The organism is Paenibacillus sp. ATY16 (genome assembly GCF_003399985.2).
Lineage (GTDB): Bacteria > Bacillota > Bacilli > Paenibacillales > Paenibacillaceae > Pristimantibacillus > Pristimantibacillus glycanilyticus.
Genome location: NZ_NMOK02000052.1, coordinates 1 through 57,671, shown reverse-complemented (window position 1 = coordinate 57,671; position 57,671 = coordinate 1). Strand labels below are relative to the sequence as shown.

Here is a 57,671-nt window from a genome sequence, read left to right as displayed (position 1 = left end):
ATCGGGAAAACCACAAAGTAACCGAAGGCCAGCCCTGTGAAGAAGCAGATCACGCTGTACGGCACATACCGCAAAGCGGCGTTCCGCTCCCCGGGATGGAGCCCCTGCTTCACAAAGCCCCACAGCTGGTACAAAATAAACGGCAGCGATACCGCCAAGGCGATTACGAGCGCAACCGACATATACATGCGGATGCCGTCCCATGGCGAGAATACGTTCCATGTCATTTCCGAGCCAGGAGGCACGCTTTTCAAATAACGAAGCACCTTCGGCGATAGATATAGTCCCCCTCCAAGCGACAGCAGCACCACGATAAGAATCTTCCAGATCCGGCTGCGCAGCTCCGTCAAATGCCCAAGCAGCGTCATAGTCTCCTCAATCCTCTTCATTCGCTGCACAACCTTCCGGGTTTTCTCAGCTCAAAGGTATGGAAGCCGTCCCTCAGCTTGTCATTAATCTCCTTCAGGCGGTCAACATCGTCAAAGGAATACTTGCGTGCCCCGCCTTTGGTCCTCACCGGAAAAACCAACTGCTTCTCCTCGTAATATCGAATTTGTCTTTCCGTCAAACCAGTTAAGTCGCTAACGATTCCAATACTCATCACTTTGTCCTTCATCGTCACACGCCTCCCTAACGGTTATGTAATGTTTTCTAACATAAACTTCTTTGATTCGAAATATATCAGCGGTCTGTTTCTTCGTCAATGGGACCGATAGCCCTGGTATGCTTGTTCGAATTAGATGAACCCAAACGAACAAAACGAACATTCTTTGTGTTCAAATGCTGGAGTAGCCTGCGTTTTTATGAGATATGGAGTCTCTACCCGCACCTATAAATGGTTATAATTACCTAATAATCTGTTTTCGATTGATTATTTTTATCTTAGTAATAAATTTTATTTATGTAAGAGTTTCTAACAAAATGTTGGCGAAGGCTTGAAAAACCGTGCTACATTTCTTTCCGAGACGAGCAAATCGATCAAGCGAAGGAGTTGACGGGCATGGAAACAAAAGAGACGCCAAATGAACTGTCGCGCAGACAATTTCTGACGACGGTCGGCAAAATCGGCGGTGCCGCCGCCGTGTTTAGCGTAATGGGGACGATGGGGTTATTTTCGCCGGAGACGCTGAAAGCAGCGGAGTATGAGCCTCCATCCAGCTGGGATCTGAAAGGCACTAACCGATCGGGCAAAAAAGTCGTTATCCTCGGCGCTGGCGTCGCCGGCCTGACAGCAGCTTATGAGCTCGGCAAAGCCGGCTATAATTGTACGATCCTTGAAGCCCGTGCCCGTTCCGGGGGCCGTAACTGGTCCGTACGCCGCGGTACGACGGTAACTGAGCTTGGCGGACAAAAGCAGGTTGCGCGGTTTGATGACGGTATGTACCTGAATGCGGGTCCGATGCGTATCCCGCAGTTCCACGTCACGATGGATTACTGCCGCGAGTTCGGCATTGCGATGGAGCCGTTCAACAACGTCAACGAAAGTGCCTACTATTACAATGAAAACGTCGGAGCTTTGTCCGGTACCCGCGTCCGCAAGCGGGCGGCAAAGGCCGATGTAAGAGGCTACGTCAACGAGCTGCTCGCCAAATCCATCAATCAGCCTGGACTGGACCTTCCGGTTTCCGCGGAGGAAAAGGAGAAAATCGTCGCTTATCTCCGCTCCGAAGGCAATCTCGACGCCGATCTTTTCTACAAGGGATCGTCCCGCGGCGGCTATAAGGATGAGCCTGGTTCAAGGCTTGATGCCGGCGTTATCCGCGATCCGTTCGAGATGAAGGCGATCATTAATTCCGGCTTCGGCAACTTCTTCGCAAGCGAGTACAGCTATGATCAGCAAATGATGATGTTCCATCCTGTCGGCGGCATTGACGCGATTCCGAAGGCTTTTGAGAAAAGGCTTGGCAACCGGATTAAATTCCACTCCGAAGTAACCGAGTTCAAGCATGTCGGAGATAAGGTGCAGGTGACCTATACCGACCTCTTGAACGGCGAAGCCAAGCAAATCGAAGGCGATTTCCTGATCTGTACGATCCCGCTCTCCGTACTGAAGAACATCAAGCATGATTTGTCTCCGGAGATGACCAAGGCCATCAACAACACGAAATACGCGAACGCGGGTAAAATCGGTCTGCAGTTCAAACGGCGGTTCTGGGAGGAAGACGATCAAATCTACGGCGGCAATACGCTGACGAATATGGATATCTCGTCGATCTATTATCCGCCAACGAATTATTTTGCGAAGAAGGGTCTGCTGCTTGGCTACTATGCCCAAGGCGCCAACGCGGACAAGATCGGCGCGTTATCCTTCAAAGAACGCGAAGCGCATGCGCTTGAACAAGGCGGCAAAATTCACCCGCAATACTATAACGAATTTGAATCTTCGTTCTCCGTGAACTGGAAAACGATCAAATACAACGAAGGCAGCTGGGTCTCCTACTCGGAAGACGACCGCAAAACCAACTATCCGGTGCTCTGCAAGCCTGACCGCCGCGTCTATCTGGCAGGCGAGCATATCAGCTACATTACGGCCTGGATGGCAGGCGGCATTGAATCCGCGCGTTCGGTTGTTACCGACATTCACGAGCGCGTCATGAAGGAATAGACAAGGAGGAGCCTATAATGAAGATGACTGGAAAAATGAAAGTACTCGCCGGGGCGATTGTAATCTCCTGCCTCGCCGCAACGGCCAGCGTATACGCGGCGGTCACGCCCAATAAATACCCGCTCGCCCCTATTCACGAGCCTGAATTTTACGGCAATCCCTCTTCCGCGATCTCTAGCGCTGTAGCGATGCCGGCAGGCACGGCAACGTTCGAAACAAGCGGCACGGTCCCTTCCGTCGTGAACAAGGAAGGCAAAACGATCTACGATCGTTACGGCGATACCGAAAAGCAAGGCCTCAGCGTCCTTAAAAATATCGAGACCCTGCTGAAAGCGCAAGGCCTCTCCATGAAGGACGTCACGTATCTGCGCGTATACATAGCGCCTGATGCCGCAAAAGGAGGCAAATTCGACTTTGACGGATGGAATAAAGCCTATGCCAAATACTTCAATACCAAAGAGAACCCCGTCAAAACGGCGCGTTCTACCGTTGGTGTCGCAAGCCTTGTCAACTCGGATTGGCTGATCGAGATCGAAGCCGTTGCCGCTTACCCAAGCAATCATAACCAAGACTGATTTTAATTAGAGTTAAAATGCAAAATAACAATAGAATGGAGATGATCGTATGCTTCAAAACGTTGGATTCCCTGGTCTTATGATGATTCTTGTTGTCGTGTTGATCATTTTTGGCCCTTCCAAGCTGCCTGAGCTAGGCCGGGCCGTAGGCCGCACGCTTCACGAGTTCAAGTCGTCGGCGAAGGAGCTTGTCTCCGATACGAAGGAAGAAGTCGTATCCGAGAGCAAGTCCTAGCATTTAGAGAGGCCGTACCCTTCCTGCCGGGTACGGCCTCTCTTTTGTCCCAAACCAAAAAAGAACCGTTCCTCCCGGCTAACCGGAAGAAACGGTATCAACTCGCGTATATGGTGCGGTAATTAACCGCGGTAAGCAACAAGCTCTTCGTTCATGCCGCGCGTCTGCGCGTAAACCTGCTGGTAAATACGGAACAAACCTTTGTACGTCTCAACCGCTTCAGGCTGAGGTTCATACGAAGCCGCATGCTTCACGAATTGCTCCGCGCAAGCTTCCAGGCTGTCGAACCAGCCGCAGCCGTAAGCTGCGAGCATTGCCGCGCCAAGGCCCGGGCCTTGTTCATTCTCAAGCGCAACAACCGTTGCGTTAAAGATATCCGCCTGCATTTGCAGCCATACCGGATTTTGCGCGCCGCCGCCGATGGAAACCACCTTGTCGACCGTTTTGCCAACGCTGCGGAACAGATCAACGGACTCGTTAAGCGAGAACGTGATTCCTTCCATTACCGCACGGGCAAAATGAATGCGTTCATGCGAGCCGTCTACGCCGATAAAGCTTGCGCGGATAGCCGGATCGGCATGAGGCGTACGCTCGCCAACGAGGTAAGGCGTAAAGATCAATCCGCCCGCACCCGGTTTTACTTCGCCTACATCCTGCAGCATTTCGTCAAACGATTCGTTAGGAGCAAAGGTTTTCTTGAACCAGCTCAGGCTGTAGCCTGCGGCAAGCGTTACGCCCATCGCATAGAAGGAATTTTCTTTGCCGTGGTTGAAGAAATGGACCTTGCCTTGGAAGTCTTTGTCCTTGTCATTCTCGTAAGCGAGAATAACGCCCGAAGTACCGATACTCGACAATGTGAGTCCTTCGGACAGGATGCCGGCGCCAATCGCTCCGCAAGCATTGTCGGCGCCGCCGGCAAATACTTTTGTCGAAGATTGAAGCCCGGTGCGTTCCGCAATCTCAGGCAGCAAAGTGCCTACGAGACCATGGGATTCTACCAGCGGCGGGCAGAAGCTAGAAGGAAGGCCAAACGCGGCAAGCACGTCACCGCTCCATTCTTTCCCCGCTACATCAAGAAGCAAAGTGCCCGCAGCATCGGAATAATCCATATGCAGCTCGCCAGTCAGAGCATAACGAACATAGTCCTTCGGCAGCACAAACAGCTTCGCTTGCTCGAACGCTTGCGGCTCGTATTGACGAACCCACAGAATCTTCGGCAGCGTGAAGCCTTCAAGCGCCGGATTGCGGGTAATGCCAAGCAGCTTGTCGCCAAGCGTGCGCTCGATCTCGCGGCATTGCTCCGTTGTACGCGTATCGTTCCACAGGATTGCGTTGCGTACAGGCTTGTTCTCTGCGTTCAGCAGCACAAGGCCATGCATCTGTCCGGAGAAGCTGATGCCTTCAATCTGGTCGGCAGCGATGCCATTGGATGAAGCAAGTTCGTTTAAAGCTTCGATTGTAGCTTGAACCCAGTCCTCCGGCTTTTGCTCGCTCCAGCCGGAATGCTCGTGGAACAGCGGATAGCTGCGGGATGCTTCCGCAGCTACCGTTCCGTTCTTGTCAACGAGCAATGCCTTTACGGCGCTTGTGCCTAAATCTATACCTACTACATAACTCATTGACGTAATCCTCCCGTTGCCTAAGTTATTTCCCAGCTAATTAAACGCTGAAAATAACTTCGCTGAGCATCAGTCTCATGCGCTCTTGCTTGCCGGATTTGTTAACGATCGGGTTGTTTTGCAAAGCGTAAGCTTCAAGGGAAGCCAAGGTAGCTTTACCTGCAACAACGTCAGCGCCGATGCCGGATTTGAAGCTGCTGTAACGGTCTTCAACGATTTGGTCGAAGATTCTTTCTTCGATCAGCTTCGCAGCCGCTTTCAGACCCCAAGCGAAGGAATCCATACCGGCGATGTGAGCCAGGAAGAGATCCTGATCTTCGAACGAGCCACGGCGTACTTTCGCGTCGAAGTTAACGCCGCCGCGAGTCAGACCGCCGGCTTTCAGAACTTCAAACATCGTCAGTGTAGTCGAGTACAGGTCAGTTGGGAATTCGTCGGTATCCCAGCCGAGCAGCAGGTCGCCTTGGTTAGCGTCAAGGGAGCCCAGCATGCCGTTGATTGCAGCCGTACGGATTTCATGCTCGAAAGTATGGCCGGCGAGCGTTGCATGGTTTGCTTCAAGGTTCAGCTTGAAGTAGTCTTTCAGGCCGTATTTTTGCAGGAATGCAATTGTTGTTGCAGAGTCGAAGTCGTATTGGTGTTTAGTTGGCTCTTTTGGCTTAGGCTCGATCAGGAATTGAGCGTCGAAGCCGATTTCTTTCGCGTAAGCGATAGCCATATGGTACAGACGGGCAAGGTTGTCGAGCTCGAAGCCCATGTCCGTGTTCAGAAGGTTTTCGTAGCCTTCGCGGCCGCCCCAGAATACATAGTTTTCAGCGCCCAGCTCTTTACCGACTTCAAGGCCTTTTTTCAGTTGCGCGGCAGCGTATGCGTATACGTCAGCGTTGCAAGTTGTGCCAGCGCCGTGTACATAACGCGGGTTCGAGAACATGTTAACCGTATTCCACAGCAATTTCTTGCCGGTTTGTTGTTGTTGGTCTTTCAGCATAGCGACGATAACGTCGAGGTTTTTGTTCGTTTCTTGCAGCGTAGCACCTTCAGGAGCGATATCCACGTCATGGAACGCATAGAACGGCGCGCCGATTTTGTCCAGGAATTCGAAGTTAGCTTCTACGCGAGCTTTCGAACGGTCCAGGCCGTCGAATTTGTCCCAGCCGCGGACCATCGTTGCGTTACCGAACGGATCCGTACCGTTAGCGTTGAAAGTGTGCCAGTAAGCAACCGCGAAACGAAGATGCTCTTCCATTGTTTTGCCAAGAACCACTTGTTTAGGATCATAGTGTTTGAATGCAAGCGGATTGTCGGAGCCTTTGCCTTCGAATTGGATCTTGCCGATGTTAGCGAAATAAGTCATGAGATGAATATCCTCCTTTAAAATGTACGAGTATAAGTTCAATCTTCTCGTTAGCTAAATGTGTTTTGAAAACGCTCACCAATAATATAGCACGGGCAACTTAGTTTGTCTATTAAACAAACTAAGATATTTTTTAACATTTTTTCAGGAGTAATATTCCCCTTCGTTCGCTTCAATACACTGAAGTAAAAGGGAAATAAAAAACTGCCATTTCTAGTCCGGCAGCTTACCGATATAAATCAGGTCAATTGTAGGTACGCGATAAAGAGCGCATAATCTCATGGCTATGCCGCATGGAATCAAGCGGCTGTCCTTCTCGTACTCCAATAACAAGTCATTGGAAACACCTATTCGTGCAGCAACGTCACTAACCTCCAGTTGGTTCGCAAGGCGAATTTCTTTAAATGTAAAGACCACTCGAATCACACTACCCTCCTGATAATAGCTGATCCTCATATTTGAAGATGCCAATTCCGAAATCCTTACGCTTCGCTGCTATATAGGAAGACTATATAATAGGAACGTGTGTTCCTATTATATACCAAACATACGTTCCTATTGCAAGTTGAAAATAATTTGGAAATAGGGTTCGGAGTATTAAAAATCACCTGAAAACAAGCAAAAAAGAGCTCAAACACTCTTTCTCTGTGTTTGAGCTCCTTTTCATGCCTACTGTTCTTTTTGCCCTGACGCTTTACGTAGTTCGTTGGCCAGCCGATGCAGTTCTTCCCGTGCTTCCGAATCTTGCGTTGCCTTATAAGCAGCCGATAAAAACGGAATGATTTTGTTCGCATCAGCGGGTTTGAGCATGTATTCCTTCTCCCTCATAGACTCAGGAAGATGAACATGCTTATCGAAAAAATCAAGCTCCATGGCGTTTATATCAACATTGCCGGCTATCCCTTTTACATTCCCGCTAGACGTATACTGGAACACGGACCATTTTTCCCATGTGCTGTTCGGCATCGGAGACTCTACGCCATAATGAGCAATCCATAACGGAAAGGATGCAACCTGCTTGTTCAAGTATGTCTTCGCGAAGCTTGCCCCCGTATAAATCATCGTTGGATGCCCGGTAAGGCGCTCTACCTCCTGAAGCCAGGTTAGACACCATTCGGATAATTGATCTCCGCCAATGGCAGATGCCTTGCCTTCCACGTCCAAGACATGCGGAAACTGGGCTGGAAAGTCTTTTAACGCATTTGCGAACCAGGCTGCCTCCATCAATGGATCGTTATTCTCCGGATGAGCATAATGATAATAGCCTATTATAAGTCCGACTTTCGCGGCTCCCTTGGCGTTCGCCTCCAGTTTATCGTCGAGGATTGTCCTGCCTTCCGTCGCCTTAATGAACGCTCCCTGTACGCCGTCCGATTTTACCGTTGCCCAGTTTATCGAACCTTGATGATGAGAGACGTCAATGATCTTAACGTTACTGGCTGATTTAGCTTGCATCCTTGCCATTGTCCTTCGTTTTGACGTAACTGTATGCACCCGATGCGGTTAGCCCGATTACGGCAATGTTAATAATAGTATCTCGTACCGTTGAAGGCACGAGGACGAAAATAGCTGCTACACCAATAGCAATGGCCGAGCTATGTTTAGTCGGGACACCGTAACCTTTTACCACACCAACAAAAGCCGCCACAAGGGCGGCTAGGGTGAGAATATCTTGTTGTTCCATTAGTGCTCTGCCTCCAATCGATCGAGCCGTTTGTGAGCCTGTTTGGACGACTCCTCTACTCTGGTAACCCGTTCCGCCAAAATATCGAACCGCTGCCCCTGTATCCGCTGTTCAACGCGCATATCATCGACACCACGTTTGATATACTCAACGTCCGTACGCAAGGTCGCATCCCTGCCGGCTTCGGCTGCTGTGTCACTTCTAATAGAGCGCGACCGTCCCAGCCAGCCCAATATAATACCGCTTAGACCAGTGCACACTCCAATTACAACTGTAATTGAGTTCCAATTCATTTTTATCACCTGCTTTCTATTCAAAAATAAAAGCCCCGCTTATACAGCGGAGCTGAAATTAAGTTCTGGACGTTTTATTTTGATTTGATCGATAATTAATTCTCTATCTTCTACTTGCAGATCATAGCTGTCGATGATAGTTTCAATATTACATTCGCCCGCATTATATCGAGTCAGGCAAGCGCTAGCGATGATTCGGATCTTGTAATTGGCCATTGTCATGATTGAGTATCTCCTTTAGAAAATAGTTCTGCAATCGCAAGCTCAATGTCAGCAAGTCTCGACGGAACATCAGCTTTTACAATCTCCTCGACTTGCTCGTTGTCAGTTTTTTCCGTCCCAACAATAGGGATGTATTCACCATTTACGTTTTTATACCTCATTTTTGGATAGCCCCCGTAACTTTGGAAAGTATAGGATCAAAAGTGGTACTTGCCCTGCTCATTGTGATCCGGACCGCCGCATTACCTTTATTCAAGTTGGCAGTTGAAACCGTTGTAAGTTTCCTAGTTGAAGTCATGTCTTCAGTCGTAACTGTCCCCAAATAGGATTCATTACCCGAACCGTTTGCAGATACAGCTGCCGTGACCGTGGCAGTCCTATCAGATTCTGCAAAAGCGATAACAGAGTTTATGGGATCTGTGTTCCGCATAGTGAATCGAATATCCATCTGAAGTACATCAATTGTAGCCCCATAATTAGCAAACACCTTCGACTTCGATGAAACGTAGTAATACGAACCCGATTCATCTATAATACTTGTCCAAGCATAGTTGTTGCCTGTACCACCAGTTAGGCCGTAGTATCCATAAGTTGTGGACGTATCCTTGACCGTGTACTTAATCCCCGCGTAATCGCTGCTGCCGCCGTCAATACAGCTATTTGTTACAACACAATAGTTACTGTCCGGAGACCACCAAATTTTCCCTTTTCTAACTTGACTGATTGTTTTATGCAACGTAAAGGTATCGTTGACAAAGGTATAGACTAACAAATAGCTACAGTTCAGTACGACTCGTGAATTATCAGGTGAAATACCAACGGACCATACAGATGGATTGCCAATAGGTACAGCCAGTTGTGTGAACGAATCCCCCGAACGTTTGTACATGCACCAGTAAGGTGCAGATGACGTAGGAAACATCAAATAATTTTCATCCAGTGACCACACAATAGTAGACGCTTCAGCAAGTTGACTGCTCGGAGTGTTGATGTTGGATGTTGGGACAATGTTTAACGGGTTGGACAGAAGAGTAAATGTATCCCCCACTCGTTTCCAGATTTGAATCCGTTTGGTTGTAGCGGTGCTTGCACAGATAAGATAGTTTCCGCTAGGTGAGAAAGTCAGGGAGTAACCACCTTCAGGTACACCCACGATGTTAGCCGTTGGGAGTGGAACGTATGAATCATTTTCGTTCTTCCAAATAAGAAGCTGGGCCCCGCCGTTTACAATATAAGCCCCGTACTTCCCGTCCTTCGAAATATCGAATGCCCCCATACTATTGGCTGTAGGAAGTCCTGAACTTCCCAAAGTAGTAAGTGCGACATATTTGTCTCCATCACGTTTGTAGAACCCCGTACTAGTTCCGTTCCAAGAACATTCCATCACGTATTTGAAGTCAGATGAAAATTTGACTGAAGAAGCTACGTTAGTAGCGTAGTTGCCAATTGATCCAGTAAAGGCTGTTGCTGATAGGATATTACCTTGAAGAGAACCGGATAGATCAAAAGGAAGTTCCCCTCTCACTTGCTTAAATTTTAAGCCTGTGCTCGCTGTTTTCGCGCCGTATGATCTATAAACCGCCGCCCCCTGCGAATACGAGGCCTGCAGAGCTGGCGTAAAGGTGAATGTACGGGTAGTAGAGTTAATGGCTGTGATAACCGGACGGTCTACGATTGTGTTCGTGGACAGGCTTTGGAATGTGACTTCCATACCAACTCGTAGCCCGTAAACACTCGTCACCATACAAGTCAATGCCCCAGTACTTACAGCAGTTTGAAGATAAGCAGAATAAGAATCGTAATAGGCAATCGATCCTCTTGGCGTTGGTTCAGCTGTCATGTCATCGAAAAAGTAATCTGATGCACCGTCTACCACATCTTTCAGAGTGGATACCAGCTTCAAAGAAGCCAATTCCTTTTCAAGGCTAGCAATAGAGGCATCAAACACTGCAACTTCACCATTAACGAAAGCAGTTGTCGCAATCTGCGCCGTATTCGTTCCGGCCGCTGCCGTAGGTGCCGTAGGAGTTCCCGTAAACGCCGGAGAAATTTTTGCTGCCGTTGTTGATGAGTTAACAAAGGCAGTCGTTGCGATCTGTGTCGTATTTGCACCAACCGCGGCCGTCGGCGCCGTAGGCGTCCCTGTCAATGCCGGGCTAGCCAAAGGCGCAGCGTCCGTAATCCCATATCCGCTGAGCGTTGTTGGATTCGACCCCGCAGTCACTCGGCCTTTTCCATCCACTGTCACGCTCTTGTAGGTCCCCGCGCTCACACCGCTATCCGCAAGTTTTGCCGAAATTACTGCTCCGTCGGCAAGCTGTGTAGCTGTCACGGTACTGTTCGCCATTTTGGCTCCGGTTACGGCATTGGCGGCAAGCTTGACGGTTGTAACGGCCGAATCGGCCAACTTGGCTGTTGTAATTTCTCCATCCGAAATCGTGGTGTCCAGATTTGATATTGCCGTATGGATTTCTTTAATTGCCCCGGCAATATTTTTTGCCGTGGTTGGCACAGTGGACATTGCGCCGATCGTGGTATCCAGCGTATCCGCATTGGTATTAAAATTCTCAATATCTACAACATCTGTTCCTTCGGGCTTCATCAGCCCGAGATTACTTGTCGTTTTCATTGCGTTCCTCCTTCGTATACTTTTAATTCCGACCATGTTTTTGCATGGGCATCTCCCCAAGATAATTCCGCCAGGTTATCCCAAACCGTATAAATGTAGTTGAAGCTATAAGCCAGGTGAGCTGGCTTGATATCCTCAAGCATCTGGATAAAGCCCGGCATGTTTGGAGGTATCCCCTTCGATCCGACAAAGATAATTTCAAACAGATATTGCTCCGGATACACATTCACCGCGACTTCACCGCCGGAAAAAGCCGCCGCCGTGTCGATAATCATCTGTTTCGTTGTTGTTCCGGAACCGTATAACTTAGCCTTCAATTGCTCCCTTCGCCGTTCGTAAGACTGTGCGCGATTCGCCGCAATGCCCAGCTCGCTTTCCCAGCGCATCAATCCCCAGGTTGCCGTGTCGATAAAACTCTGGTCCAGCAGATCATTACTTTTCTCAGCAAGCTCCGAAAATTCATAACCGGCGGCTTCTTGAAGCTCTTTCATTTCGGTTATTTCTCTGTAATAGGAAGGTAGATAGGCTAATAAATCAATACCGCTAGGATTGCTATTGCCATCCTCCCCCTCCTCCGCTCCGTATGCCAGCGCCCCATAGACTTCATTTCCGTATGCCAAACGTTCACACCCCCTTAAGTTGATTCCAAGTCACTCTAGGGCTTAGTTTTCCACTGGCCAAATCGTAAGCCGATTTCACCGCGCTTGCGGTAGCTGCTTGCACCGTGCTGGTACTCGTAACCGTACTGTTAAGCTGTACGATACCTGCCGCGGTAACGGAAGCTGCCGTTTTATTGCTTATGCCAGACCATGGAACGTTGTCTGCAGCAACGGCAGCGTCTACTTTTCCGTCATTGTCCGTATCATAGATGGACTTCAGCATATCTCCGGCAGTCTGGGCAGCAACAAGCACAACGTTTCCTCCGCTGGTTCCGATATAAAGCTTCTGGCTGTCCGTGCAATAACCAAGCTCTCCTTCGGCCAGCAAACCGATATTGATCTCCAGTCCCCGGCGGATCTGAATTAGTGCTCTCCTGGACATCAGAACGTTCCGCCGTCTACGGTTCCTACGGTGAGCCTATTGCCATTCGCAGCATCGTAGATAATAGCGGCGGCATCAATATTAACGGCAACACCGCTTGAGCCAACCGTGATACCGCTACCTGCCACGACTGAAATAGCGTCTGCTGCAACCGCAATCCCGTTACCCGCTCCAACATTTAGAGTCACGCTGTCTGCTTGTCCTCCGCCCGTTAGGCCGTTGCCGGCCCCAACCGTTTGGAGCGCGCCGCCAGTTCGAACCCACGCCGATCCGTTCCAGGAGTAAATCTTTTGCTCATCGTCGACATAGCAGGTCCAGCCAACCGCAGGCGGATAATACGTCCAGGTGGACGATTGCCATTCCGCAATCTGATTGGTCTTGCCCGACCAGACGCCTGTTGCGCTGCCAGGGATGACATAACGGTCGCCATCAGCCGGGGTTGATGGTGGAGCTGTCGTTGTCCGGTTTTTTACGGAAGCTTGCGGCTCAATATTTCTTTTTGCCAGTTCGATCTCATTCCTAATCTTTTGGGCCGACCATAAATCCGTTACTGCTAAACCGGAATCGTTAATCTGCCTGTGCAGACTGGCGTCATTGAGATGTCCTCTTAGTTCCGCCGCCGTCAAAGTGTTCGATCCATCCGAAATCTTATTAACGTGACCGCTTGAAAGATCGGTTTTTAACACTTTGCCGTAGCTTGATCCATCAATGATATCGTCCAAGGAGCCCGATAACTCCGTTAATTTCCTCGCGTTGACCGCTTGCCAGGCCGTGCCGCTGTCAAAGTACATGTAACCGGCATTTGTTCCGCTTGTCACATAATAGAGACGTCCCAAAACGGATGCCGTTGGCCTTGCGGCCTCCGTCCCGGACATCGCCCGTCCGATAAGCGTATTTGCGCTGCCGTCTCCAATAAAAACTTCTTTCGTGTCCGTACAAAATCCCATTTCGCCGGATACGAGAGGCCCATGAGCATCCAGTTGGGCTTTTGTGCCCCTTTTCAGCTGTATCGTTTGAGCCATTCCATCACTCCCCTATAAAAGATCCCCCGTCAACAACACCGTTGGTTCTGTAATCCTCGATTTCTTTCTGCGTTGCGGCCAGACTTTCTTGCAGCCCGTTAATATCATCCGCCTCAACGACATCGCCCGGCGTCTCGTAAGTCACGTAAACTTCATCCGCATTTGAAAAGATTTTGACCTGACGCCTCCATGGCGTTTCCGCTGGTATAGAGACGACAACGTCTTTGACTAACGAGCCCGTATATTTCGACCCCGTATAGACACGAATCGTACTCTCCAGGATGTTATCGTGCGCCAGAAATCCGACATACGAACCGCCCGTCATCTTCACTCTTTCTTCTACTACATAAAGGCTTCCATTTGTTTTGGCATTTAATTTGGGTACAAAATGATAAGGCATGCTTACACCTCCAAATTCACCGTTCCAAGTATGGCTACTTGATCCGGGGATATCGGGATGTTGGATATGCCCCCGTTAATCTGCAGGAAGGAGTAATCGTTAACTCCCTCAATATCCAGAAGCAATGCACCGATACGAACGTATTTAGGAGAAGGATCCTCCGCAAACGCGAGTCCCTTCAGGTAGGCGGCAATCGCCGATTCAACGTTCTTCTGGACATCCGCCAAGGATGCCGAACCGCTCAGAATCAGCTTAGCCGTAAGATTTACGGCCACTCCCTCGGCAGGGGATACGGTTACGATAGCCCCAATAGGAGCCACCTCTTGTCCCATCCCCGGCAGCGGACAAATGAAGTTTTGCACTTCCTCGGTCAAAGCCGCGGATGCGGGTCGCATCTCGCTGTCCAGGATGGTCACTTTTACCGTACCCGGCCCGTTCCACAGAGGCTTCACGTAAGCCGCTCCGACACCGGACACGGATAAGGCCCAGTTTTTATAGTCGGATACATTCCCGCTGGTTCCCGGTTTTTGCACCTTTGCTAGAAATCGCTGCCTTAAGGAATGATCATCCTCTTCGTTTTCTCCAGGGATCAAAACCTCTGATAACACCGCCTTCGCAAGACCGTTAATATAATCAATGGGAAGCATCTGTCCGTAATTGGCATTCCCCGCGCTTCCGGCCGTCTCGGCTTGCAGTTTATAATTGCCGGTCGAGATCTTCTCGGTTACTTTGTAGGACAAGCCATCCAAAGAAAAACGGCTGCCAATCGGAACCTCCATAAGTACATTTTCATTGTTGTAAAATAAACCAAGCCGCTGGGCCTTAGAGGCGAGCTGGCGTTCGATTCCGAAATCCGCTGTTCGCCGCGCCAAATACTCCCCGGACGAGGTATTTCCGAATACCAGGTTCAAGTTGATATCGAGATCGGCATAGATTTGGGCCAACTCGGCTGCCGCCGGAGCAAGAGCATCGTAAATAATACTTCCTTCGCGCTTGTCTATGGCGCCGGGTACCCGGTCAAGCATACGCTGCAAGATTATTTCGAAGGTTTGCGTTTCGTACAATTAGAATCCTCCTTTCTCAATGGCTACGGAGCCGTAAATCGTAAGAGCCGTAAAACGAACGGCAACCTCGTCTCCGCTTCCGGATATTTCGAAATCCTGAACGGCGCTTATGCGCTCATCCTGCAACAGAGCATCACGAATCCAGCGCTCGTAATCGGTGCGGAATATTCCACTTTTCTCGCTTCCGTAGTTCCCGGAATAAATGAAATGGGCGAATCGCTCCGTATCGAGTATTTTGTAAATCGCCTGCTTTACGGCATCCTGCCCATCAACAAAACCCGTAATCTTCCCTCGCTCAATATCCAATCGATAGGTTCGGCTGGTCTGTTCTACTTCTTCTGACGCGGTATTCAGAACCGCTCCTTCAGGCAAGATCAATCCGGCAACCTCCCTATCACTACATATTTCTCACCGCCGGCCGCACGCAGTAAGATCAACTTCGACCCAAGCTCCAGACTGGAACCGATATGCTCCGGTACAACTAAAAAATCCGCCGAAAAGGTGAGACGTTGATCAACGTTCACTTCCAGCGGATTTACATTCGTAACCGTCCCGTACATCACGGCCACCGGCTGTATCGAGCTTAAATATTCCTTTACGATTTTTTTTACTTGGTCGTTAATGCTCATGCGCCATACACCTTTAGATCCAGGCTCATCGTATGCTCGTCCCCTTTCATTTGATGGGTGCATTCTTCAACGAGGAAATATTGATTAATCCCCTGTTCCTTAATCGTGATTTGCAGCTTCACGCCGGCACGCATGCCGATATAGCCAAGGGCATCCAGCTTAAATGTTTTCTGCTCGCGGCCCTTCAGCTCCATCACGCGTTCCATCATTGCATTGATCTGGGCTTTATTAAGCCCGTCATCAACTTTCTGATAGTATTGCAGGCGTCCCCACTTGCCAATTTTTGAGCTATCCTGCAGAATATAGGCTTCACGCTTGCCCGTTTCTTGATTATCCTTCACCATCTTCACCCGGTTAAACGTATCCGAATCAATGTCGCGTTTCAGCGAATAGCCGTATACGAGACTTCCATCACCGAGAATCAGATCGATTGTCATATTATCGATATCTTTGAGTGTTAGATACCCGGCATCATCATACAAAACGTAAATGCGCCCCTTAGCGATCAACGTCTCGTCAAGCGCTTTATAAATCATATCAAGCCTTTTTTGCCCATCCTGCGAAAATGTCTTTATGGGATGAATCGTATCCGCGATATCCCCTACTGCAAGTCCCACATCATGCGCGTTATCCTTCAACACTTGGGTAGCGGTAACGTTCGTCTTCACGTACGTGTCGGTTTCGAGCAAATACCGGAGCTGATCGTACGCCGTTACTTTTAATTCCCGGTCCTCGGAATCCTCCAGTACAAACACATATCCGCAAAAAAGGACCGTATCGTTCATGCGCAGCCTGACGACGTCGCCGCAATTGATCTCATAATGAGACTCCTGGTAGGTCGGGTTGCGAATAATCGTAAATTGCAGCGTGCCGGCTTTACCGGTTCTTTTTGTACTCCAGCTTAATTCCGGTACAAGCTTGGAAAGGTTCCAGAGCGTTCCATTGCGGTTATCGACAATAAGCTCAAACATGGGCATCAGCGCCTCTCCGGCAATTTAAGTACTTTACCGATCGGCAGACGCTTGAGCTCCGCATCCGTAATTTCGTTGAGCTTTTGAATATCCCTCCACCGCGCGCTATCGCCTAGTTGCATGCCAGCTACCTTTATAAGGGTGTCGCCCCGTTTTAAGGTATACGTCTTTGGGGGCACCCGATCATCCGATCTTGTAGAAGACCCCTTGAGGAGTTTCGTTTTACCGTCGGCCGTTTTTACGGCTTTGACTTTTTGCGGGTAATGGAAGACATACTCCTTCAACTTAAGCGAATAGAAAATATCGCCCGGGGAACCAGCCTCTTCCCAACGCTCGAAGGATTCGATCGACATCGGCAGACTGATTTTCGCCGAATCATCCTGGGAGTTGCTGCCCACGTAAATAAACCGGACAGGGTAACCGCTGTGCATCCATCTGTTTATATCATTCACATAGGCGTTGGGATCCGGTACTTTCGTTTTCCAATCGATGCCGCGCAGCACATTAAAAATCGTATTCAAGGATTCGGATCGGTCCAGAACGGGATCATACTTTTTCCAATGAGAAATTTTCTGATTAAAGGGATAATTGTGTCCGGGAAAAAAACTCTTGAAGCTTATTTCCGCAAGCCCCGGCTTCTCAATCGTGCTGATTGGACCGGTGCCGACAATATTGTATTCCTTGCCTGATCCATCCCGTTTAATGTTGATTTCGTCGGGCAAGACCGGAAACTCCCATCCCTCCTTACCATTGTTCCAGCCGATCATCATTGTGAACGGACTTGTCTCCGCCATTTTTACACCACCTTTTTTAACGTACAAAGGCGCTCTTTATAGAGAGCGCCTTCGCATAACCTATTAACCGTAAGCACCCTGCGCGGAAGACTGAATCTCCTGCTCCATCGTGCTGCCGATCCTTCGGATAACCTCGTCTACGTCAACGTCCTTCGATATCGGCCCAGTCGTTACTTGAACCGTCGGCGTCAGCGTCACAAAGTTCTGTATTGCATTCATTTCGGCAATGTTCCGCATCATTTCAATATCTTCGCTGGAGATGTCAACCGTATTGTTGATTTTGCCGACTTCACCCACTTCTCCGACCTTGGGAATAGTTCCGGCGCCGCCAGCGATTTCTGGTATTGTTCCTTGCAAGGAACGCGTGTGGTTTACATATTTGTCATAATCGGGTGGGGTATTCTTTTCTTTTTCTTTCTTCAAGCGTTCCTCTTCACGTTCAGCCATCGTATCTTTGACTTGCTGTTCACGCTTAGTAGCTTGATCTGCAGCCTTTGCGAAAGCATCCTTTTTTTGAGCTGCTGCAAAAGATTGAATGTCATCAGTAAGGTTCTCGATACTAAAGTGACCTTGAATTTCAAAGGACGAGCCAGTAACTTTATTAACAATTTGCAAAACATGATTAATACCATCAATAATTCCATTTATTACGGTATCATAAATAAAACCGATTTTTTCAGCAAGCCACACAAACGGAGTTATTGCAGTTTCAACCATGCCCCAAAAGAATCCAGGGATTTGTCCAAAAAAGTTAAGGATGCTGTTCCAGGCACGCATTAAAGCTGCTGCGAACTGGTCATTCGTCTGCCAAAGTTTAACTAGCCATACAATTAGACCAATAACAAGCGAAATGATTAAGACATAGATGTTCGCTTTCATCGTAGCATTTAAAATTAACTGCACGATGTTTACCATTTGGGTAATTAACCATAAACTCCCCATGGCAGCTACCAGCCCCCATAGGATGGGTTCTATAATCGGCATATTCTCGCTTATAAAGCCAACTACATTAGATACGGCCGTTAAAAGCTGTCCTGCCAATTGAGCTGCAAATTCAATTGCCGATCCAAATCCTTGCATAAACTGCTCTCCTGCAGGGCTATTAATCAGCTGACTTATTTGCTCAATAACCGGACCAAAGGATTGCAAAGCTATGTTTCGCATCTGTGTAACGTAGTCACCAAAGGACATTGGCATACCGGCAAAGCTCGAATTAATATCGCCCGAGGCCGCAAACATAGCATTTTTAATTATGTCTGCGGTAAGGGCTCCTTTATCAGCCATCGTCTGCAATTCGCTCTCTGATTTACCAGTAAACTCAGAAATTGCGCTTGCGATCATCGGGGCATTCTCTAGAATGGATTGGAATCCGTCACCTTCCAGCTTTCCTTCCGACATGGCACCAGCAAGCTCATCCATTCCTGTCTTCTGATCCTCCATACCGGTTCCGCCAAGCCGGAACGATTTCTGCATAAGCTCTGCAAAAGCGATCCCCTCATCGTTGCTTTTAAACGCATCAGCAGCACTAAACTTGCCAACTATGGCAAGCATGTCGGAATAACTTCCTCTTGAACGCTCTGCAGCTGCAAAGATTTTATCCTGCAGTTGTTGGCTCGTATGCAAGTTGTCATTAATCGCGTTGATCCGGTTGATCGAATTCATATAATCATCGCTCAGCTTCATACCACTCTGTAAACTTTCGAGCGATACATACTTATCAATAACACTCCTAATCCCTTTATCCAACAATCCTACGATGCCTTGTCCCTGCTCAACTGCCCCATTTACTTTCTCTTGCTGGGCGGCAGCTTTCTGAAAGGATTGCTCTAATGAACTAAATTGATTAATAATGCTGGCAAGCGGCCCCGATATTTCATCGGCCAAGCGTAGTGCCACACGAAGCTTAGACATTATCTTTCACCTCCTTTCCAAATCCGAAATAACGTGTCGATTACCTTTTCCTCGCGGCTTCCTTCTCTTTCTTAATCCGAATATCGATGGATGCCATGATAAAGGCCTTTTCCTCCCGGGGTAATTGAACAAATTGTCCCGGGAGGATATACAGCTGATGGAGGGCGTAGTGGGCGTAATTGGCTTCGCCGTCCCCCTCCATGATTAGTTTTTTGCTTCGTCAATCAATTCGTTCATTCCGACGTCAAAGCCGCTAAGCTCCTGAATCTTGCTTACGATGGTAGACATTTCACCAGCCAGCAGCACTTTTTGCACATATTCGTCCGCCGTGCGGCAGCCAAGCTTTTGAATGCTAGCCGCATCCTTGAAATCCGGTACAATCGTATGGTTAATAACCGCACGCAAATTGAATTTTTGCGCATCGAACTCTACCTTGCGGCCTTTGCGGATCTCGGTCGCGCTTTTGCGGATTTCCTCGAACTCTTGGCTCGTCATCGCCTTAATCGTAAATTTAAGCGGCAGTCCATCGGCATCCTTGAAGCGCGGAGAAACGATAATTTCCTCCGTCAGATTATCAATAGGGTGGTTATTAAGAAATTCTTGCAGATTCATTAAGATCTACCTCCGTATATGAAATAAGGCGCCTGTTAGGCGCCCGTAATGGTATTGAATTGATCAAGCAAATCATAGCCGTTAAAGGTGAACGGCATTTCCTCGTCAAGCATATCGTCGCTGGTCGCATCAAACTTCGTCGCAATGATGCTATCCAGGTTGCAGCCCTTAAGCACAACCGATTGTTTGCCCGAAGCGGATCCCGGCTGCTCGTTCGTAATATGAAGATCGAACCAGAAATCCTGACCGGTCTGAATGTAAGACCACATCAGCTGTCTGAATACGGAAGTGACATAATAAACCGTCAGAGTGCCGCTGCCTTTCCAGCCTGCGGAACGTTGCGGCGTATTGGTTCGGCCAAGCACCGGTACATCCACTTTATTTTTTTCAATTGTTGCTTCAATCGATTTTGCATAAAACAACTCTTCCACACGGCCGTTAATCGTTGCAGTCGCCGTCGCTTGTTTGCCGCTAATGGCATCAGATTCCAACATAAAAGGCATTTAAGTCATCTCCTTAGTTTACGGTTACCGTAATGTAAATTTTTTCGACACTGTCCACGGGTTGAACATTCAAATCAATGTTGACCGCATCGGTCTCTTGCCCGGCGTACACAGAGATATCATTTTGAGCGTCAAAATACTGTACCGCCCCAATCCCCTGAAGCGTGCCGATATTGTTAATGCATTCCGACTTGAGCAAGTTGCGTCCTGCGGCGTTGTTCGAAACTTTACCAAGATAGTAGTCAGAGAAAATACGGACAAAATCATTATTGATGCCATCCAAAACCCGGATTACGCGGTTTTTGCTGAAGGCTTTCGTTTTTTCCGCCGTAAAGCTTGTTAAGCTGTTAATGTCCTGCTCGACTACCGCTCTGCCATTACTCGCCGTAAACACAAACTCGCCGTTTCTGAGCGCCGCATTGATCTGGCTATTGGTATAACGCGGCGAGACATCAACCGCATCGTCATAAACGCTATACGTTAGCGATTCGTTCACTTCAGCTGCCGCTGTTGCGCCAGCTACCCATGCTGTTGCCTGCGCCGCGGTAAGAATCGTGCCATCGCCGAGTACTACACCGTTCTTGACGCTAATCACGCCTTCGTAATCAGCTGCCGGATCATTCTCGACAACAGCTTGCACCTTCTTGCCCTCGTCATCGCGAAGTCTTTTCACAACGGAGGTATAGACATTTTTAAGCGTATTGTCCGTTCCAACATAAGCAACCGTGTTGAAATCGAACAACTCCAGGGCAGACAAAAAGTTTAAATGATCTGCGTTGGTAACCGTTCCGTTCGTACCTCCCGCAAGCGGTGCGCCGGCGCTCGGCGTCAATGCACCAGTCCCCGTCCATTCGACCCAATCATTTGCCTTCAATTCGGAAATCGTCGTTACCGTCTGCTGGTCGGCTTGGACCTGGTCTACAAACGTTTTTACATCATATTTCGCGGAGTCATCGATATTATTCTCGATAACAACCGTCAGGTCATTACCCCGGATACCGCCGTATTTCGCCGTTGCTGTCAGCTGACCGATTGTAATGGTTGCTTTTTCACCCGTATTCAACCGATAAATGAACAGCGTCTTCGCGCGTTTCAACGCCTCCCGGACAGGCAGAATGGAGCCGGCGTTCAAGTCATAGCCGAGCTTAGTCAGCGAATCGTCCCCCGCCTCCAAAGTGATCATCTTTTGCGGTGCTCCCCACGAGAGCGGAAGCGCCATCGCCGCAATACCTCGAATCCCCAGAGTTCCAAGCGCTTGTCCTTTGCCGCCAACGTTCACATAAACACCTGGCCGGACCTTATTTTGCATCGTAAATGTTCCACCTGCCATCTTTTACTTCGCCTCCTGTTTTAGATACTGCTCGATTTGTTTTGCTGCATCGTCGACCGTGTAAAATTTGCCTTCTTCTAATAAGGCTTTAAGAAAATCCCTTTGCAGCGGCGTAAAACAACTTGCCTTCAAGATTTGCGGCTTGGAATAAGTTGTTTGCTTCACTGATTTGCTCATGCCTTTATACCTCCTGTTTGCTGCAATGTCATCATCCGCGGAATATTTGTTGTTTCCTTACTAACCGTACAACTGTAATCGACATTAAAATGAAGTGCCACTTCTACAATTTGGTGCCTCATGTTCGCACCATTGAATGGACCACCTTCTACCGCAATTACCTGCAAACTCGACGTTAGCCGCTCCGCCACATCGTATAGATCCTCGTTTCCATCCGTACCGGAATACAGAATGAGAAACGGAAAATTCCGATGATAACGATTGCCGGGCTCAAGCCGATGGGTTGACTCCAACAATTTTACGTAAAAGCACGGCGGCTCAAGCACCTGCTTAATGTCATCGCCCGAGACCGGTATTAGCGGAAATTCGTTGATCAGGGCTTGAATCACAGCATGTCTTACATCGTTAATCGATATCTGCACGGCATCACCTCAATTTCTTTAAGAATAGACAACAAAAAAAGCCCTGCGCTCTCGCAAAGCTTTGCCCAATCAAACCAATTCATTTTCCCCAAACCGCTGGTTAGCGCACATGGCATCACCCCTCCCCTTCATCATCCGAATGTTAGCCTACGATAAAAGGCTGCGGAACTATTGTCCGCAGCCTGGCATCCAAGTAAAAAGCCGCCCTAGGGGCGGCTGGCTACTGGCTAACATTTCGTTTGATACTATCATATTAGCACGGGTTGACTTGCCTAAACAGTACATGCAAGGGGACAACCTTAGGGACAACTTTATACTTTATGCCGAAAGAATAATATACTGTTCAATCGCCTGCTTTCTCCAACGTTTATACGTCCGTTCAACAATTCCCAGAAGGCTGATCGTTTCTTCTACCGTTTCTCCCTCAACATACCTCAAGCGAAGAAGCTTGGATAAATTCGGTTTATAGCACTCGAGCGCCATCAGGATGGTGTCGATCTGACTAAGCTCCTCCTGCAAATACTGCAGCTCGGTTATGCGATCAAGAACCGCGTCAAAATCATTTTTTGTATCATCGTATCCCCGTGCGGCAATCACCTTCTTGATTTTCCCGCGAAGCTCAGCCAGAAGCATCTCGTCCTCTTCGTTTTCCGCTTCCTTTGGAATCTCGGCAAGCTGACTTTTGAGACCAGTCCGTTGCTTGGACAAATAGGCGTTTGCCGCTCTTTCCAATTTCTGTTCGTGTTTCGTTAAGTACTTATAACTTGGCATTCCCCTCAAACTCTGATGCAAAGCCTGGAGCTTATCGTCCTGATTAAGCCATCTCATCGTCAAACCGGCTCCTATCGGATAATGATCGAGAACCTGGATTCTAGCCTGGATTTGCTTATATCTATTTAATTGATGAATAACTTGTTTTTCTTCCGTTGTTTTTTCACTCATCCTCAATTTCTCCTTTGCCGGGCCTAATATATATTTGATTAGAACCTTTCATATCTCGCAATATTTGCTATACTATCAATAATTAGATTTGCCTTAAGACTGTCTTGGCTCCTACCCCGAGGCAGTCCCTACTTTGCCGGTTAAGACACTAATTATCCACCATTAGTGGATATATCTACTTAAAGTAGATTGGAAGTCAAAAAAATATCTTCCTTTCAGCGATATTCATTTTACAAATTGCATCATCCTCTCGTATGCTTAAGTTGTTTCCATAATATTCTTCTTAAAGTAGATTGTCAATGTTAGAAATGTCGTTTTATCTATCTTTAAGTTGATCTTAATGGATCTTTTTTTGTACAATTACTTTAAAACAAGTATGGAGTGATTACGTTGAGTATCAGCGCAAATTTAAAAAAGCTACGTGAAAAATACGACCTAACGCAGCAGGATCTCGCTGATATTGCAGGTGTTACGAATAAAGCCGTTTCTGCTTGGGAAACAGGCCTGAAAGAGCCTCGCATGGGCGCAATCGAGAAGATCGCGAACAGATTTGGACTCAAGAAGAGCAATCTCATCGAAGAAAATGGAATGGATCTTACGTTTCAACCTAATCAAGAAGAAACAAACGGCGAAGATTGGACCGAGGAAGAATTAAATGAAATCAATGCTTTTAAACGCTTTATCCTGTCGAAGCGTCAACATAAATAAGAGGTAGGTTTGAACTCAAATTTACCTCAAACAGGCTTTCCCCTTTTTCTCCCCTGCATCGTTTAATAACCTCATTACTGTTTGTCCAACGATGGACGAATCTCAAATCCACATCTACACCTTCATTTCTCCCATTCTTAGTTTGTATATTAAACAAACTAAGTTTTTGTGTTAATATGTTTACTACAGCCGTACACGGGGAAATTCTGATACAATAGGCTGAATGGACGACATGGACGGAGGCAATTGCAGTTGAAAGTAACTACGACAGGCGATTTGACCCTTATTAAAAAAATAAATACATCCATCGTGCTGGAAGCCGTGCTGAAACAAGCCCCCCTCTCCAGAGCGCAAATTTCCGAGCTTACGGGGCTGAACAAAGCAACTGTCTCCAATTTGGTTCAAGATTTGATTGACAGTGATCTTGTGGTAGAGATTGGTCCCGGGGAATCAAGCGGCGGACGCAAGCCGGTTATGCTCTTGTTTAACGGCAAGGCCGGATATGCCGTTGGCATCGACCTTGGCGTCAATTATATTCGCGGGGTGCTTGCCGACCTTGAGGGCAATGTGGTGGCCGAGCTTCAGCGAAGCCTCAAAAAGCATCAGCTTGAGTTCACCCTGAAGGAACTGATTCAATGTATACATGAACTCATCGGCAAAGCGCCTGCCAGTTCGTATGGAATTGTGGGAATCGGCATTGGCGTACCGGGTATCGTGGATGACCAGGGCTCCATCCTGTTTGCCCCGAACCTGGAATGGCAGCATGTCGAGCTTCAGCACATGCTGGAGGAAGAGTTCAAGTTGCCGGTTACAATAGATAATGAAGCAAACGCGGGCGCGCAAGGCGAGCAGAAATACGGGATTGGCCGCGGCATCGCCCATCAGATCTATGTCAGCGTCGGGATTGGTATCGGTACGGGGATCATTCTTAATAAAGAATTATATAAAGGGGCTACCGGATTCTCCGGCGAGCTTGGGCATCTGTCCATTGAATATAACGGCAAGCCTTGCCGATGCGGAAATGAAGGCTGCTGGGAGCTTTATGCTTCCGAAAATGCGCTGCTTGAACAAGCTGCTCCGCTTGGCTTCGACAATTTAGAGGATCTTCTTGACGCAGCGGAAGCTGGCAACGAAGAAGTTCGCGCGTTATTCTATAAGATTGGCGAGTATATGGGTGCGGGTATTTCGAACATCGTAAATGTGTTCAACCCCGACGTTGTGATCATCGGCAATCGCATGAGCCGGGCAAAAACATGGCTTGAGGAAGCGGTGCAATCCTCCGTTACCCGCCGGACATTGCCTTACCACCGCGAACGGCTTCGGATTCTTTTCGCTGAGCTGCAGGATCAGTCGGCCGTACGAGGCGCCGCGTATTATGCGATCAGCAAGTTTTTTACGAAAATCAAAACCGGATAACGAAGAAAGGCTGCCCTCGAATGGGCAGCCTTTTTGTATTATTTCACTCTATGAACGCCCACGATATCGTAGACATTGCCTTCAATCTGTACCGTCACCGTATCCCGCCTCACAATGCCATTATTGTAATAAGCCGTGAATTCGAAGATTAGCGGCCCTTTCTTGAAATCGTTGAATGTTTTTTCCCACAGCTCGCCTTGCCAGCCGGAACGGGAGCTGTTCGAGGACGTTAACGATGCGGAATAGCTTTTCATCGCAACTTCGACCCGGTCTGCCTTTGTTGCCGTTCCGGTGTTTGTCGTTAAAGCTGACAATAGGAACTTCTCGCCGGCCCAAAATACGTTATACCCCCGCGGCGAATCCTCCTTGCCGCTCTGCTTCTTGTTGAATTCCTTCCGTTTCTCATCCCACTGCTCGGTATGCTTCACGTAACCCGTTAATCCAAGAGCCAGTACCTTTACCTTTTTCTCGGTCTGAACGGTTTCCATGCCATCGCTGACCGAGAGCAGCATCGTCCAGTCTCCCGTTTCCGTCATTCGCAGGCTTGGGCCCGTTAACGGATAAGGTGTTTTGAAGCTATAAGCGAAGGTTCTGGTTACGCCGGTTGGACTAGTCAGCTTATACGTTATAGACAGATCATTGTTATCCGGGTCGGATGCGGCAGTCATAAACACGACCGTATCCCCTTCGTATACCGGCTTTGGCGACCAGTCAAAATCTGCGGTTGGCGGACGGTTCGTTGAGAAATAAATATATTCGTATTGGCCCATATTCCCTGCAATGTCCCAGTCCACCACCATCAGCCGGTATTTCGCTCCAGCTAGCAGCCCTCCTACCGTGTAGCTGGTCGTTGCATTAGAGAGAGAAATACTGTATTCCGCGGTTCCGTTGCTGTTCAAATCAATGTTAGTCGTTGAACCGTCTTCATTCACTTTTTGCATATAAAAGGCTCTAGACGCATGACCGGATGACGGTGCCGCATCGCTAAACGGATTAAACGTAACCTTTACCGATGTTGGCTTGATCTCAAGCTGCTTATTCGTATCATTCGGTGGAACCGTATCAACAAAGAAATAGCCATTCTCCGAATAACCGCCCCATGCAAAGCTGTCGCTTGCTCTTGCCCTCCAGTTATGAAGTCCTTCCCGCAATGCCGGGGTTGTATAGGAGGTTGCGCTAACCGCACTGTTTGTGTCTACCGCAAGCTCTGAACCTGCGTTGTAAAAGACCTCGTAATCAACCCTGGACACCGGCTGATTATCAACATCGGTAACGGATACTTTCAGCAGCGGGCGATTATTATTCGTATAGATAGGTTCAGAAGCTTTTGCCCCGTTAAAAGACAACAGATGCGTCACTGGCGGCGTGTTCAAAATAAAATATACGATATTGCTGTCATCCGACCAGTACCCTTTGGAATAGACGCGGCCTTGCACTTTTACTTTTCGCCCCTGCTTGATTCCTTCATCAAGAATGAACGAAGTATCGTTGCCGGGAAATGTCCCTTCCATAATGGCTGCCCCATTATCAACATAGGAGACCTTCAGATAGAACTTCTCTTGCGGATCACGATCGGCATCGCTGTACGTCCATCGCAAGACTGGCTCCCCTCCAAGCAGAGTCGGGCTAGCCAAAGTTCCTCCCGGATAGGCGATAATCATCTGCGGCCTATGTTGATTTGCAGCAGGGAGCGCTTCCTTGTATACGCGAGTCTCCGCCCAGTAGGACCATACGCCAAAGCCATCCTGCACTTGCTCTTGAATAATAAGTTCCACGCCAGGGCGGGTATAGAGCTCCCTCTTCCCGGCAGTCCACGCCGTCTCATCGGCCCATCTGGTCCGGAACATGCGGTCCGCCAAATAATCCGGGATATCCGGATCATAGGAGGTGTCGAATGCAGCATAATCAAGGGTCTCCCCTTCGGGATAAACAATACCCGTGAAACGGACATCAGGCCGAGCAATTGGACGACGGTGCACATAAAGTTCCTTGGTTACAGGTTCCGACCACGCCTCATATTCATCCATGCCGGGACTATCCTTTGCTTTAAGCGTGATATGGTAAAGGCCAGGCTTATCCAGCGATGGAAGCTTAACCTCGAAGGTTTTCCCGTCAAATGCGCTTTCCCCAAGCGAATTGGCAAAATAGTTCGGATCATGCAGGTAGCTCCACTCTTCGGCCAACTCGGGATCTTTTTCGATATCATCAAAAATGGTCTCGTATTTGATCTCTTCTCCCACCAGAACGGATTGATGGGTTTCTTCCACATAATAATCCCCATAATTCTTAACCTTTACATCGCTATACTTAGCTTGCTGCTGGCCAAGAGACAGGATGCCTAATGAACCTTGCCTGTACGTAGTGTCTGAAATTTCAATCAATTTAGCATGGTTGATATAGACGCACAAAGTGCCGTTACTGGCTTCAAGCTCAAAGGGATACGTTACAAACGGTGATCGCGGATAGTCTACCGATTGCAAAGCTGTTTTCGTACCCGCTGCGACTTTGAATAAAGTAAGCTTGTCCTTGGTCCACTCGGCTGCGTACATATTTTTTCCGTCCTGGATATGAATCGCAGCGCCTATCGGCTTATCGTTAGCCGCATCGTTAACAGCGACGTTGAAGGAGAGACGATCGTTCTTCAGCTTAGTTGCCGGATCGTACCATAATCCTGCCCACGTTGCGTCAACAACTTCAACGGTATTAGCATCGATGACTTTCGGATAATCGCCGCTACCGCTAGAAGGCACGAAGGGAAAGACATATTGAATTCCCGAGGCCGTACCTGGCGCTGAGAATCCATAAAAAGAGCCATCCGGTAATATGCTCGTATTTAATGTTGGATCTTTTAAGAAAGAACTCGTCCACGTATAACTCGTATCCGTCACTTCATTGTAGTAATTTATGCTGCCTTTGGTGTTATTATAGGGATCAATAGGGCCCCTTCCATTTACAACAATAGAAGCATAAGGCTTGTAAATCGCATTTGTATAATCCGCAAAGGCCCCATTCGTTGGATATGCGATATTTCCACTAGGCATTAAAAAGGCCTTTGTATTTGCAATTAGATTTCCACTTGCCTTTGGTTTAATCTGTTGTAAATACTGGTCGAAGTAATATTCTGCCCCTTGGTAACGAGTTGTTGCATATACCGTACCGTCTGGATAAATAATGGGGGTACCAACACCATAAGTATCTTCCCAACTCATTGTGTCACACCACGTTTTACAGGTTTCCCAATATTCGAGGCCATACTGCGTAGGTTCGTTAATGTTGTCATAAAAGATTTTAGAAAGAGCACCAGTTGTTCTATTCCATTGATATCCATACATAGTCGTATTCATATTGCTTCCACCACTATAGTATTGAACATAACCCGATACATTGAAATATAGCGTCTTCCATTTATCCGTACGGCCACGAGTATATTCTGTCGTCGCAGTCATATAGGAGATATCGGAATTACTAGCCCCTCTGGATCCATAACCCATGACTCCTGTATCCCCATTAACCGCCATCGCATAGACCTCATAACCATCATAAGTGGTTTGAGTGGCCCATGTTAAATATAAATCACCGTCAGAGTCGATAACTCCTTTATAATTCTGCAAGAATGTAGGGCTATACCTTATATCTTGTGTTTTTACATCCCACTTCACAGACATATCCTGAACGGAATATTTTACTGCATGTACATTCCAGTATTCTTGTGAGGCCCCCGTTCTTGCACGGTAGGCCATATAGAGATTTTGGCCGTCGTCCGAAACTTCGAAATACATGATGTAAGACATTTCTCCTGATATCGGTATGGTATAGCTGCCTATGAGTTGGCCTTGATTATTAATCTTTTTAACCTCATAGTTTGTTGCTCCGTATGACCCAGCCCCATAATAAAAATTCTCGTTCTTATCTGCGCCTAGATAAGTTAAACCACTTACTGCAGATAAAGAAAAACGGCTAATCTCCGCTCCATTCTTTGCATTGCGTTCTACCATTTCCTCGCCTTCGCGTGAGTAGAGACGATGACCGGCATAAATGTATGGGACTGCAATCGCATTCTTGGGTAATCCCCAAACAGGCAGCTTTGTTAGATCGGCAGCAACTTCGTATCTTGAGCGGCTATTGGCACCTAAACCCATATTCGGATACTTAATAAAGAAGTCGGCCATCTTGGCATTCTTGGTTAGTAGGGCACCATTATTTGTTTTCCAGCCTATCGATTTGTTGGCGTTGGTTGTGTACGGTTGAATTAGCTTCCACGAACGCATAATCGATTCGCCCGAGTAAGCTAAATCCTCAGGTGCGCTGTCATCACCCTGATCCGGCTGCTGCGTCAGGCCATACACATCAAAATTTACAAATGGCGAATAGTTGAGAACGTTGGTTGCTGCAATTTCGGATATGGACGTTAGACCGTAATCCTCCGCCACGCTTGCGCGGTATTGCCTCTTCCCTACGGTCGTATAAGTAACGGGATATGTATCCTTGAATGGCCCTTCGTAAATGGTTGTCCATGGCTCTTCTTCATAGTTGCCGTCATTATCATGATCGTAACGCTCTTCGATTTTCATGCTTGCAAGCACATCGCCATCTACGCTTGCAGCATCGATATAGATCATCGATTCGTTAAACCGATAGGTCTGTTCCGGGCTCATGATGCTTACAATCGGCGGCTGATCGGGAACCACTTCAAAAATATGAGTACCCCAATCACTCTCGCGTCCCTGTGAATCAAAAACCTTGCCCTCTACGGAGTATTGACCAAGAGATGTTGGGCCCTTGGATGGCCAGCCATTCGTATATCCAGAATCTTCAACCTTTTTGTAGCGTGTCTGATTCTTCGTAAAATCAACGGTTACCCCACGCTCGGAAAGCGGTGTATACGAATTATACAGATGGAAGATGTTTGAGAAATCTCTTCCCTGAATAACCTTTGTTGGCCCTGTAACCACTGCAACCGGTTTGGGATCCAGTACTTGCAGGGACGCTGTATCCCATCTCGTCTCGGTACCATTGGTAACCATGATTTTCGCCTGATAAAAACCGGGCTTGTCGAACTTTAAGTTAGGGTAGCGGTATTGACTATCATCCGGTATTACTTCTTGCAAGTTGTTGGAAAACGTCCAACTCATGGATGTATATCCGTCGGAATTGTTATCCAGCGTTGATTGATCGCCAGTAATAATGGTATTAGGTATAAATTCAATATCAGCAGTAACTGGCGGAGCCGGTGGCGGTGTTGGTGTTCCTCCCGGATCCGGCGTGGCGGCACCAAGCTTCGTAACCGTTGTTGTACACTCTATTGGCTGCTCCGCCGTAGTACCGTCTGTGAAGTTTACACGGGCACGCAAGACCCATGTCTCGGTGTAGCTATCGATACCATTTAACTTAGCCTTGAGAATAGTAAAGCTGAACTTCTGCTCGATCTTGTCCAAGCCATACCCAACGGTTGAGGTCGTGTACTGACTGCCATCATCGGCACGGCCGTAGACTGTCCAGTTCTTGACGTTTTTGGTGCCTTTTCCTGAAAGAGAGGCAGTCAGTGTAGCTGTGACTGGGACATCTTTGTCAGCAAAGGTGATAGTGTCCGGTTCTGCAGAACAATCGCAAGAAACTGTTGGTGTATTTACCGGTGGGATAGGTTCGTAGGTGACTCGGACTTCGCCTTCGTAGTAGTAGGTTTCGGCAGACCAATCTAGATCTGTTTGCATGACATATCGTTTTGCAATTGCATTTCCCGAGCATCCCGAACAAACGTAATCATCAAGATAGGAATCTTTAACAGGAGGTATAGCGACCGTTAGTTGGCCTTTACCCGATACTCCTTTCCCTTTACTTTCAATTCGATGTTGCGCCAACCCTACAGGCGTTGCCTTCGTTACATTAACAGTGGATTGAACTAATGCTGTTTTATAAATACTTGACCCATGAATTGGAGATGTAAAATAAACAGGGGCATCCACTCCATCACTAATGGCTTTAATCCATCCATCGCTTGCTCTAAGGTTACCACTAATCATTACCCCATTATCATCTTTTGCTGGCAAGAGTCCTGGACATATAGAAAGATTTGTACTCCAACAAGCATCTCCCGATTTTGGCGTTACGTTATATGGCCCCACGCCGTTACCTTCAATCACCCATTGTTTCCCATTAGATCTTCGGTTTATTACAGCATACATATCTGACTGTATACCAGTCGCAATAACTTTAATTTTTGTTCCATTAATTTTATTCAACAGTAACTTACTACTTGTAACTGATCCTGCTGATTGCTGCGTTAGTTTTAACTTCCCATTGCTGTCTGCAACCATCATCCATAACTGATAGGACTTAGGTTTATAACCGGATGGCACTGTCAAATCCATAGAAAAATTAGATAACGAAGAATTTTCATTATATTTTTCACTAGCCTTAAAAGATATGGATTGTGATTTAATAATGGTCGTATCTGTCGCTGCGCTTGCTTCGTATTGCTGAAAACTAAATAGACTACATATTAATGCTAAAACAAGAATTTGTGGCAAAATCTTATTTAATGATGCGCCCATTGATCCTTCACATCCGTCAAGTAGATTTGTTCGCCACTTCCAAATGGAACATTATACCGAACTAAATGAATTGGAAATCCGCCATACTTTTCAATTTGAGATTGTATATACTTTTTGGGCACCAATTCAAATAGGTAATTATGTGCTACGCTATTGATTTTATTGAATAAAAAATACTTATCGTTATAGAACAGACCTTCTCTTTCTACTAATTTACCGTCCTGGTAGATATACTGTGGTGCAGGAAGAATCGTACCTGCATTTCCCTCTGTATATGTGTAAAAGCTGCTTCTCATTGTAATACCAGATCCATCTGCAACTAAACTTTTACCAATTATTTTATAAGCAAATACATAGCCATCACTTGGCTGTTCAGATTTATTAACCGGATAATAAGTAGCCCCCTTCAAATACTCCGCATAAAACCCCTTCGTATCCGCAGGATCCAATATGATCAACTTATCAATCGTCACATTATACTTCTTGCTAATATCTACGGAGTATGGCAGCTTCACCAAATCATTCTGATCAAACATCGTAATCATATTATGCCGATGCCAAGCGATCTCCGCTGCGCTCGATGCCCCTTGGTCAACCGTTAATTTCCCGCCGTTAGCCAGCTTCAGCAGCCTTGTCACCAGTACCGCGGCCTCCGCGCGGGTTGTTGTTCCTTCGGTGTTAATCGTCTCCGCCTTTGTCCCCGAACGGGACAAAATCCCTTTGTTCACCGCGCGGAACATTAATTCCGCCGCGCTTAACTTTTTCCCGCGATAATCCGCGTACTCGCCCCGTACCGCTAATTTTGCCATTTCGTTGCGAGTTGCAGGATTGTTCAGGTTGCCTGGATAATCGCCATCCAAGTAAATGCCCGCCTTGGACAACGCAGTCTGATAAGGCGCATACCAATTGGACCCGCCAGCGCCCGCTTCGATTTTGAAAGTCATGGCCATAACTTTGAGCAGTTCCGCCCGCGTTATTGTGTTATTAGGCTTAAACGACCCATCCGGATAACCGTTGAGTACTCCAGCCTGCACCGCTGTTTCAATGGACGATTCCGCCCAATGCCCGTCGATATCCTTGAACGAAGGTTTGGCAGCTGCTTCAACATTCCGCTCGTTACCGGTTAATCCTAATCCAACCAAACTCCCTGCCGTAACGACACTAGCCAGCACAATAGAAATCCATCTTTTTCTCACAATCTATCATCTCCCCTATGATTTTTAAGCGCTATTACGCCTCTGTTATTTGCCTGCTTCCCCCATATTCGCAATTTTGCATAGAAAAAAAGCACACAAAAAACCCGTAAGGCTTTTGGCGTGCTTCGCTCAAAAATTATTTCTATAATATCGTAAAATATCATTTTTTGTCAAATGTTTCCGTTAATTACATTCCAGCCTAACCCACTCTACCGCAAGCGGTCCGCCTTCGGCTTTAATGGTTACGCGACAGCGGCCGGATGCCAGCGTAACGCGTTCGATTGCGGCAGTCTCCTGCCACTCCGTACCGGTAAAAGCACAAATGCCCGCAAGATGGTTATTCACTCGGATAACCGCCACCGCCTCGCCTTCAATGGCCTTCGCGCGTACCGTCACGACATGCTCCAATTCCGTACCCTCCGGCAAATACAGCTCATACACCAGCCAATCCCCCGGTACCTCAAAGGCAGCAGCAAGTAACAAAAACAGCGCCTGCACACGCCGAATTAGAGCGGTTGCAAGCGCCGTTAAGGCAACTTTATCAACGGGTAAGATCCTTAAGCAATACCCGAATTTTTGAGTTGAAGCCAATTTATTGTCATCTTATTCTCTACGGTCCTTCGGAAGCAGAACCGATAACAATCCGATCAAAGGCAAGAAGCTGCAGGCCACCATCGTATCCAAAATGCCATAATGGTCGGCTGCCGTGCCAAGCACAATCGAGCCAAGCCCGCCCATGCCAAAGGCAAGACCCGTAATCAAGCCGGATGCCATGCCTACCTTGCCGGGCAGAAGTTCCTGCGCGTAAACAACGCTGACCGAAAAGCCGGACTGCAGGATAAATCCAAGCACGAAAATAACCGGATACACCCAGCCAAGCGAGACATGCGGCAGCAGCAGAGCGAATGGCGCGGAGCCGGCTATCGAGAACAGCATCATGCGCTTTCGGCCGAACCGGTCCGACAGAATCCCGCCGAAGAACGTTCCCAGCACGCCTGCCGCCATAAAGATAAAGAGCGGCACTTGAGCTGCTTTGATAGATAACCCGTATTTGTCCTGCATGTAGAAATTATAAAAGCTTCCAATTCCCGCCGCATACCACGAGCGTGCAAAAACAAGAATAAGCAGCAAGGTTAAGGCAAAAGCGATAACTTTTTTGTTGTATGGCGATACTGCCGGAGCGCTGCCGGCTGCTTTTTTCTTAACCGGCGTACCCTTCTCGGCCAGCTGCGCTCCATACCAAGGGACAACCCGGAGAAGCACAAGAATTGCGGCTATCGCAAGGAAAGTCCCAAGCACGGCACCGCGTTGGCCAAGCGGGACGAAAATATAAATCGTCATCAGCGGAGCAAGCGCCTGGCCGAAGTTGCCACCGACCTGATAGATCGATTGCGCAAGGCCGCGCCGTTCGCCCGCGGCAAAGAATACGACGCGCGAGCCTTCCGGATGGAAGACAGCCGAGCCAAAACCTACGAATACGACGGCAAGCAGCAGCATCCAGAAACTTGGCGCGTAAGCCAGGCCTACCATCCCGACCAGACTGCATCCCATACCCACCGGGAGCATCCATGGCGCGGGCTTTTTGTCCGATAATAAACCTACCGCAGGCTGCAGGACCGACGACGTCATATTAAGGGTAAAAGCGATCCAGCCGATCTGGCCGAATTTTAAACCAAGCGAATCCTCGAATATCGGGAATAAGGCCGATACGACCGATTGCATGGCATCGTTAAGCAAATGGACAGAGCTTATAGCAAAAAGTATAGAGTATACCGTCCCCAGCTTGACTGCCGGAGAAATTTTCGCCGAATTGCCGGACATGCCGATTCCTTCTTTCTATATGCCAAGCTTACCGGGCAGCACCCAAACGAATGCATACCGGACTTGGTACTTCAAGTATCGTACCTTCCGAGTGGATATGACCCGTCTCTTCGTTAACGGAGAACAACACGATATTGCCTGTTTTCTGATTCGCGACTAGCAGCTGGCTGCCATCCGGCAGTACAAGGAAGTTCCGCGGAGCATCGCCTTCACAAGAAGCGTTCTGCAGAAGCGTTAAGCTTCCGTCTGCTTGATCAACGGAAAATACAGCGATACTGTTATGACCGCGGTTGGAGCTGTACAGGTAACGGCCGCATGGCGACAGATGAATATCCGCAGCATCATTGTAGCCCGAGAAGCCCTCCGGCAGAGCGGATACGGTCTGAACAGGCGTGAGCTCCCCGTTCGCCGATACATTCAGCAAGGTAACTGTCGAATCCAGTTCATTCATCACATAAGCCGTGGACAAGCTCTGATGAAATACAATATGGCGCGGACCGGCGCCCGAATGAAGCTTGCAGGAGCTTTGCTTCACAAGCTTGCTGCCTTCTTCGATCCGGAAGGTATGGATCAGGTCCGTGCCAAGATCATTCAGATAAACATAATTACCGTTTACGACAATGGCATGCGCATGAGGTGCTTCCTGACGCGCGGCATTCGAGCCCAGCGGTGCCTCTTCCCGAACTATGGAAGATGCCGGCGCAAGCGTGCCGTCTTCATGAATAGGAAGAAGCGCTGCGTTACCTCCGGTATAGTTCGCAACCAATACAGCGTTATTCGCGGAATCGACCGTTATGTAGCAAGGATCCGCGCCATACGTCAGCTGGCGGTTCAGCTCCGTTAGCGCTCCGCTTCCTTCTTCAATCGCAAAGGATACAACCGAGCCTCCCGCTTCATCGCCGGTCTGCCCCGTTTCGCTTACCGCATACAAGTGACGGCCAGCCGAATCAACGGCCAGATAGGATGCGTTTTGAACTTTAGTCACTTCCTGCTTGACCGAAATCTTGCCTGCGGCGCCGTCAAAAGAACATACGCGAATCGTCGGTTCAGCTGCGGCTCCATAAGAGCCAACGTATAAAATGCCAGCAAAGGTCTGGTTCTTGCTCATTTGCTCAACAACCTTTCTTTAGGTAGAGTACAGTAAAGTGAACATAGCATAAGCCATCCGTCTTCACAATGCTTTTAAACAAACATTCTGACGCCTATAAAAAAATGTCTTTTCAACCATGAATAGGCGTGATATAATGTAAGCGCTATCAAATCAGTAGTTCACATTTCTAAGGGGGAATCGGAATGATGAATACTACGCTGAGCGGCCGAAATATCTACGAGGATTTCGAACTGGAATCGGATGTGCTTTACTTCAAGCTTGGTACTCTTGGTCTAGTCAGCTTCCACGGCAGAAACTACAACATAAAGAAGAGAATGACTGCCGAACAGATCCAGCAGCTCACCGCAAATAGCAGCTTCTATCCGGTGAATACGAATTGCTACATTAATATCGGCAAGATCAAGTCCATTGCCGGCGGCGTCGTATACTTTGGCTCGGAATATCACGAGACGAAGCAAGTACCGGTACCTAGGCGCAAACAATACGTGCTGCAGCAGCTTTTCACTCAACGCACGATTAACAACGAGCTGCGCATAACACCATAAGCTCTGCCTGTACGGACAACCGCCGCATTCCAGCCCTGGAATGCGGCGGTTGTCTGTTCAAGTTCATCCTGTTATTCTAAGGGAAGGTTGATTATAAGGAGGCATTATCAATGAGCACGCAAGGAAAAGCATTCGAGGAACAATATAAAGGCGAGCCTGCGGTATGGCTGCAATGGGGCTCTTACGAAGCTGCCGTGCTTCCTGGCGTTGGCGCGAATCTGATCGCATTCCGCGACACAAGCAAAGGCTATCATATTCTCCGCGAGCCAGCCGAGCAAGAAATGGAAGCGTTTAAAGCGAACCCCGGCGTTCACGGGATTCCGGTATTGTTCCCGCCGAACCGTTATGAAGACGGTACCTTTGAGTTGGGCGGCAAAACGTATACGTTCCCTATTAACGAGCCTAAGACAGGCAACCATCTGCACGGCTTTGCCCATACGGCGGTCTGGACGGTTGAGGACTACGGCGTAAACAAAACGGAAAGCTACGTATCCCTGAAGCTGTCGGTGGACGAGAAGCATCCGATCTTCGAATTCCTGCCGCACGCATTTACCCTTCGTCTGCGTTACGCCTTGAACGATACCGGACTTCTTCAGCATATTTCCGTACATAATGAAGGACAAGACGCCATGCCTTGCATGGTTGCCTTCCATACCGCCGTTAACGCGCCATTCGCGCCAAACAGCACGCCGGAAGACTGCTCCTTCACGATGACGATCGGCAAGCGCTGGGAAATGAGCGAGCGTATGCTGCCTACCGGCCGGTTCCTCCCGCTCTCCGAGGGCGAACAGGCAATTCAAACAACCGGCGTCCCTACTTATTGGGAAGCGATGGACAACCACTACACGGCAGAACCGCGCAACGGCCGCAACCAAATGGTGCTGACGGATGCGCGCGAGCAGGTTGCTCTCGTTTATGACGCGGGTACGGCCTTCAAGCAATGGATGGTATGGAATAACAACGCGACTAAAGGCTTCTTCTGCCCTGAGCCGCAGCTTAACCTGGTTAATGCGCCAAACGTTGACCTGCCGGCCGATGAGATTGGTCTCGTCAGCCTGGAGCCGGGCGGCATTTGGGAGAACTCGAGCCGTTTCTACCTGCGATCGGTAAAATAAAAAATACAACAGCCCCGGAGCATTTCCGGGGCTGCTGTATTTTAACCCCCATTACTAACGAAACCTCATATTCTTATTCCGCTCATTAGAGGCCTTTCAAAATTCTAACGAAACATCGAAACGTTATTTAAGAAACACCCCTGCCAAATCAGCCTAAACTAGCCAAATAACGATACTACGTTTCATTAGAGCTCAGAATCCGCTTCTATAGCGCAAATAAGAATATGACGTTTCGTTAAAACTCCGCTGCTCGGAAAAAAGGGCTGTTCCTTCCGGAACAGCCCTTTTCTTTCTATTCCAATCTCAGACCCACACCAAGCCGCTCCGCAGCCTCGGCATAATGCGCCGCAACGGCGACATCAAAGATCGCAAGCCCCATTGGCGTAAATAACGTTGGTCCCGCAGGTTGAATGATTTGCTCCAAAGGAAGCGTCAATGCATCGGCCAGCGTCAACGTATCTTCTGCCTGCAGGCCGGCATGCAAATGCAGACGCTCCGTATCCGTATCCGCCCGGCAAATCTCCTCCCAGCTGTCAACGATAATAGTGCCCACGTTAGATAATGCCTCCAATCGATAATCGCGCAGCGAGACATGCATCAGAATCGCATCCGGCTTGGCAGGCTCATCGATATAGCGCTCCGGCGCAGCCGTGCAAGTAAACACAACGTCCGCTCCCCGGTAAGCCTCCTGCCAGGATGCTGCTTTCTCAACCGGAATAACGGCCGGCACTCCCTTCAACCACTCATCAATCTCAATGTCCCTACGGTCAAAAACGGAAATTCGACTGATCCGGTCACCAAGCAGGCCGTTTAGCATATGCACGTGCATCCGCCCGATTGGCCCCATGCCGATCAACGCTACCTGCAACGGTGCCTCTTTTTCCGCAACCAGCTTGCGCAGCATCGCGCCGCTCACCGCCGCTGTCCGGATAGCGCTAATGAGGCTGCCCTGCACCATCGCAACGGGAACGCCGGTATCCGGGTCATTCAGAATCGTAACGCTGTTCGCTCTCGGCAGTCCATTCTCAATATTGCCCGGAAAGCTGGCAATCCACTTAAGCCCGGCAGCCCGCACCGGGCGGCTGACAAAAGCAGGCATAGCAATGATCCGGTTACGCTCATCCCCGTATTTCAGATAAGGCTTTATCGGCTGCGCGCACTCGCCGGCGGCGTAAGCAGCCGCCGCATCTCCAATAAGCTCAGCCAATGCCAGCCAGTCAATGCCGATCGTCCCAAGATCCCGTTCATTCAAATAAATCATGAAATGCTTCCTCCTTTCTTATGCAGACCGGACGTAAAAGCTTCGCCGAATATCCGTGATACCCACGTATCGTCATAAACGGTATTCAAATAGCGTTCTCCCCGGTCCGGCAGCAGTACCGCGCAGGTTGAGCCGGGCTCGATGAACGAACTATATTTTTCCACAGCCGCTATCACTCCCCCAGAGGAGCCTCCGGCCAGAATCGATTCCATGCGGACCAGCTTTCGGCAGCAGGCAATGCAATCTCGGTCGTTTACGCGTACAACCTCATGAATACCCTCGTCCGGACAAAGCCCCGGCTTAATGCCTGCCCCAAGTCCGGGCAGCAGACGCGTAACCTTTCCCTTTTCCCCGCCAAAAATAATGCTGCCTTCCGCATCTACCGCAATGACCTTCGTCTGCAGCCCGTTTTCCCGGATGTAGTCCACGCAGCCCCGAATCGTTCCGCAGGTGCTAACGCCGCAGAACAAATAATCCAGCTTGGGAAGATCGGCGGCCATCTCCGCCATCGTCGTCCGCTGATGGGACAAGGCATTGTTTTTGTTGCCGTATTGATTCGGCCAAAAAGCATCCGGCAGCCGCTTCAGCCACCTGCGAACGCGGGCAAGCCGTGCGGGCACGAATTCTCCCGTCTCCGGATCAGGCTTCTCGACCAGATCAATTCTCGCACCGTAAGCCCGGAGCACGCGAAGATTCGCTTCCGTTGTTTTGGGATCTACCACGCATATAAACTTAAAGCCCATCGTGTTGCACAACTGCGCAAGCCCTACCGCCAGATTGCCCGAGCTGGACTCCACGATAACGGAGCCGGGTTTTATCCGGCCATCCAATAACGCGGCCTCCAGCATAGCCTTTGCCGGACGGTCCTTTACGCTTCCGCCGGGATTATGCATCTCCAGCTTCGCGTATACCTCAAAATCGGCATGACCAAACAGTCTTCCAAGCTTCACCATGGGGGTATTGCCAATCATGGACGCAACATTATCGTAAACGCTCATCCATGATCCCTTCCTTCGCTGCCCTGCTGCACAAACAGCTTTTTCTGCTTAATCGGCTTTTTCCCCGTTCCCTCCGGCGTAGCGGAGTCCGTATCTTTGCCAAGAAACAAAACATCCATTTGTTCCAGCAGACCGCCCCGGATCATCGCGCCGATCGCGGGAATCGTGCTATGCAGTTCATCGCGAATCGCAGTCCGCACGTCTTCATTTAAATCATCGGCTGTCGTAATGTTGACCTGAAGCTTATTGCCGTTCACAAGCACCTTCACTACGGCCTGCCGGACATGCTTGAAGATCGCATTTTCGATATCGTAAATGCTGATTTTTTCCCCATGCTTGAGCTCCGGTCCGACCCGCTTCACAATAGCATCAAAGGTGGTCATCCGCTTGCCGTCCCGCTCTTCGACCCTTAAATCGCGGACGACATCGTAAGTGACGAAACGAAGCGCCGGGAAACGCCGCCGCACAAGCGAGGTTAACACCAGGAGCTGCTCTCCGGCAGGAAGCTCGACGTCGGGCAGACCTGCCTCTGCAGGTTCCACGCCCTCGGCTATAATGCCGTCCATAACCACATACCGTTCGATCGACCGGTCATAATAAGCAATTGTTCCAATCTCGATGCTGCCCAGCGTATCCATTACATCCCGTTCGGTAATGCCAAGACGTTCCGCAACCCGCTGACGCCACGCGGGCGGTGCCGGCTCCCCAACCAGAATGACGCATTGCACGCCCCAGTTAAAATCCGCAGGCGCAACGCGAAGCATCCCGTCAAGCAGAGAAGGCATCGTATACAGCACATCCGGTTGATACTCCGCAATACGGATCAAATGGGCGGCTGCAGGCAGGCCAAAAGGAACCGATTCGCATGCAAGACCTAGCTCTTCGAATATTTGCACCGCCGTAGCTTCCGCATGCCCCGTCCCCATATCGCTTAATGCCCGGGAAACTTCATAGTTTTTGAGGAGCTCCGCAAACATTTCTTTTTTATACTGAATATAAGCATCCTCGTCGCTGGCATCATAATAGATAGCTTTTCTTTTATTGCCGCTTGTACCCGAAGTCCGGTAGACATTCCAGTCTAGCGGAACAGCCTTCTCGTCGCTCTCGTAATAGGGCAGCAATCTGTCCTGCGTGAGAAGAGGAACATCCTCCCAATTGAAGCTTTTATTATCCCCGGTCATTTCTTTATACCAAGGATACAGCAGTCTCACTTCCTCCCATTTGGCGCGTAGAGAAGGTAAATTCATAGAAATAGGCATGAAGCATCCTCCATTTCAGTCGATCATTCTACCATTCTATGCGCCCCAAAAGAGAATCGCCCCCGCATAAGGCCCACTCGAAGCAGAAAAGGCAAGCATATCTTATTTCTGTAAGACTACCATGTCAGGAAGACGGAGGAAGATTGTATCCCTATGAAAAAAAGAAGAGGCGTATATAACAAATGGGCCAAAACCATTGTTCTAAACCAAAAGGCTTCAACCCGTAGTCATGTTCCGCATACTCTCCCGTTTAGCGAAAGATCTTTGAAGAGCATGCTGCGACTCTATCAAATGGTCTATGTAAAACCAAACAGCGGCTCTCACGGCGTTGGGGTTATGCGGGTAGAGCATAAGAACGGTACCTATTCCTATCAGCTCGGGGCAAAAAAGAGAAGAAATTTGACCTGGGCACAGCTTGTAGCTTCCTTGACGTACAAAATCCAAGGCACCAAATACATTATTCAACGCGGCATCCATTTGTCCAGATTCAAAAACCGGATCTACGACCTGCGGGTCGAAGTACAATTAAACGAATACGGGCGCTGGCAGATTACAGGCATGCTTGCCCGGGTTGCCCAGCAAGGCATGGCCGTAACCAACGGGGCGCAAGGCGCCGAAATCTACACCTTCAGTTCCGTTATAGCCTCCCATGGCGGAGCAGCGCTTGTTCGCAAGGTAACTTCACAGCTGAACAGCTTGTGTATCGAAAGCGCGCATATGCTCAAGGCCAAGTATCCCTTCTTGATCGAGCTGGGCTTCGACATTGCGCTGGACCAGCAGCTGCATCCTTGGATTCTCGAAGTGAATACAACCCCTGAGGCTATTCCTTTCAAGAAGCTTCCGACGCGCACGATGTATAATCGCATTCTCCATTTGCGCAAATTGAATGCCCGCAGAACTTAAGCGTGACAAGGAAAAACTTATTTGCTCTGATATTTTGAACAAGCTTTTTGAATAACTTCTATAGTAGGTCGACGCTTACGAAAACAAGAATTGCTTGCGATTTCTTAAGCCAATGCTTACGAGGAGGGTTCAACAGGATGTCCATCGTTCAAATGGAGCAGATTACGAAGCATTACCGCATGGGCGGGCAGCGTTACACGGCCTTGCAGCATATTTCGCTGGAAGTGCAGGAAGGCGAATTTGTTGCCATTCAAGGGCCGTCCGGCTCCGGTAAATCTACGCTCATGAATATCATGGGCTGCCTGGACACTGCCGACAGCGGCACTTATGTGCTGGAGGGCAGACGGGTATCGGCAATGAACGATAATCAACTGGCGGATGTGCGCAACAGGAGGATCGGGTTTATTTTTCAAAGCTATAATCTGATACCAACCTTGTCAGCCTACGACAATGTAGAGCTGCCGTTAATCTACCGGGGAATTCCCGGGCATCAGAGAAAAAAAGCGGTGCTGGATACGCTCGAATCGGTTGGGCTGGGCGGACATCTGCACCACCGCCCGGCGGAATTGTCAGGGGGGCAGCAGCAAAGGGTCGCAATTGCGAGAGCGCTTGCAACAAATCCTTCGATACTGCTCGCGGATGAACCTACGGGCGCGCTCGATTCGCATACGGGAAAAGAAATCATGGCGCTTTTAACCAAGCTTCATGCGGAAGGCCGTACGATTATCCTGATTACCCATGATCAGGCGGTGGCTTCGTACGCGGATCGAATCCTATATATTAGAGATGGAGCTATTGCTTAAATCTTAAGCCTCATTGCTTTCCGGCTGTATGCGGAGGGTTATGGGGCTTTTTGGCGTGCGGAAGCGGCGAAATTGACTTCTTGCGCCGGACAAGTTACTTTTAGACAATAAACAATGGCAAGTCAACGCAAGAAAAGAAAGGGTTATGTAAAATGTCGCTTACGCATGCAACTTTTGCCGGAGGATGCTTCTGGTGTATGGTTACGCCTTTTGAGGAGCTTCCAGGCATTCACGGAATCGTATCCGGTTATATGGGAGGCCATGTGGCCAATCCGACTTACGAAGAGGTTAAAAAAGGGACAACCGGTCATCTCGAGGTCGTCCAGATTACGTTCGATCCGGCGGTATTCCCTTATGAACGCCTGCTTGAGCTATTCTGGCCGCAGATTGACCCAACCGATGACGAAGGACAGTTCCAGGATCGCGGGAGCCAGTACCGCACCGCAATCTTCTATTATAACGAGGAACAGAAGGAGCTCGCCCTTGCTTCCAAGCAGGCGCTGGCGTTATCCGGCCGCTTCGACAAGCCGATTGTGACGGAGATTCGGGAGGCGGAGACGTTCTACCCGGCGGAGGATTATCATCAGGATTATCACAAGAAGAATCCGAAGCATTACAAAGAAGACCGCGCCCAGTCCGGACGCGACGAGTTTATTGAGCAGAACTGGAAATGATCGTTGTCTTCACAAAAAGAAACCCGCTTGGCCTGCCGTTATTGTAAATACGGCAAGCAAGCGGGTTTCTTTTTTATCCAAGCTTTACGATTGTCCGGCCGCGCACTTGACCTTGCAAAATAAGGGCAAGCTCCTCCGGCAGCTGCTCCAGCTGGATTTCGTTTACGATCGTGTTGCTTAGCATTGCAGGCTTCAGGTCTGAGGCGAGGCGCTCCCAAACCCGGCTACGGAGCTCCATCGGACATTCCACCGAATCGATGCCAAGCCAGTTCACCCCTCTAAGAATAAATGGATAAACCGAGGTCTCAACTTCAACCCCGCCGGTTAATCCGCTTGTGGCAACGGATCCTCCGTATTGGAGCGTGCTCAGCAGGTAGGAAAGTGTTTTCCCCCCAACCGGATCCACCGCAGCCGCCCAGAGCGGACGCCGGATCGGCCTCTGTTCCGTTTCCGTCAGTTCATCCCTGTGAATGACATGCTTGGCGCCAAGCTCCTTCAAGTAAGCCTCTTCGCTGAGTCTTCCCGTGCTGGCCGTTACCTCGTAACCCCGTTTGGCAAGTATGTTGACGGCAACGCTGCCTACCCCGCCGCTTGCACCCGCGACAACGACCGGACCTTTCTCCGGTGTTAGTCCGTTATCCTCTAGCCGCTGAACGGATAACGCCGCCGTAAAGCCCGCCGTTCCTAGGATCATGGCCTCGCGTTGCGTAAGCCCGGTTGGCAAAGGAACAACCCAGCTTGCGGGAACCCGTGCCAGCTCGCTGTATCCCCCATAATGCGTTACGCCAAGACCATAGCTTGTTACGATGACTTCATCCCCCGGCTTATAACGCGGATCCGTAGATTCGGTAACGGTGCCGGAAAGGTCGATGCCCGGGATATGCGGATAGCTTTTTATCATTCGCCCCCAAATTCCAACCATCCCGTCTTTATAGTTCACGCTGGAGTAGGCGACTCGAACGGTTACTTCTCCTTCGGGCAGATCGGCGGTAGTCAGATTTTTAATCGTTAGCGTTGGCGCTTCTTCCCCATTGTTATCTGCTACTAAAGCACGGAAGTGATCCATTCTTGCATCCACTCCTTCGGTTTCGTTTCTTCTATTGTACCGGAAAGAGAAGGGCACATCCAAATCGGGGAAGACTAATTAGCTCTTGACGATCCCAAACGCAAAGCCGTCATAGCCTTTGGCTCCAACCGTCTGGATAGCCGTTGCCGTCATTCGCGGATCCTCAGCCAGCAGTTCCATGAATTTGCGTACGCCTTGAACGCGGGGATCCGTGCTGTGTCTGTTTATCACCTCTCCCTCGCGAACGACATTGTCGCCAACGATAACCGTGCCGGGACGGGAGAAGCGCAGCGCCCATTGCAGATAATGGGGGTTATTCGGTTTGTCGGCATCAATGAAAATGAGGTCAAAAGGATCCGCCCCTTCCTCCTCCAGCTTTGCTAATTGCTCCAGCGCTTCACCGACCCTTATCTCTACTTTTTGGCTGAGTCCGGCTAATGCGATATTTTGACCGGCGACAACCGCATGATGGGGATCAAGCTCCAGTGTGATCAGCTTTCCGTGCTCCGGCAGTGCCCTTGCCATCCAGATCGTGCTGTAGCCGCCAAGCGTACCAATCTCCAATATCCGTTCCGCGCCAATCATCTGAGCATAGAGGCTGAGCAGCTTCCCTTGATTCGGCGCCACGTCGATGGCGGGCAGATCGGCCTCTTTGTTGTTTGCCAGCACCTGCTCCAGAATGGAGTCCTGCTGAATGAGCTGCTCCGTCAGGTAGGCATCAACTTTTTCCCAAGTGTGCAATGTACTCATCATAATCACTTCTCCTCGCTTTGAATTGACTTTCTACTTCCATAGTAAGCGAGTTATAATGATAAGAATAATATATGTTTTTCTTGAACTTATATATTTCATATATAGATTGATTGGAGGAGCCGCGTTTTGAATTTGCATGCCTTGCGTTTGTTTCATACGATTGCGGCAGCGGGGAGCGTAACCCGCGCATCCGAGCTGCTGAACATCAGCCAGCCTGCGATTACGGCCCAGATCAAGAAGTTTGAGAAAGAGCTGATGCTCGATCTCTTCAAGCCTCAAGGTAGAGGAATCGCGTTAACCGATGCAGGCGAGGAGCTTTCCGTGCTGGCCAAAAGACTGTTTGCCGTGGAGCATCAGATCGAGCAATTTGCCGTGAACTACCGCAGCGGCACCATCGGCAGCATCCGGCTTGCCGCTACCTATTTGCCTGCCCACTTCCTTATCCCGGCTTGGATCGCCAAGTTCAAGCAGCAGTTCGAGCAGGTCGAAATGAATATCACGACAACCAACTCAACCGGGGCCTTACAGCAGCTGCTGGACGTCGAAGCCGATATCGCCATATTTGGCGGAATGGCCGAGAATTATCCGGACACGATTCAGACAGAAGAATTGTTTCAGGATGAATTATGGTTTGTTGTAGCGCCGGGCCACCGGTATGCCAATCAGCAGGTTACGCTGTCCGAGATGATGAAGGAGCCATTTGTCATGCGCGAGGAAGGCAGTTCGACACGCGAACGCCTGCTGTCCTTATGCCGCACCTACAATTCCGCCGTTCCGACCATTTCCCTGCAATTCAACGGATTGCATGAAGCAATCACTGCCGTGATCGCAGGCTACGGCGCCAACTTCGTCTCCTCCCTCGTCGTCCGCGATTACGTCGAACGCGGCGACCTCGCCCGCGTCTATGTGGAAGGGATCAATCTCAAGAACACCATCGCCATCTGCACCCGCATAAACGAGCCGCTCCCCGCCTCGGCGATGAACCTCGTGCAGATGATCCGGCAGAATCCGTATGTGAGGTAGAACCTCGCATACGGCTATTCCAGCTCATCCCTCTGCAAGTCGGGTTTTTCCTCTTATTTTGAACTTAGAGCAGCAGGCTTTTTGCCTGCTATTGCCCCAGCTCCACCATTAAGACGCAAAAAAGCTGCCCCATTGGGGACAGCTTTCCGTCTGCTACAAGCCTAGCAGCTTGTAAATCACCTTCGCGCTTTCGGCCCGGGTTGTGTTGCCTTGCGGGTCGAATTTGCCTTGGCCCTTGCCGTTGATGAAGCCAAGCTTTACGGCTGCATCAATGGGCGCTTTTGCCCAGTCATGGATAGCGGCGGAATCGGTGAAAGTATTGCCTTCCGTATTGCCTTCCGTATTGCCTTCCATGCTGCTCTCTACTTTCTTGCCGCTTTTCGCTTCGTACGCGCGCATAAGCATAACCGCCATCTCTTCGCGCGTAATGACTGCGTTTGGCGCAAAGGTTGCAGCGGTACGCCCTTTGATTATGCCCGCTTCTGCCGCCGCTGCAACGCTATCGGCATACCACCTGCTGGCTGCTACATCCGCGAAGCCAGCCGGCTTGGTCGCCTGCAGGCTCATAGCCCGAACAAGCAGAGCTGCAAATTCGGCACGTGTCACGCTGCGTTCCGGTTCAAATCGGCCGGCCGTTACGCCAGTTATAACATGCTTAGATGCAAGTTCTGTGATCATTCCCCATGCCCAATGAGTCACAGGAACATCTCCAAAGGTCTTCGCATACTCCAATGCCGCATACTTGGAGAAATGCTGGATATTCGCCGTAATTGTACCGTCTGCATTAAACGTTCCCCCGACATACTCCAGCTTGCCGTCGTCTGCCACATAGTAAATACCGGTCAGCTTTTTGTTTGATTCGCTATCCAGCTTAAATGTCAGCTTCAGCGCTTCGTCAAACTTGCTTAATACCGCCGCTTCCTTGCCATTGCCATCCACTAGCGCCAGGCGGAAATCAACTACGGCAGAAGCCGGGCTTAGCTCCGCACCGTCTGACGCAGCAGCTTTTTTCAGCAAGTCCTGCTGCGCCGCTGCATCAAGCGGCTTAAGCTGCAGGACAATATGCGAAGCAGCACTAGACGCAGAGCCTCCCGCTATCTTCACCAGCTCTTGCAGCATCGCGCTTGGGATGAGCAGCGCCAGATCTCCTTGCTTCAGCTCCAGCGGCTTGCTGCCCAACAGCTCAGCAGCCCCCACCGGCAGGAGTACTTCCGTTTTACCCTCAACCGCAACAGTCACTTTACTGTCGCCGGCTTGCTTAACCGCATCCTTCAGCTGCTGTTCGGTCACCGTTACCGAAGAGCTGCCCGGCGTCACTCCGCCGCCGCTGCTGCCACTGCCATTTCCGTTGCCGTTACCATTGCCGTTTCCGCTATCGCCGCCGTCTCTCGTAATTACAAGCTCCATCGTTTTGGTCGCTTGCGAGGCGCGGCCTTTATCCGTGTACCAATCCTGCGCCAGCGTCTCGGCGCTTGGTTCAATGTGAAGCGTAAAGCGGTTCTCGCCCGGCTCAAGCGGAATATTTTCCGCATACACGTTGCCGTAAGCATCCATTGCTCCATCCGCCAGCGGCTGATCGTTAATCGTAAAGGCCACGCCATACGGCACATTGGCGCGCAGCGTAAACGATTCTTCATCCGTATCATACGAAATATTCTCGCCGTAAGAGATACGCGGCATTGTCAAAATCATAGGCATATCAACCCAACGCAGGACGTAATCGTCGACGACCATCGTATTGCCGCCCTGGTTCTTGATTGTCAGCCTCATATTCGTATCGGTCGAGGAGTAAGCATAGTTGCCGGCATCCACGGTATCGCTTGCCAGCCGGGCATGCGAGGTAAATGCCTCCGTCGCCCAGGTGCCGCGGGTATATTTGTACTGGATCGACTTGCCCGCCATCATTTTGAAGCTGTATTCCACCACATCTCGGGTTGTGGCGCCGCTTGGAACGGACAGCTTGTTGCCTGCCGAATTCCAGCCGTTCAGATCGCCCGCCAAGTAAATATCGTCCTTGACCGGCGTATAGCTTGGCAAATGAACGCGGAGCTTCACATCAACCATAACAAGCTTTGGCGTCACCGATTGCTCGCCCGAGTAAGCCCGGTTATACGCGTTGTCTACGGCAGCTACCTTGTACGTATAAGCCGTATCGTTGCTGACCGTAAAGTCCACATAAGACACCGCTGTTTTGGCCGCCGTTGCAATCTTCACAAATCGCGAATCCGCCGTCTTGCGGAAAATCTCGTAATGATCCACCGTGGTTTCTTCGGGATCCTCCGTCCAGTTCAGCAGCACGCGGTTGGATTCCACCGCAATCTCCGCAAGCACGGGGGCCTTCGGAGCTTCGGTATCCGAGCTGTCTGCCTGAACCGGCACCGCTGCCTCGGCCGATTCGGTATACGACTCGCCGTTATCCGTAGATACCCTCGCAAAATAATGATACGTGCCCGCTTCCGTTGGTTCAAAAGAAGCCCAGTATACCTTTCCGCCGTCTTCCGTATCGGATTTATAGCGAAGTTTGGTATCCTCAGCCGTCGCTTTGCCTGCCCCCTCTTTATAGAACGCAAGGCGTCCAATGACGTTTGGCGCTTCCTTGCCGGCATACGCCGCGTTGTCCGTCAGACCGGGAATATCAATCGTTACTTCAATATCGGAGGTCTTATGGCCAACGCCAAGCGTTACTTCCTCCGACTGCTTCGTAATTTCCACGCTGCTGACCGGGAACGATGGCGTAGCCGAGCCGTATTCGCTGAGCGGGCTTTCACCGTCTTTCGTCACGGCCGTCACCGTGTAGTAATATTTTTTGCCGTTCACGACATTCGTATCGGTCCAGTTTGCATCTGCCGGCTGCCCTGCCAGCTGCAGCTGCCCGCCTTCAATCGCCGCGCGGTATACGTTATAGCCGGAAGCGCCGGCTACCGCATCCCAAGTCAAAGCCACCTGCCCGTTGCCGCCGGTCGCACGGATATTCAACACCTGCGGAACCTGAACCAGCTCCGAGTTCGACGTCATCATGAGACCGCTCATCGCTTTTACCGTCAGCGTCACTTTGCCACCGGCAACAGATGCTTCTACATTGCTGCCAAGCTGGTCTTTCAGCGTCAGTCCTTCAGGCAGGAAGCCTGCCACATCCGCTTGAATGGACGCATCCGAAGAGCCCCGGTTCACCACGACAAGGCCGCCTTGGCTGCCCGTTTTCCGTGCATAGGCAATGACATCGCCCGTAATATAAGCCGTCTTCAGTTCGCCTGTACGGAACACTTCATTGTTCTCGCGTACAGTGCCTGCCTTTTGATACGTTTCGAACAGAGAAGCATATTTCCCAACCCCGGTATACTCTCCACCGGATTCCGATACGCGCTCCCAAGGGAACGTACGACGGGAGTCGGGATCTTTTGTACCGGCAAGACCAACCTCATCCCCGTAATAAATCGTTGGCGCACCCGGATAACCCATTTGGAAAATGGCCGTCAGCGCCTGCATCTTCAGCGCTTTGTCCGACGCCTCCGGCGCGATCGCCAAATGCTCCTCTTCCCATTCCGGCTTATCGTATTTCGTTATCGAACGGATCGTATCATGGGAATCGACCAGATTGAGCATCACTTTCCAAGCCTCCGCCGGATAATCCTCGCGGATCGACTCCAGCGCATCGTTAAACTGCTGGGCGTTGCCGCCAAGGATAAAGCTTTGCAGCGCGCCGCGGAAACGGTAGTTCATCACCGAATCGAACTGGTCCCCAAGCAGGAACCGCGTAGCTACGCCCCACTCTTCGCCCAGAATAATCGGCTCCGGAATGGTCTCGCCATTGCTGTCCTTGCGGCCTTCCGTCGACTTCACCGCTTCGCGGAACTTCTGCCAGGTGCCCGCGGATACATCCGGCGCAACGTCGAGCCGCCAGCCGTTTGCCCCCATCCAGCCCCAGCGCTGCGAGTTCGCCTTCTGCATCATCGCTGAAGCTTCTTCGTCCGTCTTGCCCGTCAGATTATGGCCGATAACGAGGTCGCGGTAACCTTGAACGTTCCATTCATGGTTGCCCGGAAGGCCTTCCGTATCGCCGGCTGCAGGCGTCGGCGCATCAATGACAGGCAAGGAATCGTAACCCCACCAGCCTTCGTATTTGTAATGGCCGTCTACCTTTTCATTGGTTACCGTAAACCAGGTTGTAAAATCAAAATCGTCCGGATACGCGTAATGCTTGCCCGTAGCCGGATTGATCTGGGCGGTAAAGGAATCAATGACCTGCTGTTTCGCAACATCAAGCGCCAAGCCATTGTCATTCACTTTGTCGTACACTTTTGCCCAGAACTCGTAAGCTCCGATCTCCGGGTATTTCTCATAGCGGTCAAAATAAATCGAATCATCGCCGACATGGTTAAACACGCCGTCAACAATGAGCATAATCCCCATCTGATGGGCTTTTTTCGCAAATTCGGTGAAAATGCGGTCGGAAGCTACCCTCGTCGCTTCGTAATCCAGCCCTGAGCTTGGATCGCCGGGCGTATTGTACACCGGCTCGCCAAACATCGGATCCAGATGCTCGTAGTCGGTCGCATCGTACTTATGGTTCGAGCCTGCCCAGGCAACCGGGTTGAAGTAGATGACGTTTACGCCAATGGACTTCAGGTAATCAAGTTTCTGCGAAGCCCCTTGAATATCGCCGCCGTAGAACTCGTTCGTCCATACGCCGTCCGATTTCGCATCCGGGAAGTAAGGCTTCTGCTCCGGCGAGATCCGGTCCGGATTTTCCGGCACGGTCGACCAGGTTCCGTCTACCTGATCCGGCGTTGGATCATTGGCCACTCCGCCGTCAAAATATTGCAGTTCATAGCCGCCCTTCGAAGTCACGCCGGCCGTTGCGCCATCTCCATCGGCTGGACCGCGGTAGCCGTCCTCCGTCTTCGCCCGGTTATTGTCTTTGTTGCCGTCATAGAACCGGTCGGGGAAAATCTGATACACAATGGCATTTTTCATCCAATCCGGCGTCGTAAAATCTTTATCGTAAACGGTCAGATCGTAAGGCAGCACGCCTTCATCCGCCGTTGTGCCGGTACCGCCGCGCGAACCGTCATCGCCGTATTCCACCTTCGCCGTTCCGTCGATCAGAATAAATTTATAACCCCATACCCCGATGCCCTTGAACGTCGAGCCCGGGATCGTCACTTCCCAATAATCCTTGTCGTCAAAGGAAGTCGCTTTGTGCATATCAAAAGCCGAAGCAAGCCCTTCCGGGTTACTCAGCTCTACCCGTACAACCTGCGCGTCGCCCGCTTCCGTCGCGATGCGGAGCGTTACATCCTCTACGCCTTCTTTTATCGCGCCAAACGGCTTCTTGTAAGTAACCGACCGGGAATCAAACAGCAGCTTGTCGCGCTTGATCATCCCGTCAAACTGGCTGTCCGCCGGCTTGTAATTCGTCACGATCGTCCGCTGCGCAGGCACGGTGCTGAACGTGATGTCGGCCGGATCCAGTGTCGTCAAAATAAAATTGTCGTTGCCCGATCCGTAATTATCCGCCGACCAATCGTCGCCCTGAACAACCTTCATCTCATAACGGCCTGCAGGCAGCGTACGCTGCAGCTTATAGACCGAGCCGTCAAAGTTGTAATCGACAAAGAGCTGCTTCGCTTGATCAGGCGCCCATGCGCCCTCGCCAAACTGCGTCTGAATGTCGCCAACAAGCCGCGGCCATTCCGCAGCGTCAAGAACCGGCGTGTATTGCGGAATGCCGCTTGCACCCGGCACGCTGATCCGAACTTTGCCAAGCTCGTCATTGACATAGAAATTCACTTTCGATGGAGCCGCCAGGTCAAAAGCAAAGTTATTGCCGTTGTCCGAATAACCGTCCCAGGTACCTTGTCGGACCAGCTTGAACTCGTAATGGCCCGCGTCCAGCACGGTCGAATAAGCGTAAAACTCGCCAACGAGATGGCTCATGAGCGTATCCGCCGAAGCGTTATTCCACCCTTGGAAGGAACCGGCAACCACCCATTTGGCGCTGCCTCCCAGCTGGTTGGCGAATACATCCGCAACTGGAGCATTGGCCGGCTGCTCGCCAACCAGAATTTTACTGTTTCCGTTCGACGTTTCCGAATTCGCAGGATCCTGGAACCAAATGCTTGGCAGCCCCTCAGCCGCCGAAATAAATTTATACGTATAAGTCCCGTCCGCCAGCGATTCAGCCGCAAAAGTGTAGTTACCCTCGCTTAGCACCATTTCATGCTGATCGTCAAAAGCATTCGCGTCAAAGCTTCCCGCCACCTTGAAATGCGGCGTATAGCTTAGATGAATCTTGCTGTTCTCGTCCGAAGTCACGCTCAGGTTCGGATTATCCAGCCAGTTGCCGTTCACCAGAAACTTGTAGCCATAGGCCTTGTTAGGCGCATCGCCCGTCACCTCTGCCGTGTACGTACCGTCACCGTCCCCATCGGTCAGCGTTACGGCCGGATCGCTCCAGCCGTTGAAATCGCCTTTGGCCGTAATGCCGACCGATGATTTCGGCAGAACAAAATGAATCGTGCTACCCTCCGCATAGGTTCCGCTGACAGCGCTTGCTTGAACCTGCTTGGGCATCAGCCCCACCACCTGAATAACCATCATGATCGCCAGCAGCAGCGACCATACTCTTGTCTGTTTTCTGCTCCTCACATGCTTCATCATATGCGCGTAATCCTCCCTAGTACCTTCAATTTAGGCAAACGATTGCACAACAAGACGCAAAAAGCTCCTTTCCGCCGATAAAAAAAGCTATCCCTTGGGTTAGAAGAGATAGCGGGGTTGTTCCGGCTTTTGCAGTAAAGACCGGAAGGCATTGCCCTTAAATTAGGCATTTATCAGCTTAAGTTCATTACCCTCATCCTATTATGAAAACGCTTTACAGTCAATAATCCGTTAGAAGAAATTTACTATTCGACAGAAACGATAAAAATATGAGCAACCGTTTGCGCATATTGGACTATTGAAAAGATGGGATATAGGCGGTACGGGCAGTATCGGCTGCCCCTCCTTCTACGCCTTCACCGCATCGTATGCGATCAGCCAGCAATCCCGGTATTCCCCCTCATGCCACTCATGCTTCTCCAGCAGCTTCACCTTCTTAAAGCCGCACTTCTCATACACTCTTAGCGCTCTTGCATTCCAGGCTTGCGGGTCCATGACAATCTTCCGCGCTCCCCGGTCGTTAACCAAATAACGCACCGTTTCTTTGATCAGCCCCGTGCCGATCCCCTTGTTCCAATAACGAAATTCGCCAATGAATTGATCCATGCCATAGATGCTGCCCGCTTCATCCGAGAGTCCGTAAATCTCCCTTTCCTCTTCCCCAATCTCATAAAATTGCAGATAGCCGATATCGGCTCCGTTATATCGAATAATGCAGGGAATAATCTCTTCCCGATCCTCGTAAAAATGCTTCCGGACCAGTTCCGCGTCAAGCGGCCTGTCCCTGCCCTCGTAAAATTCCAGCACCACCGGATCGCTCAGCCAACGGACGAGCAGCCCCGCATCCTCCGTTTCAAGCGTGCGGAGACCAACCTCTTTCCCTTGAAAAAGAATCATCGTTTCACCTCATTATTTGATCAGATGCTGCCTATACGTCAGCGGAGCCACGCCCATGATCTGGCGGAAAATTTTACTGAAATACGAGGGGTTCGCAATTCCTACCCTGTAGCCGATTTCCGATAACGGCAAGGATGTCTTGCGAAGCAGCGAGCAGGCATGCCGGATCCGCGTCGCCTGGGTATAGGCCACAATCGTTGTGCCGGTCGACTCCTTGAACAGGTGAGCCACATGATAAGGCGACAAATGAAGCTCGCCTGCCAGGTCCTCCAGCCGGAACGGCTCCATATAATGCTTCTCTATCCATCCGATAATTTCTTCCACATGAAGATTATGCTTCTTCAGATAAGCCGATTCCCCGTCCGGGCTTTGCTTTAACTGATGCACAAGGCTGAGCAGGAAGACGCCCATGTTTTCCTCGAAATCCGCCTCTCTCTTGCCGCCCATCGTTAGACTGAACTGCCTCAGCAAAGCGACAAACGGCTCGCTCTCCGGCATGGCGTTCACCGGATGCACATTGGCCTGCTGCAGCATTAAGCGCTGGAAGAAGCTTTTTAAACTCGGAAAATCATTCAAATACCCATGCAGCACAGCCGGCTCGAACAGCAGCACGCTGCGGATGAAGGGTTCCGCCTCCGTCACCTGAATCTGAATCCGGTGCATCTGCAGCGGCGGGAAAACCAGCAGCGTATTGGGCTCAATCGAATACGATTTTCCGTCGATAATGAGCAGCCCCCGGCCCTCATGCACATACGTAAGCTCCATCTGGGAATGGGCATGAAACACCTCGCGGAAATAGTCCCTGGACGTTCTGCGGTACTCGTATTCGAATAATCTCTTTGCTTGAACCATCCGATTCCCACCTTCTCAAGATAACCGCAAGATATAAACATTTTACCGCAAAATCGAGCGACAAAGGATGTCTTTTTCCATATATCCTAGAAGCAATTCCACTAAAGGAGATGTTTCTCGCTTGAATAAATCAGATGGCATGAATTATGCGCCGCAAGGCAAACCCAATCCGGTCGTATCGCCTGGGGAGTTTCAATTCGCGGCAATCGCGCTGGACCACGGGCATGTCTTCGGCATGTGCAACGGATTGATTGAAGCAGGCGGCGAGCTTGTATACGTGTACGATCCGGATCCGGAGAAGGTTGCCCGGTTCGTCAAGAGCTATCCTCAGGTTAAGGTTGCTGCTTCGGAGGAGGAAATTTTCGCCGATTCCCGGATTCAACTGGTTGCTTCCGCGGCTATTACTTCGGAACGCTGCGCGCTTGGCCTTCGGGTGATGCGGGCGGGCAAAGATTATTTTACGGACAAAGCCCCGCTCACAACGCTGGAGCAATTGGAAGACGCCAAGCGGGTTTCCGCCGAGACCGGACAAAAATACATGGTTTACTACGGCGAAAGGCTCCATAACGAAGGAGCTTTATTCGCCGGCCAACTGATCGAGCAAGGAGCGATCGGACGGGTCGTGCAGGTTATGGGCTGGGGACCTCATCGGACGAATGCGAAATCCAGACCGAAATGGTTCTTCGAACGGGAGAAATACGGCGGCATTATTTGCGATATCGGCAGCCATCAAATCGAGCAGTTCCTGTCCTATACGGGAGCTAAGGACGCGCAGGTCGTACAGTCCCGGATCGCCAACTACCATCATAAGGACTATCCGGAGCTGGAGGATTACGGCGATGTCATGCTGACGGGCGATAACGGCGCGGCGGCGTACTTCCGGGTGGACTGGCTGACGCCTGACGGGCTGAGCACTTGGGGCGACGGGCGGACGCTTATCCTTGGCACGGAAGGTTATATCGAAGTCCGCAAATACGTGGATCTTGCCAGGAGTCCCGAAGGCGATCAGGTGTACATGGCTAACCAAGAGGGAGAGTTTCATTTTTCCGTGAAAGGTCAAGTTGGTTACCCGTTCTTCGGTCAGCTTATTCTCGACTGCATCCACCGTACGGAAAATGCCATGACTCAAGAGCATGCTTTCAAGGTTGCCGAGCTTAGCGTATTAGCCCAAAATCTTGCGGTTCGCATGGAATAGGGGAGGATTTCACGATGCTTAAAGTAGCGATTATTGGATCCGGGGCCATCAGCAGAGCCCATATTGACGCTTATCAGAAATTTTCGGACAGATGCCGGATTGTTGCCGTTACGGATATTTACTTAGACAAAGCCGAGAGCCGCATTGCCCAATGTGGACTTACCGAGGCGAAGGCATACAGCGATTACAAGGAGCTCCTGGAGCAGGATATCGATCTGGTCTCCGTTTGCACGCCCCCTTACACGCATGCCGAGATTGCCGTTGACTTCCTCCGCGCGGGCAAGCATGTCCTGGTCGAAAAGCCGATGGCCTCCTCGCTCGAAGAATGCGATGCCATGAACCGGGCGGCCGAGGAAAGCGGCAAGCTCCTGTCTATCGTTGCCCAGAACCGCTTCCGCACGCCGATGATGAAGCTTAAGGGAGTGCTCGACAGCGGGCTGATTGGCCCCGTTGTCCACTCGCAGGTCGATTCCTTCTGGTGGCGCGGTCACTGCTACTATGACCTGTGGTGGCGCGGCACGTGGGAGAAGGAAGGCGGCGGCTGCACGCTTAACCATGCCGTTCATCATATCGACGCGCTGCTCTGGATGATGGGCCGGCCAGCCGAGCTGCAGGCGTTCATGAGCAATACGTCGCATGATAACGCGGAAGTGGAGGACCTGTCGATTGCGATGCTCAAATTCGCGGGCGGCGGTCTTGGCCAAATCACGAGCTCCGTCGTCCATCACGGCGAAGAGCAGCAGCTTATTTTCCAAGGCAAAGCAGCACGGATTTCCGCCCCATGGAAGCTTGTGACCTCCAGCTCCATGGATAACGGCTTCCCAACGCCGAACACGGCTCTCTCCTCCGAAATTCAAGCCTATTACGACAACCTGCCGGAGGTAACCTACGAAGGGCATGTCGGGCAGGTCAACAACGTATTGTCCGCGATTGAAGGCGGGGAATCTCTGTTGATTGACGGACATAGCGGACGCGCGACGCTCGAGCTGATTCTTGGCATTTACAAATCCGCCAGCACCGGGGAAAAAGTTACTTTCCCGCTCGCCGCCGATGATCCGTTCTATACGCGCCAAGGCATCCAGGACAACGTCCCTCATTTCTACGAAAAAGGGGCCTCCGTCGAGAACTTCCAGGACCTCACGATTACGACAGGCAGCAATTTGTGAGGCTAGCAGATGGACGTGGAGGAATAAGACCCTGTGGGGGTCTTATTCTAGCTGAAGTTACTCTACTGGTAATGAATAAGACCCTGCTGGGGTCTTATTTCTTTAGGAGCAGCTTTAATGGGTCAGTTTCGTCACTCGCGCTTGCGAATAAGACCCTGCAAGGGTCTTATCACGCTTCAAATTACCCTACTATTGCTGAATAAGACCTTGCGAGGGTCTTATTACATCTGCACGCCTTCTAATCAGGCCAGTTTGGATACACGCGATGGCAAATAAGACCGTGCCAGGGTCTTATCGTATTCCAAATTATTTACTATTGCTGAATAAGACCCTGCGAGGGTCTAATTTCATCTGAGTGGGGGATTTTGCAAGCTGTTTGCCGCTTGTTCTGAGTAATTAAGCCCCTTAGGGGCCTTAACTCCACCTAAGCTAACTAATTTTATTACCCTAAGGTCCCTCAGGGACCTTAAGCTTCTGCAAGCCCACTATTTGAACACATTTGGGTACCATAGCAATGGGACCTCCTCTCTATATTGGATCCCATCCAACGTAATTGCACATTTGACCTCACTTTCCAATCTACATTGGATTTAATACACCATAATGCACGCCTAACTGCCAAGTAACCCCTCAATGGTCTTAAACTAAAAAGTAGACACTTCGT

General features: G+C 49.9%; 53 protein-coding genes (1 of these 53 running past the window's edge). 13 read left to right on the top strand and 40 right to left on the bottom strand.

Going from position 1 to position 57,671, the window contains the following annotated elements; all coding sequences use genetic code 11:
* Nucleotides 1-389 carry the 5' portion of a twin-arginine translocase subunit TatC gene (gene tatC, locus CFI03_RS26070; RefSeq protein ID WP_248760965.1) on the bottom strand. 364 nt of this gene lie to the left of the window's left edge, so only the first 389 of its 753 coding nucleotides appear in the window; its start codon is at nucleotides 387-389; its stop codon lies off the left edge, out of view.
* Entirely contained in the window at nucleotides 386-616 is a 231-nt protein-coding gene (locus CFI03_RS26065; RefSeq protein ID WP_201008170.1) for a MerR family transcriptional regulator, read from the bottom strand. Before CFI03_RS26065 ends, tatC begins: the two co-directional genes overlap by 4 nt.
* 384 nt (nucleotides 617-1,000) lie before the next feature.
* Between CFI03_RS26065 and CFI03_RS26060 the strand changes: the two genes are divergently transcribed.
* The 3 genes from CFI03_RS26060 to CFI03_RS26050 are packed head-to-tail and all read left to right on the top strand — an operon-like array spanning nucleotide 1,001 to nucleotide 3,415.
* Entirely contained in the window at nucleotides 1,001-2,605 is a 1,605-nt protein-coding gene (locus CFI03_RS26060) for a flavin monoamine oxidase family protein (RefSeq protein ID WP_201008171.1), read from the top strand.
* A gap of 17 nt (nucleotides 2,606-2,622) precedes the next feature.
* Nucleotides 2,623-3,180, top strand: coding sequence for a RidA family protein (locus CFI03_RS26055; protein ID WP_248760954.1), 558 nt, complete (start codon nucleotides 2,623-2,625; stop codon nucleotides 3,178-3,180).
* Between the two features lie 49 nt (nucleotides 3,181-3,229).
* Complete coding sequence (locus tag CFI03_RS26050) at nucleotides 3,230-3,415, top strand: twin-arginine translocase TatA/TatE family subunit (RefSeq protein WP_015846706.1); 186 nt, start codon at nucleotides 3,230-3,232, stop codon at nucleotides 3,413-3,415.
* 122 nt (nucleotides 3,416-3,537) lie between these two features.
* On the opposite strand, the gene xylB is transcribed toward CFI03_RS26050, so the two are convergent.
* The 25 genes from xylB to CFI03_RS25925 all read right to left on the bottom strand — a co-directional run bounded on the left by xylB (nucleotide 3,538) and on the right by CFI03_RS25925 (nucleotide 23,034).
* Entirely contained in the window at nucleotides 3,538-5,034 is a 1,497-nt protein-coding gene (xylB, locus tag CFI03_RS26045) for a xylulokinase (RefSeq protein WP_248760951.1), read from the bottom strand.
* Nucleotides 5,035-5,074: 40 nt separating this feature from the next.
* A complete protein-coding gene (gene xylA / locus CFI03_RS26040) occupies nucleotides 5,075-6,388 on the bottom strand; it encodes a xylose isomerase (RefSeq protein ID WP_248760948.1) in 1,314 nt (437 codons plus the stop codon).
* Between the two features lie 213 nt (nucleotides 6,389-6,601).
* Nucleotides 6,602-6,814: a helix-turn-helix domain-containing protein gene (locus CFI03_RS26035; RefSeq protein ID WP_248760946.1), complete on the bottom strand. Its 213-nt coding sequence runs from the start codon at nucleotides 6,812-6,814 to the stop codon at nucleotides 6,602-6,604.
* A 243-nt stretch (nucleotides 6,815-7,057) separates the two neighbouring features.
* Nucleotides 7,058-7,843, bottom strand: a complete 786-nt coding sequence (locus CFI03_RS26030) for a glycoside hydrolase family 25 protein (protein ID WP_248760944.1) — start codon at nucleotides 7,841-7,843, stop codon at nucleotides 7,058-7,060.
* The gene (locus CFI03_RS26025) at nucleotides 7,833-8,072 is read right to left on the bottom strand and encodes a hypothetical protein (protein WP_248760942.1); all 240 of its coding nucleotides are present in this window, start codon (nucleotides 8,070-8,072) and stop codon (nucleotides 7,833-7,835) included. Before CFI03_RS26025 ends, CFI03_RS26030 begins: the two co-directional genes overlap by 11 nt.
* Nucleotides 8,072-8,365 carry a hypothetical protein gene (locus tag CFI03_RS26020; RefSeq protein ID WP_248760940.1) on the bottom strand — a complete coding sequence of 98 codons (294 nt, stop codon included), beginning with the start codon at nucleotides 8,363-8,365 and terminating at the stop codon, nucleotides 8,072-8,074. The genes CFI03_RS26025 and CFI03_RS26020 overlap by 1 nt, the downstream gene beginning before the upstream one ends.
* 39 nt (nucleotides 8,366-8,404) lie before the next feature.
* Nucleotides 8,405-8,587 carry a hypothetical protein gene (locus CFI03_RS26015; protein ID WP_248760938.1) on the bottom strand — a complete coding sequence of 61 codons (183 nt, stop codon included), beginning with the start codon at nucleotides 8,585-8,587 and terminating at the stop codon, nucleotides 8,405-8,407.
* A complete protein-coding gene (locus CFI03_RS26010; protein WP_248760936.1) occupies nucleotides 8,584-8,748 on the bottom strand; it encodes a hypothetical protein in 165 nt (54 codons plus the stop codon). The genes CFI03_RS26015 and CFI03_RS26010 overlap by 4 nt, the downstream gene beginning before the upstream one ends.
* The gene (locus tag CFI03_RS26005) at nucleotides 8,745-11,216 is read right to left on the bottom strand and encodes a phage tail protein (RefSeq protein WP_248760927.1); all 2,472 of its coding nucleotides are present in this window, start codon (nucleotides 11,214-11,216) and stop codon (nucleotides 8,745-8,747) included. The genes CFI03_RS26010 and CFI03_RS26005 overlap by 4 nt, the downstream gene beginning before the upstream one ends.
* On the bottom strand, nucleotides 11,213-11,836 hold the full coding sequence (locus tag CFI03_RS26000) for a YmfQ family protein (RefSeq protein WP_248760924.1): 624 nt from the start codon (nucleotides 11,834-11,836) through the stop codon (nucleotides 11,213-11,215). The genes CFI03_RS26005 and CFI03_RS26000 overlap by 4 nt, the downstream gene beginning before the upstream one ends.
* A gap of 4 nt (nucleotides 11,837-11,840) precedes the next feature.
* Nucleotides 11,841-12,257 carry a tail fiber protein gene (locus CFI03_RS25995; RefSeq protein WP_248760922.1) on the bottom strand — a complete coding sequence of 139 codons (417 nt, stop codon included), beginning with the start codon at nucleotides 12,255-12,257 and terminating at the stop codon, nucleotides 11,841-11,843.
* A complete protein-coding gene (locus CFI03_RS25990) occupies nucleotides 12,257-13,279 on the bottom strand; it encodes a DUF2793 domain-containing protein (RefSeq protein WP_248760914.1) in 1,023 nt (340 codons plus the stop codon). The genes CFI03_RS25995 and CFI03_RS25990 overlap by 1 nt, the downstream gene beginning before the upstream one ends.
* 4 nt (nucleotides 13,280-13,283) lie before the next feature.
* The gene (locus CFI03_RS25985) at nucleotides 13,284-13,679 is read right to left on the bottom strand and encodes a phosphoglucomutase (protein ID WP_248760912.1); all 396 of its coding nucleotides are present in this window, start codon (nucleotides 13,677-13,679) and stop codon (nucleotides 13,284-13,286) included.
* A 2-nt stretch (nucleotides 13,680-13,681) separates the two neighbouring features.
* A complete protein-coding gene (locus CFI03_RS25980) occupies nucleotides 13,682-14,743 on the bottom strand; it encodes a baseplate J/gp47 family protein (RefSeq protein WP_248760910.1) in 1,062 nt (353 codons plus the stop codon).
* On the bottom strand, nucleotides 14,744-15,121 hold the full coding sequence (locus CFI03_RS25975) for a DUF2634 domain-containing protein (RefSeq protein ID WP_248760907.1): 378 nt from the start codon (nucleotides 15,119-15,121) through the stop codon (nucleotides 14,744-14,746).
* Nucleotides 15,118-15,372, bottom strand: coding sequence for a DUF2577 domain-containing protein (locus CFI03_RS25970; protein ID WP_248760905.1), 255 nt, complete (start codon nucleotides 15,370-15,372; stop codon nucleotides 15,118-15,120). The genes CFI03_RS25975 and CFI03_RS25970 overlap by 4 nt, the downstream gene beginning before the upstream one ends.
* Nucleotides 15,369-16,343: an XkdQ/YqbQ family protein gene (locus CFI03_RS25965; protein WP_248760903.1), complete on the bottom strand. Its 975-nt coding sequence runs from the start codon at nucleotides 16,341-16,343 to the stop codon at nucleotides 15,369-15,371. Before CFI03_RS25965 ends, CFI03_RS25970 begins: the two co-directional genes overlap by 4 nt.
* 5 nt (nucleotides 16,344-16,348) lie before the next feature.
* Nucleotides 16,349-17,137, bottom strand: a complete 789-nt coding sequence (locus tag CFI03_RS25960) for a LysM peptidoglycan-binding domain-containing protein (protein ID WP_248760901.1) — start codon at nucleotides 17,135-17,137, stop codon at nucleotides 16,349-16,351.
* A gap of 63 nt (nucleotides 17,138-17,200) precedes the next feature.
* Complete coding sequence (locus CFI03_RS25955) at nucleotides 17,201-19,048, bottom strand: tape measure protein (RefSeq protein ID WP_248760892.1); 1,848 nt, start codon at nucleotides 19,046-19,048, stop codon at nucleotides 17,201-17,203.
* 204 nt (nucleotides 19,049-19,252) lie between these two features.
* Complete coding sequence (locus tag CFI03_RS25950; RefSeq protein ID WP_248760890.1) at nucleotides 19,253-19,660, bottom strand: phage tail assembly chaperone; 408 nt, start codon at nucleotides 19,658-19,660, stop codon at nucleotides 19,253-19,255.
* Nucleotides 19,661-19,695: 35 nt separating this feature from the next.
* Nucleotides 19,696-20,163: a phage tail tube protein gene (locus CFI03_RS25945; protein ID WP_015846725.1), complete on the bottom strand. Its 468-nt coding sequence runs from the start codon at nucleotides 20,161-20,163 to the stop codon at nucleotides 19,696-19,698.
* Nucleotides 20,164-20,176: 13 nt separating this feature from the next.
* Nucleotides 20,177-21,493 carry a phage tail sheath family protein gene (locus CFI03_RS25940; RefSeq protein ID WP_248760888.1) on the bottom strand — a complete coding sequence of 439 codons (1,317 nt, stop codon included), beginning with the start codon at nucleotides 21,491-21,493 and terminating at the stop codon, nucleotides 20,177-20,179.
* Between the two features lie 3 nt (nucleotides 21,494-21,496).
* Nucleotides 21,497-21,670 carry a hypothetical protein gene (locus tag CFI03_RS25935; protein WP_248760886.1) on the bottom strand — a complete coding sequence of 58 codons (174 nt, stop codon included), beginning with the start codon at nucleotides 21,668-21,670 and terminating at the stop codon, nucleotides 21,497-21,499.
* A complete protein-coding gene (locus CFI03_RS25930; RefSeq protein ID WP_248760884.1) occupies nucleotides 21,667-22,092 on the bottom strand; it encodes a phage tail terminator family protein in 426 nt (141 codons plus the stop codon). Before CFI03_RS25930 ends, CFI03_RS25935 begins: the two co-directional genes overlap by 4 nt.
* A gap of 318 nt (nucleotides 22,093-22,410) precedes the next feature.
* Nucleotides 22,411-23,034 carry an ECF-type sigma factor gene (locus tag CFI03_RS25925; RefSeq protein ID WP_248760882.1) on the bottom strand — a complete coding sequence of 208 codons (624 nt, stop codon included), beginning with the start codon at nucleotides 23,032-23,034 and terminating at the stop codon, nucleotides 22,411-22,413.
* A gap of 390 nt (nucleotides 23,035-23,424) precedes the next feature.
* Between CFI03_RS25925 and CFI03_RS25920 the strand changes: the two genes are divergently transcribed.
* Both CFI03_RS25920 and CFI03_RS25915 read left to right on the top strand, forming a co-directional pair.
* The gene (locus tag CFI03_RS25920; RefSeq protein WP_127491855.1) at nucleotides 23,425-23,742 is read left to right on the top strand and encodes a helix-turn-helix transcriptional regulator; all 318 of its coding nucleotides are present in this window, start codon (nucleotides 23,425-23,427) and stop codon (nucleotides 23,740-23,742) included.
* Nucleotides 23,743-23,994: 252 nt separating this feature from the next.
* Nucleotides 23,995-25,158, top strand: a complete 1,164-nt coding sequence (locus tag CFI03_RS25915; RefSeq protein ID WP_248760879.1) for an ROK family transcriptional regulator — start codon at nucleotides 23,995-23,997, stop codon at nucleotides 25,156-25,158.
* 38 nt (nucleotides 25,159-25,196) lie between these two features.
* On the opposite strand, the gene CFI03_RS25910 is transcribed toward CFI03_RS25915, so the two are convergent.
* The 5 genes from CFI03_RS25910 to CFI03_RS25890 form a co-directional block, all read right to left on the bottom strand.
* Nucleotides 25,197-31,709: a hypothetical protein gene (locus CFI03_RS25910; RefSeq protein WP_248760877.1), complete on the bottom strand. Its 6,513-nt coding sequence runs from the start codon at nucleotides 31,707-31,709 to the stop codon at nucleotides 25,197-25,199.
* The gene (locus CFI03_RS25905) at nucleotides 31,694-32,905 is read right to left on the bottom strand and encodes an S-layer homology domain-containing protein (RefSeq protein ID WP_248760875.1); all 1,212 of its coding nucleotides are present in this window, start codon (nucleotides 32,903-32,905) and stop codon (nucleotides 31,694-31,696) included. The genes CFI03_RS25910 and CFI03_RS25905 overlap by 16 nt, the downstream gene beginning before the upstream one ends.
* 183 nt (nucleotides 32,906-33,088) lie before the next feature.
* Entirely contained in the window at nucleotides 33,089-33,388 is a 300-nt protein-coding gene (locus CFI03_RS25900; protein ID WP_248760873.1) for a hypothetical protein, read from the bottom strand.
* 120 nt (nucleotides 33,389-33,508) lie between these two features.
* Nucleotides 33,509-34,726, bottom strand: a complete 1,218-nt coding sequence (locus CFI03_RS25895) for an MFS transporter (RefSeq protein ID WP_248760870.1) — start codon at nucleotides 34,724-34,726, stop codon at nucleotides 33,509-33,511.
* Between the two features lie 28 nt (nucleotides 34,727-34,754).
* Nucleotides 34,755-35,834: a lactonase family protein gene (locus CFI03_RS25890; RefSeq protein ID WP_248760869.1), complete on the bottom strand. Its 1,080-nt coding sequence runs from the start codon at nucleotides 35,832-35,834 to the stop codon at nucleotides 34,755-34,757.
* 185 nt (nucleotides 35,835-36,019) lie between these two features.
* Here CFI03_RS25890 and CFI03_RS25885 point away from each other — a divergent pair, with 185 nt between their 5' ends.
* Together CFI03_RS25885 and CFI03_RS25880 are read left to right on the top strand one after the other, a co-directional pair.
* A complete protein-coding gene (locus CFI03_RS25885; protein ID WP_127491869.1) occupies nucleotides 36,020-36,382 on the top strand; it encodes a LytTR family transcriptional regulator DNA-binding domain-containing protein in 363 nt (120 codons plus the stop codon).
* A 110-nt stretch (nucleotides 36,383-36,492) separates the two neighbouring features.
* Complete coding sequence (locus CFI03_RS25880) at nucleotides 36,493-37,497, top strand: aldose 1-epimerase (protein ID WP_248760867.1); 1,005 nt, start codon at nucleotides 36,493-36,495, stop codon at nucleotides 37,495-37,497.
* 292 nt (nucleotides 37,498-37,789) lie between these two features.
* On the opposite strand, the gene sbnB is transcribed toward CFI03_RS25880, so the two are convergent.
* Genes sbnB through CFI03_RS25865 form a run of 3 tightly spaced genes read right to left on the bottom strand, consistent with a single transcriptional unit; the run spans nucleotide 37,790 to nucleotide 41,015 of the window.
* The gene (gene sbnB, locus CFI03_RS25875) at nucleotides 37,790-38,758 is read right to left on the bottom strand and encodes a 2,3-diaminopropionate biosynthesis protein SbnB (RefSeq protein WP_248760865.1); all 969 of its coding nucleotides are present in this window, start codon (nucleotides 38,756-38,758) and stop codon (nucleotides 37,790-37,792) included.
* Nucleotides 38,755-39,756: a 2,3-diaminopropionate biosynthesis protein SbnA gene (gene sbnA / locus CFI03_RS25870; protein WP_248760863.1), complete on the bottom strand. Its 1,002-nt coding sequence runs from the start codon at nucleotides 39,754-39,756 to the stop codon at nucleotides 38,755-38,757. Before sbnA ends, sbnB begins: the two co-directional genes overlap by 4 nt.
* Complete coding sequence (locus CFI03_RS25865) at nucleotides 39,753-41,015, bottom strand: phenylacetate--CoA ligase family protein (protein ID WP_248760861.1); 1,263 nt, start codon at nucleotides 41,013-41,015, stop codon at nucleotides 39,753-39,755. Before CFI03_RS25865 ends, sbnA begins: the two co-directional genes overlap by 4 nt.
* Before the next feature lie 153 nt (nucleotides 41,016-41,168).
* Between CFI03_RS25865 and CFI03_RS25860 the strand changes: the two genes are divergently transcribed.
* The 3 genes from CFI03_RS25860 (at nucleotide 41,169) to msrA (ending at nucleotide 43,395) form a co-directional block, all read left to right on the top strand.
* Nucleotides 41,169-41,918, top strand: a complete 750-nt coding sequence (locus CFI03_RS25860; protein ID WP_248760859.1) for a YheC/YheD family protein — start codon at nucleotides 41,169-41,171, stop codon at nucleotides 41,916-41,918.
* A 137-nt stretch (nucleotides 41,919-42,055) separates the two neighbouring features.
* A complete protein-coding gene (locus CFI03_RS25855) occupies nucleotides 42,056-42,721 on the top strand; it encodes an ABC transporter ATP-binding protein (protein WP_283094699.1) in 666 nt (221 codons plus the stop codon).
* Between the two features lie 152 nt (nucleotides 42,722-42,873).
* Nucleotides 42,874-43,395: a peptide-methionine (S)-S-oxide reductase MsrA gene (gene msrA, locus CFI03_RS25850; RefSeq protein ID WP_248760850.1), complete on the top strand. Its 522-nt coding sequence runs from the start codon at nucleotides 42,874-42,876 to the stop codon at nucleotides 43,393-43,395.
* Between the two features lie 73 nt (nucleotides 43,396-43,468).
* Here the strand turns inward: msrA and CFI03_RS25845 are convergent, their stop codons facing one another.
* Nucleotides 43,469-44,461 (bottom strand): NADPH:quinone oxidoreductase family protein, encoded by a 993-nt coding sequence (locus tag CFI03_RS25845; RefSeq protein WP_248760840.1) that lies wholly within the window; start codon nucleotides 44,459-44,461, stop codon nucleotides 43,469-43,471.
* A gap of 78 nt (nucleotides 44,462-44,539) precedes the next feature.
* On the bottom strand, nucleotides 44,540-45,211 hold the full coding sequence (locus CFI03_RS25840) for an O-methyltransferase (protein WP_248762441.1): 672 nt from the start codon (nucleotides 45,209-45,211) through the stop codon (nucleotides 44,540-44,542).
* 129 nt (nucleotides 45,212-45,340) lie between these two features.
* On the opposite strand from CFI03_RS25840, the gene CFI03_RS25835 reads away from it, so the two are divergent.
* Nucleotides 45,341-46,237, top strand: coding sequence for a LysR family transcriptional regulator (locus CFI03_RS25835; protein ID WP_248760831.1), 897 nt, complete (start codon nucleotides 45,341-45,343; stop codon nucleotides 46,235-46,237).
* A 153-nt stretch (nucleotides 46,238-46,390) separates the two neighbouring features.
* Here CFI03_RS25835 and CFI03_RS25830 read toward each other — a convergent pair whose 3' ends face one another.
* The 3 genes from CFI03_RS25830 to CFI03_RS25820 form a co-directional block, all read right to left on the bottom strand.
* Nucleotides 46,391-52,897 carry an alpha-amylase family glycosyl hydrolase gene (locus CFI03_RS25830; RefSeq protein WP_248760829.1) on the bottom strand — a complete coding sequence of 2,169 codons (6,507 nt, stop codon included), beginning with the start codon at nucleotides 52,895-52,897 and terminating at the stop codon, nucleotides 46,391-46,393.
* 348 nt (nucleotides 52,898-53,245) lie between these two features.
* Complete coding sequence (locus tag CFI03_RS25825) at nucleotides 53,246-53,794, bottom strand: GNAT family N-acetyltransferase (protein ID WP_248760820.1); 549 nt, start codon at nucleotides 53,792-53,794, stop codon at nucleotides 53,246-53,248.
* 12 nt (nucleotides 53,795-53,806) lie between these two features.
* The gene (locus CFI03_RS25820) at nucleotides 53,807-54,646 is read right to left on the bottom strand and encodes an AraC family transcriptional regulator (protein WP_127491897.1); all 840 of its coding nucleotides are present in this window, start codon (nucleotides 54,644-54,646) and stop codon (nucleotides 53,807-53,809) included.
* A 121-nt stretch (nucleotides 54,647-54,767) separates the two neighbouring features.
* Between CFI03_RS25820 and CFI03_RS25815 the strand changes: the two genes are divergently transcribed.
* Both CFI03_RS25815 and CFI03_RS25810 read left to right on the top strand, forming a co-directional pair.
* Complete coding sequence (locus CFI03_RS25815) at nucleotides 54,768-55,841, top strand: Gfo/Idh/MocA family protein (protein WP_248760819.1); 1,074 nt, start codon at nucleotides 54,768-54,770, stop codon at nucleotides 55,839-55,841.
* Between the two features lie 14 nt (nucleotides 55,842-55,855).
* The gene (locus CFI03_RS25810) at nucleotides 55,856-57,007 is read left to right on the top strand and encodes a Gfo/Idh/MocA family protein (RefSeq protein ID WP_248760817.1); all 1,152 of its coding nucleotides are present in this window, start codon (nucleotides 55,856-55,858) and stop codon (nucleotides 57,005-57,007) included.
* Nucleotides 57,008-57,671 lie beyond the last annotated feature (664 nt).

What these genes read in the sequence shown, in the direction of transcription:
- CFI03_RS25895 (WP_248760870.1), bottom strand. Translation starts at nt 34,726, where the DNA reads ATGTCCGGCAATTCGGCGAAAATTTCTCCGGCAGTCAAGCTGGGGACG.
- CFI03_RS25985 (WP_248760912.1), bottom strand. Translation starts at nt 13,679, where the DNA reads ATGCCTTATCATTTTGTACCCAAATTAAATGCCAAAACAAATGGAAGC.
- xylA (WP_248760948.1), bottom strand. Translation starts at nt 6,388, where the DNA reads ATGACTTATTTCGCTAACATCGGCAAGATCCAATTCGAAGGCAAAGGC.
- CFI03_RS25890 (WP_248760869.1), bottom strand. Translation starts at nt 35,834, where the DNA reads ATGAGCAAGAACCAGACCTTTGCTGGCATTTTATACGTTGGCTCTTAT.
- CFI03_RS25880 (WP_248760867.1), top strand. Translation starts at nt 36,493, where the DNA reads ATGAGCACGCAAGGAAAAGCATTCGAGGAACAATATAAAGGCGAGCCT.
- CFI03_RS25990 (WP_248760914.1), bottom strand. Translation starts at nt 13,279, where the DNA reads ATGGCTCAAACGATACAGCTGAAAAGGGGCACAAAAGCCCAACTGGAT.
- CFI03_RS25885 (WP_127491869.1), top strand. Translation starts at nt 36,020, where the DNA reads ATGATGAATACTACGCTGAGCGGCCGAAATATCTACGAGGATTTCGAA.
- CFI03_RS26015 (WP_248760938.1), bottom strand. Translation starts at nt 8,587, where the DNA reads ATGACAATGGCCAATTACAAGATCCGAATCATCGCTAGCGCTTGCCTG.
- msrA (WP_248760850.1), top strand. Translation starts at nt 42,874, where the DNA reads ATGTCGCTTACGCATGCAACTTTTGCCGGAGGATGCTTCTGGTGTATG.
- CFI03_RS26050 (WP_015846706.1), top strand. Translation starts at nt 3,230, where the DNA reads ATGCTTCAAAACGTTGGATTCCCTGGTCTTATGATGATTCTTGTTGTC.
- sbnA (WP_248760863.1), bottom strand. Translation starts at nt 39,756, where the DNA reads ATGAGCGTTTACGATAATGTTGCGTCCATGATTGGCAATACCCCCATG.
- CFI03_RS25910 (WP_248760877.1), bottom strand. Translation starts at nt 31,709, where the DNA reads ATGGGCGCATCATTAAATAAGATTTTGCCACAAATTCTTGTTTTAGCA.
- CFI03_RS25845 (WP_248760840.1), bottom strand. Translation starts at nt 44,461, where the DNA reads ATGGATCACTTCCGTGCTTTAGTAGCAGATAACAATGGGGAAGAAGCG.
- CFI03_RS26060 (WP_201008171.1), top strand. Translation starts at nt 1,001, where the DNA reads ATGGAAACAAAAGAGACGCCAAATGAACTGTCGCGCAGACAATTTCTG.
- CFI03_RS25960 (WP_248760901.1), bottom strand. Translation starts at nt 17,137, where the DNA reads ATGGCGGAGACAAGTCCGTTCACAATGATGATCGGCTGGAACAATGGT.
- CFI03_RS26030 (WP_248760944.1), bottom strand. Translation starts at nt 7,843, where the DNA reads ATGCAAGCTAAATCAGCCAGTAACGTTAAGATCATTGACGTCTCTCAT.
- CFI03_RS25940 (WP_248760888.1), bottom strand. Translation starts at nt 21,493, where the DNA reads ATGGCAGGTGGAACATTTACGATGCAAAATAAGGTCCGGCCAGGTGTT.
- CFI03_RS26010 (WP_248760936.1), bottom strand. Translation starts at nt 8,748, where the DNA reads ATGAGGTATAAAAACGTAAATGGTGAATACATCCCTATTGTTGGGACG.
- CFI03_RS25825 (WP_248760820.1), bottom strand. Translation starts at nt 53,794, where the DNA reads ATGATTCTTTTTCAAGGGAAAGAGGTTGGTCTCCGCACGCTTGAAACG.
- CFI03_RS25950 (WP_248760890.1), bottom strand. Translation starts at nt 19,660, where the DNA reads ATGAATCTGCAAGAATTTCTTAATAACCACCCTATTGATAATCTGACG.
- xylB (WP_248760951.1), bottom strand. Translation starts at nt 5,034, where the DNA reads ATGAGTTATGTAGTAGGTATAGATTTAGGCACAAGCGCCGTAAAGGCA.
- CFI03_RS26005 (WP_248760927.1), bottom strand. Translation starts at nt 11,216, where the DNA reads ATGAAAACGACAAGTAATCTCGGGCTGATGAAGCCCGAAGGAACAGAT.
- CFI03_RS25860 (WP_248760859.1), top strand. Translation starts at nt 41,169, where the DNA reads ATGAAAAAAAGAAGAGGCGTATATAACAAATGGGCCAAAACCATTGTT.
- CFI03_RS26020 (WP_248760940.1), bottom strand. Translation starts at nt 8,365, where the DNA reads ATGAATTGGAACTCAATTACAGTTGTAATTGGAGTGTGCACTGGTCTA.
- CFI03_RS25935 (WP_248760886.1), bottom strand. Translation starts at nt 21,670, where the DNA reads ATGAGCAAATCAGTGAAGCAAACAACTTATTCCAAGCCGCAAATCTTG.
- CFI03_RS25830 (WP_248760829.1), bottom strand. Translation starts at nt 52,897, where the DNA reads ATGATGAAGCATGTGAGGAGCAGAAAACAGACAAGAGTATGGTCGCTG.
- CFI03_RS25855 (WP_283094699.1), top strand. Translation starts at nt 42,056, where the DNA reads ATGTCCATCGTTCAAATGGAGCAGATTACGAAGCATTACCGCATGGGC.
- CFI03_RS26025 (WP_248760942.1), bottom strand. Translation starts at nt 8,072, where the DNA reads ATGGAACAACAAGATATTCTCACCCTAGCCGCCCTTGTGGCGGCTTTT.
- CFI03_RS25945 (WP_015846725.1), bottom strand. Translation starts at nt 20,163, where the DNA reads ATGCCTTTTATGTTGGAATCTGATGCCATTAGCGGCAAACAAGCGACG.
- CFI03_RS25995 (WP_248760922.1), bottom strand. Translation starts at nt 12,257, where the DNA reads ATGTCCAGGAGAGCACTAATTCAGATCCGCCGGGGACTGGAGATCAAT.
- CFI03_RS25925 (WP_248760882.1), bottom strand. Translation starts at nt 23,034, where the DNA reads ATGAGTGAAAAAACAACGGAAGAAAAACAAGTTATTCATCAATTAAAT.
- CFI03_RS26065 (WP_201008170.1), bottom strand. Translation starts at nt 616, where the DNA reads ATGAAGGACAAAGTGATGAGTATTGGAATCGTTAGCGACTTAACTGGT.
- CFI03_RS26055 (WP_248760954.1), top strand. Translation starts at nt 2,623, where the DNA reads ATGAAGATGACTGGAAAAATGAAAGTACTCGCCGGGGCGATTGTAATC.
- CFI03_RS25965 (WP_248760903.1), bottom strand. Translation starts at nt 16,343, where the DNA reads ATGTTTGAGCTTATTGTCGATAACCGCAATGGAACGCTCTGGAACCTT.
- CFI03_RS25840 (WP_248762441.1), bottom strand. Translation starts at nt 45,211, where the DNA reads ATGAGTACATTGCACACTTGGGAAAAAGTTGATGCCTACCTGACGGAG.
- CFI03_RS25810 (WP_248760817.1), top strand. Translation starts at nt 55,856, where the DNA reads ATGCTTAAAGTAGCGATTATTGGATCCGGGGCCATCAGCAGAGCCCAT.
- CFI03_RS25970 (WP_248760905.1), bottom strand. Translation starts at nt 15,372, where the DNA reads ATGAGCATTAACGACCAAGTAAAAAAAATCGTAAAGGAATATTTAAGC.
- CFI03_RS25820 (WP_127491897.1), bottom strand. Translation starts at nt 54,646, where the DNA reads ATGGTTCAAGCAAAGAGATTATTCGAATACGAGTACCGCAGAACGTCC.
- sbnB (WP_248760865.1), bottom strand. Translation starts at nt 38,758, where the DNA reads ATGATTTATTTGAATGAACGGGATCTTGGGACGATCGGCATTGACTGG.
- CFI03_RS25865 (WP_248760861.1), bottom strand. Translation starts at nt 41,015, where the DNA reads ATGCCTATTTCTATGAATTTACCTTCTCTACGCGCCAAATGGGAGGAA.
- CFI03_RS25955 (WP_248760892.1), bottom strand. Translation starts at nt 19,048, where the DNA reads ATGTCTAAGCTTCGTGTGGCACTACGCTTGGCCGATGAAATATCGGGG.